Below are 57,671 nucleotides of genomic sequence, written 5' to 3'. Positions count from 1 at the left end.
CTGCACCCGCGATGGTGCCCGCTTTGACGACTGCCATGAAGATGTCCAGATCCACCATCGGGTTCATTTGTTTTCCTAAGAAGAAAACCAACTTTTCTTAACGTTCGCTTCGTTCATGCCGCCCGTACCCCGTAGAATCATTCAGAGGTCAAAAAAAAATCGGGATTCTGCTCGTCTTGATGGGTTGTGGCTGATCTGCCGCGCACTCAGGAAGCGCGCTGTGCAGCATCAGGTGGCCTGGATGCGCCTTCTGAATCCTTCCCCAACAAACCACTCATCCGGAATCCGGAAAATCCTCAATACGCGGCAAAATAAGTGTTACCAAAATCTCCTGCCATGGAGGTGATACATTCCGTGTACAGCGGATGTAATAATCCTGTCTTCACTCATATTGAGATACGTAGACCCCTTTATTTCAACGGTCCATTTTCGAAAGATAACTTTTCGCTATATTCCATTTCGGCGTTCCCGGAAAATCATTAATCTTCGCGTTTGCTTGCGGATGCGCCACCGCAACATCTCGATATTTTCCCTATATATGAAGAACATGGATGATGCCTTGGCATGTCTGCGGAGCGGGGCGGCAACAAGCCGCAATGCGGGGCATGGGGCGAGTACGCAACGGTGAAAACAAGGCGCATGCGGTAACAAGGCCTTGGGGGTGGCTCGCTGAGGCTGGGTGAACCCGGCTCATGCGAAGGGGAGTTGAGGTTGTCGCCGAAGGCGCATCAGCCTGTTGCCGACAACCCTCCATTGCTGCCGGCCACGCTCTGTACCAGGTATTCCTTGAAGTACTGCGTCCGGGCGGGCAGGTTCCTGAGGCGGTCATACGCCATATAGAAGCGGATCTCGGGCATTTGATAGTCAGGCAGTATCTGCACCAGCTTGCCTTCCTGAATCTCCTCCCGGACTTCCATCTCACAGAAAACGGCCACGCCCATGCCGGCGAGCAGCCACTCCCGCAGCACCCTGGCATCGTCGGTCACCATGCTGCCGGTGATCTGCACCGCCTCATTGTGCGTGGCGCCGAAGAAGGTCCAGGTGTCACCGAGCGTGCCGGGCGAGTCCAGCAGCAGGCATTCGTGCTCGCGCAGGTCGGAAGGCACGCGGATAAGAGGATGGCTCTCCAGATACTCCGGCGTTGCGCACAGGCACCAGTGGCTGAACAGGGGCCGCACCACCAGCCCGGCCGGGTTCTCCGGTGGCGAGTGGGTAATGGCGATGTCGTAGCCGCCATAGACGACATTGATTTCCGTGTCGGTCAGGTCCAGATCCACTTCGATCTGCGGGTGCTGCTCGCTGAAGCGCGTCACCAGCCGGGCGACATGCTGCCGCGCCGATTGTGGCAGGTTCGAGGCGACCCGCAGCTTGCCGCTGCTGCCGTCATCGCCCCTGGACACCATCGCCAGGGCATGGTCCAGCCCGTCGAACACCCCGATCAGATGGTTATACAGCAGCTTGCCGTCGTCCGTGAGGCCCATGTTACGGTGGTAGCGGCTGATCAGCGTTATGCCAAGATGCGCCTCCAGCCGTTCCAGGCGCTTGCGAACAGAAATGGGGGCCAGGTCAAGCCGGCGCGCAGCCGCAGCGATGGTGCCGTGCCTGACTATGCAGAAAAACGCCTCAACATCCGATATATGACTCATAGCATCATCCTTTATGCCTGCTTGTTGGAAAGGTTCGATCCCGCGTGGGTCATAGAAGGTGAGCTGGTGCTCCCGCTGGTGTTGTTGACATGGGCAGGACGGCGAAAGGAACGGGGCAGGCTAAAATATCAGAAATATATAATTTCCTGATATTAATGGTGCACCTGAATAAATCTCCCTGAGCCTTTTTCATCGTTCTGATTGTTGTTTTAAGTGTTTCTTTTCTACACATCCCGACAGTGTGAAAGGTAACGTGCCGGGCGCTCGGTCTGGTGTGCATGCCGAGGCCCATAGTAGTGGTCGTTCACCTTCACGGGCAAGTTTCCGTCATGAATCATCATGAAACACGGTGTCAGGGAGGTTCCGTATGTCCCTGTAATGCTTTCAAATTGCCATCATTGCCCCGTCGCAGAACCGCCAGCAACTTCCAGAAGCAAAAAGCTACACACCTGCAATTGAATGAAATCGACCTTCCCGGCCCATTTCACTCCTCTCACATTAGGGTGTCCGTGAAGACCAGTATCAACGGAATATCACGAAATCTAATATTTCCTGAGGTTCCGTTTTCGTTTGTGCACTGAGTGACTACCCTCGATTCAACCATGGGAATCATGGCGTATACGTCGTGCGCAGTTCTAATTTTATGCATTGCTTCAAAGCACGGTATTCAGCACGGCACAGATGCCCATAGATCCCGCATCTTTTTATCAAACGCGCTACATGGATAAACAATCAGGACAAAAAGGACGTTGCAGCACCAGATGACGGATATGTAGATGTGAGCAGGGTGCACGGACACCCCGGCCGGCTGTCGCCGGCCGCTGTGCTGTGCACCCCTTCATCACTGGTGAGTGAAACGAACAGGCAACGATCAAGACAGGTTATGCCAGGGTGGTACGCGCACACAGGGATGTGATCTTTTTTCGCCCAAGGGCACTACGCCATGGGCACCTTTATTTTCCGGGGACCAGGTGGCCGGCAAGGCCCGCTACCTCGCATCACACAACAAGTGCCTGGGCACACCGGGCCGGCGGCTGGCGTTGCGACTGCTTGCGATAGCCTGCCACCGACGGAGCTTCTCCTGCGGTGGTGAACTGAACAGAGAATGACTCAAAAGAGTGATTACTAAACTTATTAAAAGTATCCATATAAATAAAAATGGAGATGTAAAGCATGAAGCTCAGATCATTTGGCTCCCTTGCCCTGACCAGCTGTGCGCTACTCACACTGGGGACATCCGTATCCGCCAACATGGGGAACTCGCCCTCAACCTACGGCCTGTTACCTGGCGACATCGCCTCCGCCCAGGCCCTGTCGATCTTCAATTCGCAGATCTCGGCGGTGTACTACAACCCGGCCAACCTGGCGAAAGACCCGCGCGGTGAACTCACTGGCGGCATCTTCCACGCCGATCACGACCTGCAGGCCAACGGCTCCACCATCATGGACGAGCCGTCACAGCAATTGCAGCTGGGCCTGAAGACGGACCTCAGTCAGATTTCTACCCTGGAGCATCCGCTCTACTTCGGCCTGATGGTCGGCGTCGAGAAGTTTGCCCAGGAAATGATGGCCTTCTCCTCCGAGACCTCGGACTACGGCCAGTATTTCACATACGGCCGTCAGCCCCTGTTCCTGACGGCGGGCGCCGGCACCAGCGTCTGGCGCGGTATCGATGTGGGCTTCGCACTGCGCGTCACTCTGAATGCTGACGCCACCCTGAACACCCGCTCCACCCTGGGCGGCGTGACCAGCCAGGAATCCCTGAACGTGTCAGCCGCACCCAAGTTCCGTCCCATCCTGGGCGTGAACATCAACTGGGGCGAAACCTTCTGCAGCCGTGCCAACTGCTGGATGGACAACCTGGAAACCGCGATTTCCTACCGTGCCTACTCCAACACCCGCACCAAGGTGAGTTCCAACGTTATCGTGCCGGGTACCATTCCTGCACCGGGCCTGAACCTGGCCATCAAGACCCTGGATTCCTTCCAGCCGGAAATCACCACGGTCGGCGTGAAGTATGACTTCGGCACCTGGCGCTTGGGCGTGACCGGTGAATACCAGGCATGGTCCCGTCTGGAGCGCGAACTGCGTGACGACACCATCAAGGATCAGGCCAACGCCAACTTCAAGGACATCTTCATTCCGCGCATCGGCGTCGAAATCCCGGCAGGTGATCACTTCACCTTCACCGGCGGCATCGCATGGGAAGAAACCCCGATCGAAGGCAAGCGCAGCCTGGACGTGAACTACCTGGATGCCGACCGCTGGGTAGTGGGCCTGGGCATGAGCGCCATCATTCCGAAAATGCCGCTGCTGGCGTACCCGGTGCGTATGGACCTGGGCTACCAGTACCAGCAACTGGATAACAAGACTTACGAGCTGACCTCCACCAACCCGCTGACTCCCCCGGGCGTCTACGGTGAAGTGGAAACCGATGGCGAAGTGCACGTCTTCGCTGCGTCAGTCACGTTGAAATTCTGAGCCGGGCGTTCTTTATGCATATCGACAAAGAGCGTTTAAGTAGAGGTTTACCAGGAGGCAACATGAAAAGAATAATGCTAGCAGCCTGCATCGTGTCCCTCGCTGCCTGTGGTGGCGATAAGGATGATGTGGCGACAGATCAGCAGCAGGAGTGGGAGGCGGCCAAGGCTAGCCTTGTTTATTCGTTTCCGGATAATGGCCAGCAGCAGGTGCCGGTGTCTTCGCCGGTGGTATTGCGTTTCTCCAGCCCGGTGGTGGTGACCAATGCTGCGCTGATGGATCTGGTTGAGCTGCGCGATGGCGAAGGCAGCCTGGTTGAGTGGGACAGAGTTGAAGAAGCTGACAGCGGCCAGAGTCTCCTGTTGTATCCCGAGAACAATCTCAGCCCGTTAACGAACTATCAACTCAGCATCGCCAGGATTGATCTCGAAAAAGGTGATGCCGAGTCGCGTAATCTGAGCTTCTCTACCCGTGCGGCCTATGAAGGGCCAAAAAGCCAGGTGGCTGAGGAAGAGTTCCGCATCCTGCGCACCATTCCAAATGGTGAAGACTTCGAGGTGCTGGAATTCACCACCTTCCGGGTGCAATTCTCACAGCCGCTCGAGCGCTCGACTGTGATCTATGGCGACGGCGCCGATGCTACCGTCCAGCTGACCGGCCCTGAAGGGGCGGTTGATGCCCACGTGCTAGTGAGCGGCCCTTACCTCACCGTAGATCCGAAAGAGGACCTGCAAGCCAATACCAGCTACAAGCTGACCTTCACCACCGGCCTGCAATCCATCTACGGCGACAGCATGCCAGGCGGTGGCTTCGGCAACCCGGGCGGCACCATCGCATTTGAACAGGACATTACGCCAAAGGCCACTGGCCCGCGCGGTAGCATGGTTCAGAACATCGCCGATACAGCGGGGCAAAAATCGCCCTTAACGGGTAAGCAGATCAACGAAGTGCCGATGGCCTCCGTGCTGCTGGGCCGGGATACTGCAACCCAGGCGAGTGGTGTGGTGACGGCGGAACTGGCGTTTGTGCCGGACTTCCCGGATGCGACACCGTTGCGGGTAAAGCGTGGTTCCCTGATTGAGGGTGCTTCCATTGAGGTACTGATTGGGGGCGAAGTGCCGGCTGGGTTTGAGTCTGGCAAGGTGCGGATGGATTTTCTGTCGGACGCGACGGGTTACCTGTTGCCAAACCCGTACAGTGATGCGGATGATGCGCCACGCCAGGTCCGTTTGTGGATGGATGTGGCGGTCTCTACCGAAACACCGAAGGCCAATGGTGCCATCACGCAGGATATGCTGCACATTGAGCTGGTGGGTACGTCATTGGTGGAAGATGGGCTGATGGTCATCAATGCAGTCGGCGTGGTGGAGCCGGATGTGCTGGGCTCTGAGCGTGCTACTGGGCTGTTGAGCTTCTATATGGAAGAGGCGGCTGATCAAGATAACCCTCCGGTGGCAGTACCTGATGTCTCTCCACCAGTACTGCAGAGTGGGGTGCCTAGCAGCGTGGTGGATTACATCAAGCGTACGGACCCGATCATCCTCAACTTTAATGAGTTCATCGACCCGAAAACACTTCAGGGCAAAGTGACCCTCAGCAAGCAGACCGCAACCGATACAGAGGAAGTGGACATCGAGTACTACATCGATGGATCGGCGCTGGTCATAAAGCCGGCCGAACCGTTCGAGCACCCGACAGAAACTGCCGGCGAGCTCACCTATCATCTGAGCGTGGCGCCGGGGCTTGCTGACCTGGGTGGTAATGAATGGACTGATGGGCTGGAAGATAGCTTCTCGCTGCCAGTATTGACGGAGTTGACCCAAGGGTATCGGACGGGGTTTGGTCCGCTTCCGGGAGGTGGGTTCGGGTCAATTATAATTCCCCAGGGCAACGTTACTAGCGTTCAGGAAAAGTCTCCCTTTATTCTCGGGCTTTATCCCGGCTTTCCCTGCGCCCTGGATACCATAGATCAGAATCTTGCCCAGAACATAGCGGGTCGCTGCGCTGGCGGGATACATCCGCAAGATACGGTCCCGCCGAACAATAGTGTGGAGCCGCTTCCTGCTGATGACCTGATTCCCGTGGTGCAAACTCCCGCGAACCGACCTATTGTGGTGGTGTTTTCAAAGCCGATGGATGAAGGCTCCATCGTATATGGACGCACCTTCCAGGTATTTGAAATCACAGAAGATGATCAGATTGTCAGTGCGGTTCCAGGTAAACTGGAAACAACTCAGGATACTTTGCAGTTCACGCCGGACGAGCCCTGGAAGCCGGGCGTGCTCTACCGTTATGAATTGCATTCGAACGGAGACATAGTCAGCAGTGCGGTGAACTGTGATCCTGATACACCGTCTCTTGGCATATGCTCTCTTGATGGCTTGCCTTTGCAAACCCAACTTCTATCTGAAGTGGAAGTACGTGATGAGCCCGTAGCTGCGGCGGCATCGTTTCCGCCTATCGCTTCTCCATACTACATTCTAGTGAAAGCCTCAACCGCTTTGACAGGGGGGGGGCCGGTTCTATCTCAATATTTCAGGGGCAGCGAAGCCAGCCGCACGGTGCTACAGATGCTGCGTCTGTCAGACCAAGTGGATGCAAATGCTAATCTGATCAACGACAGTGCGCTGGGGGTAATGGGACCTTTAGGTATCGATGGGGGTATTGGGGCATCGGGCTTAAGTAGTACACCATTGTGGTACGATTTTGAGCAGAATGAGACCGATCATATTGCTTGGCAGACAGATAGCAGCACGGGACACCTTGTAGATGAGCGGCATGACGGGACCCTTCTCGATCCGGACGGCGTATTGCCGCCACCTAATAGTGCAAAGGTGCTATCAGCATTTTATGGCCTGAAGCATATTTCCGACGCAGAGTTTTTGCCGGACCCATCAATCCCGATGGTAGGAAATGCAGTGAAATATATGGGCGCCAATATAGGTTGCGCCTATGAATCCTATCATCTATTGGAAGACCAGGAAGGCTGTGAGCAGGACCATGTCGGCGTATTAAAATTCTTGAATGGCCAAATACAACGAGTCTGTTACTACGGCAAGCCAGCTACCTGTCCCGAGGACAAGTTTACCTACTTGCACGGTGTCCTGTTTGCGGAGGTGACTGATGAGAAAACAGCTCAGGGCGTCAAGGTGAATATCCATCCGGGGCATATAGTAACCACCTCCTTCAAGGTATATCTGAAGTCCATTTCCAATAACAGCTTCGATATGTCTGACTCGGGATATCAATTGATGCGCATGCGCTATGCTGACGAGGAGGCTGATAAACTGATTCCCGCTTATATAAGCGAGGGTGCTGACGGGCCCGCTCTGCGTGCAACGGTAAATCTTTATATGGACGCCCCCTACCTGTCTTATGATCTGACAGAGGTCAAAAATTTGATCAGCTCAGCCCAGGGGAACTCGGCATATCACAATTTCCACAGCTACCCGGTTACGATGAACTTGGCTGGCCCTGTCGCGTTCCTGCCGGATGGCAGGATGCTGGTGGAGCAATACAACCAGGAGGCGGTGTACTTCAATTTGAGAGGTAACTCTCCGCTTATGCACGTCGACTTGGTGGTGCCCCCCTTGGGAACACATATAAGGTATATTTCAACACCGATCAAATAACAACGGTTGCGTTCATTGGGCACCTTCGGGTGCCCTTCTATATTATCGATATATTATGCGCGGCCAAATGAGAAATAGTATTACCATCTCATTAAGTTATGATTCTGGGAGTGGGAGTGGGAGTGGGAGCGGGGTTTGACCTAATGAATCATATAAGTTAGATCGATTGAGGTTTACCAAATTAATCTTATCCGGTCGATATTGGCATCTTGATCCAGAAGGCTTTTCGAAAGGTCGGTATCGGAAAATAGGGATTTTTGGGATATCTTTCTCCGGAGTATAAAGACGAGGAAAAAACCACTGGCGCACAGAGCGCCAGTGGAAATTGGTTATTTTATTTTATTTATTGAAGTACGCAGCTTCTTAATGAAAGATGATTTGGCCCTAGAGTATCAAAGCTGGCTACCCCACCAAAATTCAACGCGCCGCCAGAAGCAACGCTAATTGTTTGAGGGACTTGGTTGCCGCCGGTACAAGGTGAAGCGGTGGGGTTGTTACCGGTTATACCTGTAACGATACCCAAGGCGGACACGTCCCAAACGAAAGGTCCAGGGTTAAAACTGCCGACACTTGGTAGCCCCAAAGGGTTATGCCCGGTATCGATTTGGCCACCAACAATGCCGCCTGCAGCAGTCATATCACCTCCCCAAGGGAAGCCGCCTGTCGCGATAGCGGAACATGTAGCATCTTCCCCAGGAACTGCGCCCGCTGCCACTACATGGAAGTGGTGGTTTCCGCTGCCATCAGCAGTGCACGAGGCTTTAGCTACCAGAGTTAGGTAACAAGTCGCTTCGGCACCAGTAAGGGCTGAAGAGAATGTCGTATTACCCTTGTAGACGCAGAGCGCATAGGGCGAAGTTATATTGGGTGTGGCGTTGGCTGTCGTCATTAACCCTATGCCGATAAGAGCACCAGCACCAAGCAAAATATGAGGAATTTTTTTCATGATAGTCTCCGTTTAATATCAATTTGTTCATTTATGTATTGGCTTGTATGGTCGAAGCCGTAACTACTGGTTTAGCTTCGAAGATCAAGGCAAAAGAAGAGCCATAATTGGATCTTCCAGATTGGTTGTATCAATGTGGCCAGTTTCATTCCATTAATTAATTATTTTAATTATTGGTTGAAGAAAAAAATTATTACTTTTCATGGTTATGAAGATTGCCATCTTTATGGGTTTAGAAGGCGATTGTTGGCTGCTATGTTTTATGGTCCGTTGTGGGATGGGATTATACTGACTTGGTCTATGAGTAATAATATAAATTAATATTGGACCAACTCTGTTTATATGTAACCGATAAAGGTAGGCTTCGTCAGGCGAAGATCCAACATAGATAATTATGGTTATCGTGATGTGCCGGCGGAGGTGCGGGCTTGTCTGGCCGTAGTGTCGATATGTGCTAGATGAATGTTGTGACGTCGGAATTAAGGAGGGTGTGCAAAACTCTGTGCTACGCACGCCAGCCTTTACGGGCTGATTTGATCTTTCAGGTGCCGGGAGTGGATTGCCATCTGCGATAGTGTCAGGTTCCTGTTCTGAATTAGATGTGTCCAGGTAGTGGTCAGAACTCGGACGCATTGAGTTATAATATCGGCGTACAACAGATTTAGCAGATTCAGGGCGTTGGTCATTTCTCCTGTCAGGGCCATGGGGTTTCTCGCCCTATTGACGCCCAGCTGATCAAGTGCCTGCTCCGTAGTGCTCAGCGTAGCCGCCTTGTAAATCACTTTCAGGTCAATCCCTCGTCTCAGCGTGATATTACGATTAATGCAGCCAATCAATTACGCTGAACTACCTAAAGAGTGAACGCAGCAGTATAAATCTTCTACCTCATGGTTTATTGAATTACGCAGCTTCTCAGCAAGATATGATCTGGACCTAGTGTATCAATGCGGGCTACACCACCGAAGTTTAAACTCCCACCTGAGGACACGCTGATTGTCTGAGGAACTTGGTGACCTCCGGCACAAGGGGAGGGGGTGGGGTTGCTGCCGGTGATGCTGGTAATTACACCAAAAGCTATTGGAGCCCAAGTGAGGCTACCTGGATTAAAGCTCCCAAGGCTGGGTAACCCAAGTAAATTATGTGCGGTATCAAGTTGACCACCGACAACTCCGCCGCCAGCAGTCATATCACCACCCCAGGGGAATCCTCCTGTGGTGAAAGCGGTGCATATAGTACCTTGCCCTGGCATGGTTCCGGCGGCTACTACATGAAAATGGTGGTTGTCACTCGTATCGACCTCGCATGAGATTTTGGTGACAAAAGTGAGCCAACAAGATGCTTCCCAACCTAAAAGAGAGGACGAAAATGTAATGTTTCCCTTGTATGTGCAGAGCGCATAAGGCGACGCTATTGAGGGAGTGGCTCTGGCTGTTGCTACTAACCCTGCACCAATAATGATGCTGGCGCCGATTAGAATCAGTAATCAGGGACAGCCACCGATTAGCGAATGTCCTACGCTCGAATCAGCTATCTCCTCTACCTGATATCATTCTGCTCAGTTAATCTGGTTATGAACTTCAAGGAGGAGGTCATGACCAAACCCCGTAGCCAGCAGGTATCGCTGGAATCCACGCCGTACTATCACTGTGTCGGCCGCTGTGTTCGTCGCGCCTTTCTATGTGGAGAAGATCCTCTCAGCGGCAAGTCCTTTGAGCACCGACGTGCATGGGTGGTAGAAAGGCTGAGCCTGCTGGCAGAGGTATTCGCTATTGATCTATGCGCTTACGCCGTGATGTCCAACCATTATCATCTGGTGGTGCGCATCGATGCAGATGCGGTCGAGGGCTGGGACGACCGTGAAGTGGCTGCAAGGTGGATGAAACTGTTCACCGGCCCTCCCTTCGTACACGATTGGCTCTCTGGCCAAGCACCTGACGAAGCCTCTGCGGCCAGAGCGCTGGAGGAGGTGGCCAGGTGGCGCGACAGGCTGTGTGATCTAAGCTGGTTTATGCGATGCTTGAACGAGCATATAGCAAGGCGCTCGAACGAAGAAGATGGCTGTACCGGGCATTTCTGGGAAGGGCGATTCAAAACCCAGGCGTTGCTGGACGAGCAGGCTGTCCTCGCCTGTATGGCTTATGTTGACCTGAATCCGGTCAGGGCAGGTATCGCCGAGACACCCGAGCAGTCTGACTACACCTCGATACAACAGCGCATCCGGCACCTGAATAGATCGCCCGATCATGCTAATGCCACCTCGTTCATTGGAGATGGTTCAGAACCCGACAGCCCAAGAGTTTTACCCCTGGTGGCAGAAGGTACAGAGGCCTCAGAAGATACTGATGCGGTATCTGTGACGGTATGTGACTTCCGTTTGCTGGATTATCTGGAGCTGGTGGAGTGGACAGGGAGAGCCGTACGCCCGGGCAAGCGAGGTTCGATAAGCACCAGGTTACCACCGATTCTGCATCGGCTCCGAATAAGCCCGGAAGCCTGGCTGTTGCATATGTGGCCCCGCGCCAACCGGCGATTGGCAGCAATGGGCGCTCCACAAAACCTGGCCCTGTACGCTGCGGCGACAGGGAAGAAATGGGTGCCCAAGGTCGCCGGCACCCTGCATACATCCTGGCAGTAAGCCGTCGAGTAGTGGCTTTGTTGTGACGCCAGGGGCTGCGGAGTTGTCAGGGCACATGTCATTGGGGACGAGCACCCATGACCTTTCGCCGGAACTGCTCGCAGCCAGTCAGTTCGCCGTTCATGACGGCGGTTTCTATATTCTGCATCTCCCACGGGCAAAGCCCGGCGTTGAAATAGTCCCGGTAGCTATCGGCGCGGCTCGCAATGCTCTGGCCCAGTTGCAGGTAATCTTCGTGGTCATCCAGCCAGTAGAAGTGCTCCTTGCCGAGACGCATTCGATAGCTGCTATGCGGGTAGTGAAAGGCTGACTTGACCAGGCCAGCCACTGCCGGCAGGTGTTCGATATAGCTCATACAGGCCAATAGCCACTGGCCGGGTTGCACCGGGCTGGACCGGTAGCGGTACTCCCAGGGGGTGCTATCGGCGTGATGACGCCGTTTGTAGCGCATTGCGGCGCGGCAGGAGAGAGATTTCATGAAATCTGAAATAGCCGAGACGTTATCTTTCGGCGTCATCAGAAGATGGATCCGATCCGGTAATAAACACCATGCATGAATGGCGATGTTATATTCCTCACGAAGGTCCCTGATATGATGAATGCAGTGTCGATAGTCGAGTTTGTCCTTGAATATCTCTGTATGGTCGGCTGTTTTGCGAATGACGTGATGGGGTGTGCCGGCAATCAGGATTCGACTCGTTAATGACATGCTAACCTCCCTCATGGGTTTAGGAGAGAGAGGTATAGTAGGAAGGATAACGGGGGTGAAATATAGATAACGATGAAAACTGCTATTGCCTTATTTTCCAGTGAAATGTCGTCATTACTGTGACAATGAATGTATCAGAAAGTTTTTATCGGGATACTTCGTAAATATCTTCTAGATCATACTGCGATGCCATCATTTCACGCTACGCCATCAAGTCAGAATAGACTGGTGGCGTAGCGCGAGAAGGTTATCGATTGAGCGCTGTCACTAACTGCTCGGTGGTGAGGTAGCCGCCAAGGCTGTTGCCATCCTCGTCAAATATTGCAGGCGTGCCGCGCACCCCCAGCTTTTGTGCCAGCGCATATTGCTCAGAAACTGGTGCTTTGCAAGGCACAGGGGTTTGAGAGAGGCTATTTTGGGCCTTCACTTCAGTCAGGGCAGCCTGCTGGTCTTCCGAGCACCATACACGGCCCATCAGCTCGCCAACGGGTGATGCAACACCTGCCCTTGGAAAGGCGAGGTAATGCACGGTGATCCCTTCCTGAACGATTTCGCCTATATGAGTATGGAAATTTTTGCAGTATCCACAGCTAACATCTGTAAAAACAAATACTTCGTACTTCTCTTCGCCGGAAGCCTGGAAAGTTATACTTTTTGAAAGATCAATATTATGTAACGTCTCGACTCTATCAAGGCGCATTTTCTCTTCTGTCAGGTCGGTAAACTCTGTACCTGATAACTCAATCAACCGGCCAGAGAACATGTACCGGCTATCATTGGTTGCATAGAGGTACTCCCCGTTGCTGAGCTGCACCTGCTTCATATTCGGTACAACGCTGTCCTCTACGCTCTGAACAGTAATATCTGGATTGGTAGCCTCAAAGGCTGCTGAAAGCCGCTCGGATACCGTGTCTGCGTGGAGGGAGGTTGATATAACAGATGATGTCAAAATGACAATGGCGTGTAGTTTCTTCATGATGCTGATCCCTAATCTGAGTTGTGAATGAGGCAAGTATGTACTGATCAGCCTCTTGGTTTGATCTCAACCAATTCGATATCGAAAATCAGTGTTGAGTGGGGCAGTATCTTTTGGCCAGACCCTTCTTCGCCATACGCCAGTTCAGGTGGAATAACGATACGCCACTTCTCGCCCTCGCTCATGAGCTGCAATGCCTCTTGCCAGCCCGGCATGACCAGCTTGACTGGAATGGAAGCAGGTTCTTCACGGTTCATGGAGCTATCAATAACTGTGCCGTCCGGCAGTGTGCCGTGATAACGCGCCAGTACGGTGTCTTCGAGCGTGGGATGGCTGTCGCCTGGCTGGCCAGAGAGACGTTCATACTGGAGGCCACTTTCCAGAGTCACCACGCCAGGTTTGGAGGCGTTGGAAGCGAGTAATGCCTCGCCAGCAGATTTGTTGGCTGCGATGTTCTGCTCACGTTCCGCTTCGAGGCGGGCGACGATCTGTTCTTGATAGGTATCTGTGGCCTGCTTGGCCATCTCATCATCCATCAGAAGCTCATCAGTTCGGCCATCAACGACCGCTCTCATGGCAAGAAACATAAGCTCATTGTCCAGGTCTGCCTCGGCCAGCTGCGGGACCAGCTTTTGCCCGATTTGCATCCCGACGGCATACGAGGCCTTCTGCTGGTCTGTCTCAAGGTCATTCAGCGTCACACTGCGCTGCGAGCAGCCCCCAATAGCTATAAGAACTGCCGCAAGGTATATGGTTTTCATCTCGCTTCCCTTCTCGTTTGTCTGATTAGTTGAAACTCGCGCTTTGAACCCATCAATCGGTGCTAAAAAAATAGGTTCTTCCGCGATTATGCGAGAGGTGTGATTGCTGATTAAACGGGTAGTTCAGGATTGAGAAGGTGATAAAGGTATGTCGAACTGCTGTATTCCTTATATTTGTTTGCTGGTTCTATCGATTGCTTGGTTCTAGGGAAGGGGATCTATAGGGTGAAGTTAAACGCCGGGCATCTCATTGATCAGGGTATGATTCTCGATGGGCTTAGCATCTTTTCAGATTGATGCGCTTATGTGCCTGATATTAGGCATATTCTATATGAGCTTTTAGGTTTGGTTGCCCAGTTTTGACCCGAGCGGGGTATCGGGAATGGGCTGCATGTCGACTATAAGTTATGTGAAAATAAGTTTTACTATAGTTCATTACACTCCCGACGTGTGGAAGAAAAGTAGTGAAAAGCTGATGCAGCGGATAGCACAGTCTGGAATCAGTGATCCAGAAGGTACTTTCTTGGATTGCCCGTTTTTTCTTTTGATAAACGAGGACAGGCGGGCCCCGGGAAACGCTGGCGGTAAATAAAGCGGTGTAAGTCCGCAGTGGCAAACAGGGACAGGCACTGATTAGCGAAAGGCTTACACCCGAATCAGCGATTTCCTATACCTGATATCAATTAGCCCACTTAATCTCGCCATGAGCTTAAAAAGGGGAAGTCATGACTCGACCCGCAGTCCGAAGGTATCGCTGGAATTAACCCGCATACATGGAGACAGGTACCTATTAGCAAGGTGTAATGGGAGAAGAGCGAAGTAGCGGGAGAGACTATGTGGTCTAAGCTGGGCCATGTGCTGTCTGAACGAGTATAAACTAGTTGATGGATCTTGATTCGATATTCACTATTCGGTCCGGCGCTGTTTGTTCCCGGTATTTTTCTCTACGATAATGAACGGGGACAGGCACCGATTAGCGAAAGGTTTACACCCGAATCAGCGATTTCCTATACCTGATATCAGTTAGCTCCTTTAATCGAAATAATCAGGGACAGCCACCGATTAGCGAATGTCCTACACAGGAATCAGCGATTTCCTCTACTTGATATCATTTTGTTTGGTTAATCTGGTGATGCACTTCAAGGAGGAAGTCATGACCCGACCCCGTAACCAGCAGGTATCGCTGGCATCAACCCCTTACTACCACTGCATTGGCCGCTGTGTCCGCCGGGCCTTCCTGTGTGGTGAAGATCCTCTCAGTGGCAGATCATTTGAGCATCGTCGTTCCTGGGTAATAGAACGGCTGGCGTTGCTGTCGGAGGTATTCGCTATTGATCTCTGTGCTTATGCCGTTATGTCGAACCATTATCATCTGGTAGTCCGCATCCGCGCGGACCAGGCGAATGGCTGGGACGACCGGGAAGTGGCAAGTCGATGGATGAAGATATTCACCGGGCCGCCTATTGTGCACAACTGGTTAGCCGGCCAGTCTCCGGACGACGCCACCGCGGCGCGGGCACAACAGGAAGTGGCTAAATGGCGCGAAAGGCTGTGTGACCTGAGCTGGTTTATGAGATGCCTGAACGAGCATATAGCCAAGCGTGCCAATGAAGAGGATAGCTGCATACCCCCGGATGCCTGGTTGCGGTATATGAGGCCTCGGGTAAACAGCCGTCTTGCCGCGATAGGGCAGCGAGAAAGACTCAAGGACTATGCGCAGGCTACCGGGAGGAAATGGGTACGGTGTTCTGGGGAAGATATGGGTATTAACGCACGCGGATGCCCAGTCTTGACCTGGTAAGGAAAATTCCTTACCCTGCGAGAATGCTTTAGGAGAGCTGTTATGCCCGAAATTCACGAAGTCTCAACGCTGACCTCCAAGGGCCAGATTACACTGCCTAAGTCCATCCGGCAGGCGCTGGGTGTCGACACCGGCGGCAAAGTAGCGTTCGACTTACGCGGTGATGAGGTGATTGTGACCCGCGTCGTCACTGAACACGAAGATCCGGCTATTGGTGCGTTTCTGGCACTGCTGGAGGCGGATCTCCGGGCGGGCCGGCATATTCAGGCTTTGCCTGACGATTTGGCTAAAACCATGCTGGCTAGTATTGACCACCCCGTGAACCTTGATGATGACATCGCCGGTGAAGTGGCGCTCTGATGCAGCACCATGGATGGACGCTGTTATTTCACGAGAGTGTGATCAATCAGTTGCGTAAGCTGCAGGCTGCTGCAGAGCGGGCCGAGCATAGCGACCCGCTAGGTTACGAGAGTAATGCCAACGTCAAGCTGTTCCGGGCGCTGAGCCAGTTGATCATGGATGTTGTGCCAAGCGACCCGGCGCGCGACGAGTTCCGCCAGGGTAAAACCTTGGGGCCGGCATATCGTCACTGGCGGCGAGCAAAGATCGGGCGGCGGTTCCGCTTGTTCTTCCGCTACGACTCGAAGGCAAAGGCCATCGTGTATGCCTGGGTCAATGACACGCATAGCCTGCGGTCGGCAGGCAGTAGATCTGATCCTTATGCGATGTTCGAGAAGATGCTTGGAAGAGGAGACCCGCCCGACGATTGGGAAGCGCTAATAGCGGCTGGCAAAAAAGAGTGGCGCTCACCAAAGAAAAGTTAAGGCAGGCCGTTTCAGTGCTTGCTATGTCAACCGGGACTGGCGCTACGCATCATCAAAAAAACAGCAAAAAAACGGGGACAGCCACCGATTAGCGGTGCCTGGGTGGCGGAGCGGCTGGCGCTGCTGTCGGAAGTGTTTGCCATTGATCTCTGCGCTTATGCCGTTATGTCGAACCATTATCATCGGGTAGTCCGCATCCACGCGGACCAGGCGAATTGATTAGCCGGGAACGGCACTGATTTGCACCAGACAACTTCGGATATCTGGCTTACACAATCCGGCAGAATCGCGAGTTGGTCGCGGGGAGCTCAAGTAATACCCAATGGTTACGGACGGAACGCAGGTTTTTCCGGAGCAAGGAGTGGGAGCTACCCGGTTAACGGCATCTTCGTTCTGGGGTATTAATATGCTGATTTATAAAAGGTTTTAAGGTGAGTCGGGCTAGACAATATGCGGCGATTGAGTCATCAAATGATGACGAGTATGATGCCTCTATGATTGCATGATTGGAGATCAGCATGCGCACCACAATGAATATTGACGACGAGTTACTGGCCGAAGCCCAGCGGGTTACGGGAGTTTCCGAGCGAGCCGCACTGGTTCGTGAGGGGTTGGCTGCATTGATCCAGAGAGAAAGCGCCCGCCGACTGGCAAAGTTGGGAGGCACTGAGCCTCAGTTGGATGACGTTCCCCGCAATAGGGCAGAGTAACGGTGATCCTCGCGGACACATCAATATGGATTGATCATTTGCGCTCCGGCAACGAGCACCTTGCTGTCTTGCTGGATAGAGCAGAGGTATGCATGCACCCGTTCATACGCGGGGAGCTGGCGTGTGGAAACCTGCAACAACGCACGACAATTCTGGCGTTGATGAGGAACTTGTCGTCTGCTCGTGTGGCTACAGACGATGAGGTGCTTTATATGATCGAACACCACGCCTTGATGGGGCAGGGGCTAGGATACATAGACATGCATTTGCTGGCGGCAGTGAGGCTGTCCGATGGCGTTCGGCTTTGGACGCGTGACAGGCGTTTAAATGCTGCGGCGCAGCGGCTTGGCTATGGATATCATTGAGCCCGAAAGAAGCCATCCAAGGGGAGTGCCGGAGCACTTCGATGTCCTCTCGGCGCTGAATGGGTAATAATCAGGGACAGCCACCGATTAGCGTCAGAGAAGACTTCCTGCCAGTTCAGGAGAAACTTACGATCCATCTCCCTCAGTAGCGCTCGCCAAGCGTTTAACCAGGCACCCTCGTCTTCCCAGAGCTGCAAGCGGCGCCAGCAGGTGCTCGGCGAAGGATAGTGAACTGGCAGGTCCCGCTATCGCGCGCCAGAACGGAGAGTCCACAAGATGCCTTCGAAACATCGCCTGTTGTCTATCGGCTTCGGGCCCCCTTGCCCACGAGGCGGGGGCGGGAGGTGTGCTTTGATCTTGTTCCATTGTTCATCTGTGACTTCTGACTGAAGGCGTTTCATCGAGGGAAAAATGTGGCCCGCGGAGAGCAAAGAATAGACTATTTCGAGTTATGAAAAATATTCTAATTGTTATTATTTTAAATGAACTTCCATGATTGGAGCAAACTGCCGATTGGCGGCCGGATGAGTTGAGATTATGCCGCAACATCCGCGTGGCTTTAACTCTGGTACAACGTCGAGAGCAATGTCCGTAGGGCGTGAAGTTAGCTTCCATCTTGCTAAGTAGCGTCATTGGAATTCGCGCTTTATGTAAGTTGACACTGCGCGCATTAAATTCTTTGTATAGATATAATCTCGGTACAATTTTATCAAGAAAACACGACTAGATTCGGCCTGTATCTATAATGATCATGTTACTGTCAGCGCTTTACATGTGAGTAGGCAGCATCCCGCTGATGATACTGAGTGCATTCGCCGATGCAGTGCGAGAGCTGCCGTAGAGGTGAGAACTAAATTTCGACTACTGACCCAGTAACAGAGCATGTAGTTCCGAAATCGTCATTTATTTGAATGCCGCCAAGGAAGTCGTAAGTGTAGATCATACTACCGGAACAATCACCTCCACAGAAAGAGTCGACTCCCGTCGATATATAGAAATCAATAGGGCTGAGCGGGCTTGGGAGACTGCTATGAGGAAAATATCCTATGGCTGGGAGGTTAGTTAGTGATGTGAAGCTACAAATTGGATTGCCTGATATAGAGGCGCTATTTATCGATAAAGAATAAGGAGCAGTGGGGTTTGGAGTGAAGGTCGCGTCCAGGGCTATACTGCATGACATGGCACAAAACCCGTTTGTTACCTGGATTGTGCCGGTGTAGGGATCTGAAAATGCTTTGCTACCTAGAATGGACGTTGCGATTGCTATAAGGAATATACTTCGAGTTGTATTCATGGTTTCCTCCTATTGTTGATTATTTTTTATCCTTTTTCTTTCATTTAATAAAGTTAAAGTAGGATTTATAAATTTAACGATGTAATTGAAAGAATCAGGGGAAGCCACCGATCAGCGAATCTCCTGCACAGTAACCAGCGGTTTCCTATACTTGACATCATTTTGTTTAGTTAACTTGGTTATGCACTTCAAGCAGTAAGTCATGACAGGAATCCGCAGCCAGTAAGTATCGCTGGAATCAAACTCTTATTAGTACTGCATTTCCGCAACCTCTTTTGGGTGTTGAGCATGTTCTGTGAGCGTTGAGCGGGCTAATTGTTGTGTGGAGCCCGGTCGCATTACATTTGATATCATTGCGATATCTTTCTGGCTTCAGATCCTGACGGAAAATCTGAGGCATCATTCTGTGAACGGTGGTGGTAAATAATTGGTTTTCTCTGATTGATGTAAAATTAGTAAATCTAGCTTTTAATTTATTCGGGTAGATCATGCTTGATTACTGCCGTACTTTGCGGATGTAACTTTAGCTGGCATCCTTGAAACCGTTTGTTAACGGTTTCTATTCGTCGACTGATAGTTGCTACTTAATGGATATTGATATTAATCATGGAGAGAAGAATGAAGTTGAATAACCTGATAATGGTTGTCATCGGTATGGCTTGCTCTGGAGGTGCTAGTGCATCAGGGCCTCTGTACTACAGCGTTAATGGTGGTGCCTCGGAGCAACTTGATGTCACGCCAATTTCTGATCATTTCAGCGGCACTTATACGTGGCGAAATGGGTTTTGCACTGTTGATTGTACTTTGTCAGCAGATGTTTCAATAAGCGAAGATTCAAATGGAATAACTAGTTTCCTGTTCTCCTCTCCTGTCTCCGGCGGAAATTTTTTCTGTAGTACTCTGACATTCAGTCCGACTGCCTGGAGTGGAAGTGTGCCCACTCCAATTTCTGTTAATGACTCGCCTATAGCATTTACAGTGAGTGGTATCGAGCAAAACTCATTATGTGGAGTATGTAGCGACCAGATGGATATGTATTTCCATGCCGAGGACGGAGGCTATTTTTCCTTTGATGGCCCTATTGCACCAAATGGAACGTGTTTTCTAAAAGGTGATATGTCAAGTTCCAATTACTATGAATTCTGGAACTAAACTTAGAAGTTCATGAGGAAAAGGGAAGGAGGCTGTTGAGGAGCCTACTTCCCTATAAAGGAAAAAACAGCTACAGCCACCGATTAGCAAAAGGCTTACACCCAAATCATATTTCCTATACATGATATCAATCAGATTCTTTTAATCTGGCCATAAACTTCAAGGAAGAAGTCATGATCAGACCTCGGAGCCATCAGATAGCGCTGGATCAACCTCTTATTACCACTGCATTATCCGCAGCGTCCGTCGGGTGTAGCGCGTGTCCTGTGAACGTTGAACGCGGTTTTCACGCTTGTGGCATTTTGCGACCTGCTTCGTGGGTTCCGGCTGCCCAGCTTTTCCTGCTCCCGGATGTGATGCTCAGATCAAACCAGCCCTTGCGGCTCTTTCAGCGCTAGGGCGACTGCCTCACCTAGCCGTCCACGGGGATGCCCACATTTGTCAGAGAAAGAGGCCGGTCAATGGTAAAGCCTGAGCCGGGATATATAAGTCTTTAAGGGGGGCAGTAAATTCCTTGATAATGCTTATTGTATCGCCGGTTGAGGGCACCATGAACGAAGTCAAATGGTCCAAAAGGGCGATGAAACAGGCAGGCAAGCTTCACAGTGTAGATCGCGCAAAGGTATTTCACGCGATCACCACCCTGTCAAAGATGCCTGGGGTCAGAAATGTAAAGGCCCTCAAGAATCACCTGTATGGCTACCGACTCAGGGTCGGTAACTACCGGGTTCTGTTCGACTGGGATGGGGCCGGTTGTCAGCATCGAGGAGGTGAGAAAGCGCGATGAACGCACATTCTGATGTCCAGGTCATTAATGGTCCTGACGGAAGACCCGCTTTCGTGGTCATCCCCTATCGGGACTATGTTTCCACCCACACACGCGAAGATCTGATCCCGCACGAAGTGTCGGGCTACGTACTCGTTTACGCACTCTCTCCAGCTGCCGCATGGCGTCGGCATTTGGGGCTCACTCAGGCCGAGGTGGCCGAGCGCATTGGTATTACTCAGGTCGCGTATGCGCAGCAAGAAAAAGCTAAGCGCCCCCGAGCCGAAACCCGAGCCAAGATCGCTTCAGCCTTGGGCATCCCCCCTGACATGCTGGACATAAACTGATACCTATGCACAGAGCCAGCTGGTGGGAAATCAGAATAAGCGGGGGGCAGGTGGAGCGTCGGGCAAAGCTGGAGGTAAATCAAGCGTTGCAAGGTCGCTATTCAGTAGGAGGGTAGCGCCCCGCTGAAGTCCCGAGTCATGGTCCGCTGCCCGTAAGGTCAGAGGTTAAGCGTTGGCAAGTGAAGGTGCAGGCTCGGTATGGAGCTCCGAATTTATGTCTTCCGGAATCTCACTGAGATCTGGCAACTGACCGAATCGTGGATGGCCGAATACAACGACGAGCGTCCCCACGATTCATTGCAAGACCTCACGCCATGGGGATACTTGGCGAAACACCAACAGACGGAAAGCTCTAATCAACGGTGCAACTGAAACAGGGATGTTTACAGGGTAATGCTTGCCAAGGCCTACACGCTCAAACGTCTGATCCACTGAACGCAATCAAATCAGCCAGCCAGATCCAGCTCATTATGAATCAGTACCACACACTGCGACGCGAACAACATGGTCGGTCCCAGACTGATCCTCTCAGCCCCCAGTCGCGCCAGGCTGCCAAAGGTCTTTTTGGGCATGGGAATATGGTCGGTAAGCAGGAAGCAGGGGGTGGCGGCAAAATCCATCAAGCGAACCGGCGTACCTTTCCTGTCCATGACATAAAGCTGATGATCTTCCGCCAGTTCCTTCACCAGCCTTTCAAAGCTGATTGTTCGCACCTGGATACCCGGTTCCACAGCCCGCTCCTGCTCCTTGCCCATGCCTTGTGACATATCCAGTGCCCTGGCCACCTTGGCCAGCAGCGCCTGCTCATGGAAGCCGCCGATATGCTGCATGTCGGTAGCGGTAAAGGTGATGGTACGAGAAAAGTCACGGGTGCTTTCCAGCACCAGATGCACGACCACATCGTCCCGGTGGGACTGCGCCACGAACAGGCTGTTCATCAGCGTATGGGCCAGAATTTCCGTGTGGGCGTCGCCGCCAACATTGGCCAGCAACGCCTGGCTGTCGGTGGGGGCGGCGCGAGCGCGGAGCACGAAGGTACGCATGGTGGTTACTCTGTCGGAAGGCGGTTGGATTATAGCTCAATGGAGAGCAAGGTCCGCCACCGAATGGCGCTACTGGATACGACAAATACGGAGACATCGAGCCCGCTTAGTGCTGGGCCGATGCCTCGTCATTGTCGTTACGGCCTGGTTCTCGAGCAGACACTTAGAGGCGCTTCAGTGAGCCTGCGAAGTGTCTGACAACTGCTCCAGGGCTGCGATCAACTGGTCAAGCTCATTCCCCTGTATCACGCCGGACGCCATGCCTTTCTCGATCTCCAGGAGAAAGGCGTTCGCTGTGGGGCCCAATTGAGAGCGAATTTTGTCCTTGACCTCGTCTACCGAGAGAGCGGGTGTTATCTGGTCTTTCGGGTGTTTCTCTGTCATAAGCCTAACCCTGTCTGTTTGCGGTAGACATGTTAAGGAGATGGCGAAAATATACAACCCCGGAGATGTAATATTGTGCTGGTGGCAATTTGAGATGCCTATGGCGTTCTGCCTGAGCGTCTTGATGAGGTTCTAAGGGCAGGGATTTGGTGGTTTCTGACGAGCAAGTCCGGGAGGGCCGCGCGACGTGCTGCATTAATGTATAAGTTGGCTGACAAAAAGGAAGCATTGCAGTATTTGAAAAAATCCTTCCTGATGGTGTTTCCATTTGAGAGCATATCGGGCAGCCTACAGGATCAGTAATTCGTTGATCAAATGAACATACACGACGTAATAGAGCCATGAAGGTATCGGGTGCCGTTATCATTGCCTTCTGTCTGTCTCTCGTCTCATTTGCGATGCTGGAAAACAGGCATCCAGATGAGGGAAAAGGGGAGGGGGCTACTGAGACCCCTGATAATGAAGAGAAAAGCATAATTTCTGATAGTTTATTCCCTCTCGTTGAAAAATCACCCGCCGCGAAATTACCGTCATCTAACCTGCCTGAGCTGGCTAGCCCTCTACCAAAGCCCGGCTCGCCGCTCCGTCTCCTGGCATTATTCCAGACCTACGATCAGGCCCAGGCGTCGGCGGTGATTCTGCACCCTGAGATTGGTGCATACAGATACCATGTGGGGGACGAGATAGACCGGACGAGAGTATTGGCCGCCATTTTGCCGGACAGGATACTGGTGAGAGAAGGTGAAAGCATGGAGGTATTTCATCTTGAGCCGTTGAGCACGGCCTCTGCGGCGCTGCCTGATAACGAGGATGAGAGGGCTGTCCTCAGTATGCCGCTGAGTGAAGCCGAGCAGAAGAAGCAGAATATTTTGAAGCATTTTGATCTGTACCCCGTCAGTGACTCGATGCCATCGGGATATATTGTCGGTGATAAGTTCCCGGAGGACGCTGCCAAAAGCACAGGGGTGAAGGCCGGTGATGTACTGGTTTCAGTCAACGGCTATCCCGTAGGCGAAGATAATAGCGACTATCTGGCATGGATATCTTTCCAGGCTACCCAAAAGGCTTCGATAGTGATTAGCCGAGATGGGAAAGATTTTGTGATTTATTATCCAGAAGATATTGTGGGCGCCCAGGGGCAGGGCGGTTAAGGCCGGCTATGCCGGCAGCAAGCCAGGGCATCCCCGGCTTGCCTTGCTCAGTTACGGGTTTGTAATCTCGTCAATCACGCCTCTCGAAAGCGGACTTGGGTTGGGTGCACTCGGAGTGTGGTTGGGATCAAAGATCTGCGCTTTCTCCCAGATTGAGTACAGCCGTCCAAAAATATTGCAGTTGCCGGGACCTGGCGGCATGATCATCCCGTTCAGATCTATGGTGGCCCGGACGCCGGGCGGGTTTTCATTGTACTGATAAGGCAATTGCCCCCCATTACCTGGCGCTGCTGCGCAATTGGCGCCAGCCATGGTCACCTGGACGTTATTGAATATATTGGCAAATGCGCCTGCGTTGACCATGGCCGGTGTGGCAACGGTGGTCCATGCACCCGCCCAGGGAGCGCCAATCGGCAGGCCGTTGTTAAACGCCAGCAGCACTGCTGGTGGCATCTGCATGCAAAGCGGGCTGGGTTTGGGGAAGCCCTGGGGTGATGGCTTGTCGATGCGGTGATGAGTGACAGTAAAGTTCATCACTTTGGGCTGCTGGCCTTCTTGCCACAGGTAGCCGCCGATTTGTAGCCGGCACCGCAATCCAAGTAGTGGAGATGAAAAGTCCACCAGGTCACCTGCCCAGGCGGTACTGCCCTTGATCGGGTAGAAGCTGTCAAAGATGAAGTAGAAATCACGCTGGACAGCTTCCTGGTATGACAGGGGGAAGGGCTCCTGGGGGACGCCGGGAATACTCTGCCAGCCGCCGAACAAGTCCGGCTTGTAGTGCACGGTAAAAGACGCATTCGCTTGCCAGGCTGTCATGTTCAGCAGGCAGGCAAGTAGAGTGCCGAAGATCAGCTTTATCCTTAAGCTCATGTTTGTCTCCTTGGAATGGTATTAAATGCTTCTGTCGCGCAATATGCGCCTTATTATTGTTTTTTGTTTTTATGGAATTTTAAATGGTTTATTGGTAAATACTGCGCTTCCTTAAAATTGAGAAATGATTCCATTCCAAGGTCTTTTTGATACTTTGGATAGCTAAAGCTGCGGTTATTATCTTGACTTATTATTTGGGGAGCTTCTTCTGTCAGAAGCTTTTTGTGCTTATTCTAATTGGACGCAGCGGGCTGCCTGGTAGCGGCTGGAGGCGCTCCCTATGTACCTGTGAAGCGAATTGGTTACTTTAAGACGAGATTTGACGAGCCCCTCCCTAGCTTGGGCGATGCCTTGGTGTGGTGGGCCCGAAATGGCTACTGCCTTTTATATATGCTTTGATATGTTTTCCTGAGGCATGAGCGGATGTGGTTATGCCGGTCATGTGCGCAGGCAGAATGCTGTCTTTTGGATGATGTCATTTTAACGTCAATTCATTTCGGAATGGAATGATATTTAATTGATACCATATAAACAAAAATATCTTCGCCATATACTTGGCGCCACCTGTTGCATCCTGAAAACCAGCTTTTCATTTTCGTTTGTTTTCGTTTGTACACTGAGTGACTACCCTTCTGGTAATTCCATCACAAAACGTGATGGATAAACCACATTGTTCTTTATATAAATCAATAAGATGCAATGTGAATAACTGGCTACACCGGCATGACAGAACAGGGAAATGATCGCCAGCCCGAGACCTGTGCGCGTAGGAATTGGGGTTGATACAAGAGCGATTGTGCCGGAAATAAATGCAGGACGGTGATCATCCTTCTATTGAAACGGTGGTGACTTGCCATTGACCGGATCAATACCGGATCGGCATGAGGCGCTCCAGGGCGTCGTTATGCGTTTCTGCTGAAGGATAAATCGGCTGAGCTTCGGTTCAGGATGGCCCGTGATAAGCAGATTAAAGCACTCCGCAGAGTGCCTTATATGAATAAAAACTAAGGAGATAGCATGAAGCTCAAATCATTTGGCTCCCTTGCAGTTGCCAGCTGTGCGCTACTTACTTTCGGTTCAGCGTCCGCCAACATGGGGAACTCGCCGTCCACTTATGGCCTGCTACCCAACGACATTGCTTCTGCCCAGGCGTTGTCGATCTTCAACTCCCAGATCTCGGCGGTGTACTACAACCCGGCCAACCTGGCGAAAGACCCGCGCGGCGAACTGACTGGCGGCATCTTCCACGCCGATCACGACCTGCAGGCCAACGGCTCCACCATCATGGACGAGCCGTCACAGCAACTGCAGCTGGGCCTGAAGACGGACCTCAGTCAGATTTCTACCCTGGAGCATCCGCTCTACTTCGGCCTGATGGTCGGCGTCGAGAAATTTGCTCAGGAAATGATGGCGTTCTCTTCGGAGACTTCCGATTACGGCCAGTACTTCACTTACGGCCGTCAGCCCCTGTTCCTGACCGCCGGTGCCGGCACCAGTGTCTGGCGCGGTATCGATGTGGGCTTCGCACTGCGCGTCACTCTGCATGCTGACGCCACCCTGAACACCCGCTCCACCCTGGGCGGCGTGACCAGCCAGGAATCCCTGAATGTGTCCGCTGCACCCAAGTTCCGTCCCATCCTGGGCGTGAACATCAACTGGGGCGAAACCTTCTGCAGCCGTGCCAACTGCTGGATGGACAACCTGGAAACCGCGATTTCCTACCGTGCCTACTCCAACACCCGCACCAAGGTGAGTTCCAACGTTATCGTGCCGGGTACCATTCCTGCACCGGGCCTGAACCTGGCTATCAAGACCCTGGATTCCTTCCAGCCGGAAATCACCACGGTCGGCGTGAAGTATGACTTCGGCACCTGGCGCTTGGGCGTGACCGGTGAATACCAGGCATGGTCCCGTCTGGAGCGCGAACTGCGTGACGACACCATCAAGGATCAGGCCAACGCCAACTTCAAGGACATCTTCATTCCGCGCATCGGCGTCGAAATCCCGGCAGGTGATCACTTCACCTTCACCGGCGGCATCGCATGGGAAGAAACCCCGATCGAAGGCAAGCGCAGCCTGGACGTGAACTACCTGGATGCCGACCGTTGGGTCGTGGGCCTGGGTATGAGCGCTGTGATTCCAAAAATGCCGCTGCTGGCATACCCCGTCCGCATGGACCTGGGTTACCAATATCAGCAACTGGATAACAAGACTTACGAGCTGACCTCCACCAATCCGCTGACCCCGCCGGGCGTCTACGGTGAAGTGGAAACCGATGGTGAAGTGCATGTCTTCGCTGCGTCAGTGACGCTTAAATTCTGAGCCGGACGTTCTTTATGGATATGAAAGAACGTTTAAGTAGAGGTTTACCAGGAGGCAACATGAAAAGAATAATCATGGCAGCCTGCATCGTTTCCCTGGCCGCGTGTGGCGGGGACAAGGATGATGTGGCGACGGAACAACAACAGGATTGGGAAAGCCAGAATCAAAGCCTGGTGTACTCGTTCCCGGATAATGGGCAAGAGCAGGTGCCGGTGCCCTCGCCGGTGGTGTTACGATTTACAGGTCCGGTCATGGAAACAGCGCCAGCTATCGTGCTACGCGAGGCTGGCGGTCCGGTAGTATCTGATGTGGAAATGGAATGGGTGGATGGTAAACGGGGGCTGATCATTACCCCGGACAGAAAGCTCAAGCCTATGACCGAGTATCTGGTGCAAATTCCAGCTATTGAACTGGAGAAAGGCACTGCAGCGGCGCGTAATCTTAGCTTCACTACTCGCGGACTCTATGAAGGCCCAAAAAATCAGGTTGGGGAAGCTTCTTTTGAAGTGACTCGTATGATCCCTGATGGTGAGAACTATTCAGTGCTGGATTTTTCCAGCTTTCGGGTTCAATTCAGCCAACCGCTGGACAAGACCACCGTGAAATATGGTGATGGCCCAGAGGCAACGGTCCAACTGGTTGGTCCGGGAGGTCTGGTCGATGCACACCTGTTGATCAGCGGTCACTACATGACTGTTGATCCCAAAGAGGATCTGACCCCCGGGGTCGAGTATTCGTTGAATATTACGACCGGGATTACCAGTACCTATGGTGAGACGTTGCCGGGAGGGAGCTTCGGGAATCCGGGCGATACATTGGCGGTGAGTCTGAAGGCCACGCCGCAGGATACCACTGCACCGGGGACGGGGGAGCGGGTTTCGATGGTGCAGGATGTGGCGGATACCGGCGAGCTCTCTCCTCTGACTGGCATGCCAATCAACTTGGTTCCGATGGCCTCGCTGCTTCTGGGGGACGAGACTGCAACCCAGGCTAGCGGGATAATAGCTGCAGAATTGGCTTTCGTGCCGAATTTTCCGGATGCGACACCTTTCCGTGTAAAGCGGGGATCGCTGATTGAGGGAGCTTCTATCGAAGTGCTGATCAATGGTGAAGTGCCGGCGGGTTTCGATTCTGGCAAGGTCCGCATGGACTTTATATCCGACGCGAGTGGTTACCTACTGCCGAACCCTTACAGTAATGCCGACGATGCGCCACGACAAGTACGTCTGTTTATGGATGTAGCTGTCTCAACAGAAACCCCGCAAGCGAATGGTGCGATCACTCAGGATCTGCTGCATATTGAGTTAGTTGGGACTTCTATTGTCGAGAATGGACAGATGGTGATCAACGCGGTAGGCGTTGTAGAGCCAGATGTGCTGGGTTCAGAACGTGCAACTGGTGTTCTGAGCTTTTACATGAAGGCTTACGAGGATCAGGATAATCCTCCGACACCTGTTGTCGATGGGAATCCGCCAGTAGTTCAGAGCTGGATTCCAGGTGTCGACGCAGCCGGTTTCATGAATACAGATCCAGTAATAATTCAGTTCAGCAAACCCATAGACCTTTCCGGTGCTACGGAAGGGATGGTGATTGTGGAGGAAAATGGTGTTCCTGTTGATGCTGAAATTGAGGGTCGAGGGGCCGCTCTTATAATACGGCCTGAAGGCGGATTCAAAAATTCATTTCAACAAGACCTTGGCATAGTTCAGAGCTATGTATACAAGATTACTATTAAGAAAGGCCTGACGGATGTTTCAGGTAACGAGACGCTACAAGATATTCCTCTAGAGTTTGAAATGCCGCTTATGATAACCACGCAAGAAAACTATGTGTGGGATCTTGACTACAGCACATTCACTCCTTTTCTAAACTACTTGGGAGAAGGGGACGCAATTGTAAGGTCTCCAATGATTACAGCTGTTTATCCAGGGTTTCCCTGTTCGGTGGATGAATCCTTGCTGAATCTTGATTCCGGTATGACTGGGAGATGTAAGGGTGGGATTGATCAAGTTTATTCCAGAACGGAAACACCGGATGGTGGCACCCTTATTAACACGCCTGACAAATTGCCTGATGATATCCTGCCATTGCAGGTGTTGCCTGCAAACCGGCCTATCATAGCTATCTTTACGAAAAACATTGATCCAGGAAGTGTTCGCTTGGGAGGTTCTTTCCTTGTAGAAAAGGTAGATGCAAGTGGGAACCCTGCTGACTCTGTGGATGGTAACGTTATCGTTGACGGACGGAAAATTACCTTTTATCCAACAGATGAGTGGGTGCAAGGGCAATATTATCGCTATGTAATGGGGTCGAATGGGAATAGGAAATCCTCTTCGGCTATTTGTGATGGATCTCAGTCTATTTGTGGAGAAGATGGGCTTCCCATACAAACGCAGCTTCACGAACTGACAGTCACTGAATATCAGGGCATCGACCTGATTTATCAAGATGCTAACCTTGAGTCTGGTGGCGGGGACCCATTAGTACAGTACTTTAAAGGAGGGGTTGTTTCGCAGGATGTGATCCAAGTTTTGAATGCACCTTCATCGGATACTAATGCGAACATGATCCATGATAATAATTTCCCGAGGGAGCATTCTGGAAACCATGCTCTTCTTACCGTGCCTTATGCAGTATACTCTGAAGCAGAAAAAGGTGCAGAGGGGCAGCCTTTGGTTCCTGACGCATGCGATGCCTCTGAGCCTTCTTGCGAAGACCCAAATGGGCTCATTCCGCCAGTTAACAGCGCTAAACTGATTGCTGCGGGAGAGGCTGTGAACCCCGTCAACCCGTTCGGGAAGTACATGATACCAACTGTATCGGTAGGTTGTGGCTTTGAGTCTGTGCTCAACCCTTCATTGCCAATAATGGAGCCCAAGGTTTGTCCGGAGGCGAAGTTTACGTACATCGCCAGTGACTTAATCACAGAGATTGGGACGTACGATGAGTCTATCGGTGGTGTAGGTGTTAAAATATGGCCGGGACAAATCATGTCTACCGCTGTACCTATGTACGCACCATTTGAGGGATGCGGAGGAAATTGCGTACTGGGTTTGGACTCTGGTCCACAAGTCATGCGTATGCGCTACTCGAAGCTGGATGATGGATGTATTGAGGATCCAGTTTCCAATACGAGTTGTGTAAGAGATCAACCGATTAGTGCAGTCATTAGGAATGTGGGCGGGCAACCATTTATATCAGTTGATGTTGAGGTGTATATCGACGCTATAGATTTGCAGAGTAAGGTTACCGTTGTCGGGGACTATATGTTGGCGCCTGGTATGGCTGATACATTGACCGATATGGTTAGCGTGCCTGTAACTTTAAAGCTTGAAGGTATGGTGACCTTTAATGATGACGGCACAATGAATATAAATATGGAAAATTCAAACGAGGTGGATGTCTCATTCGGGTTAAAACTTTACGGTGAAGCGTTGGGATTTGCATTCCCCATAACCTGGACCTCTATAAAGATTCCTGAGGGGGGAAGCAGGATTAGATACGTGTCTGAGATAATTAAGTAATTTAGAGTTAATGCTTTGTACTGTGGCCGGCATGTTAATGCCGGCCATTTTTTTGGTTCATCGCTGAATGCCGGGGAATGCGGCTTTGATTTTGGGAAGAAGCGACGTCCCCCCTGTTTGAGTAGCACCTGACTTTGGAGTCCAATACCCACTACGAGGAGATTGGACATGAAGAAGCGATTCACCGAGGAGCAGATCATCGGCTTTCTGCGTCAGGCAGAGGCAGGGCTGCCCGTCAAGGAGCTATGCCGCAAGCATGGTTTTTCGGAGGCCAGCTATTACCTCTGGAAGAGCAAGTTTGGTGGCATGAGCGTCTCGGATGCTAAGCGGCTCAAGGAGCTGGAATCCGAGAATGCCCGCCTGAAGAAATTGCTGGCCGAAACACTGCTTGAGAACGAGATCACCAAGGAAGCCCTGCGAAAAAAGTGGTGAGCGCGCCAGCCAGGCGTGAACTGGTGCGTTTCATGACGAGCAGGGGCTTGTCGGAGCGTAAGCGTCCGGCTATCACGCCTTTTCAAACGGCACCCTGCTTCCAGTGATGCGGCAGCAGCTCATCAATGGCATTGTTCTTCTGCGTCGGCAATCGCTGCAGCACATCTCTCAGATACGCGTACGGGTCATGCCCATTCAGTTTAGCTGACTGGATCAGACTCATGATGGCGGCGGCACGCTGGCCACTGCGCAGGCTGCCGGCGAACAACCAGTTGGAACGCCCCAGCGCCCAGGGCCGGATCTGGTTTTCTACCTGGTTGTTATCCATGGGCACAGCCCCATCCTCGCAGTAGCGCGTCAGCGCCTGCCACCGCTTGAGGCTGTAGTCGATCGCCCTGGCCGTGGCGGAGCCATTCGGCACTTTCTGCCGGTGTGTCATCAGCCATTGGTGCAAGCTGTCCAGGATGGGTTGTGATCGTTGCTGCCGGAGACGCTGTCGCTCATCGGCGGACAAGGCGTTGGCCTCGCGCTCGATCTCGTAGAGCTGCTGGATCAGTCTCAGCGCCTGTTCGGCGATCTGGCTTTTGTTCGCCGTATGCAGGTCGTAGAACTTCCGGCGCGCATGGGCCATGCAGCCGATTTCAGTGATGCCGCCCTGGAAGCCGGCCTTGTAGCCGCTATAGTCGTCGCAGACGAGTTTGCCCTGCCAGCCTTCGAGGAAGGTGCGGGCGTTGGCGCCGGCCCGGTTCTCGGCGAAGTCGTACACCACGGCATGCAGGGCGGCAGTGGCCGGGCTGCAGTAGGCCCAGATATAGGCCCGGTGGGCTTTCTTCTTGCCGGGCGACAGCATGGGCACAGGCGTCTCGTCAGCATGCAGGACCGGCTGCGTAAGCAGTGTTTCACGCAAGGCATCTGCCAGCGGTTGCAGGGCCACGCCGCAGCGGCCCACCCAGTCAGCCAGCGTCGAGCGGGCGATGCCCAGCCCGGCGCGGGCAAAGATCCTTTCCTGTCGGTACAGCGGCAGATGATCGGCGTATTTGGCGATCAGCAGGTGGGCCAGTAAACCGCTGGTGGGCAGGCCCTTGTCGATGATCTGCGCCGGGACTGGCGCCTGGGTGAGGCGCTCACAGTGTTTGCAGACCCACTTGCCGCGCACATGGCGCTCGACGGTAAAGGTGCCGGGGGTGTAATCGAGCTTTTCGCTGATGTCTTCGCCGATGCGCTGGAGTTGGCAGCCACAGGTGCACTCGGTGTTGTCCGGTTCGTGCGTGATGATCGTGCGCGGCAGGGCCGGCGGTAACGGGACTCGCTTGGGCTGGCACTTCGCCGGTGCCGAGGTGGCCCCCACTGATGCGACGGGCTTGGACAGTGTCACCTCAATCGCCGCGATATCCGCGTCCACCAGTTCATCCAGCAGGCTGGCCTGGTGGCTGTTCAGGCCTTCACTGCGCTTGCCGAAGCGATGGCGCTTCAGGATGGCCAGCTCCTGCGTGAGCTTGTCGTTCAGCAGCTGGTGATGCTTGAGCTGATGACCCTGCTGCGCAATGGTCTGACCTTGCTGAGCGATGGTGTGCTCTTTTTCCGCCGCATCGGCCAACAGTTGCGCCGCCAGTTGGCGTAGCTGTTCGGCAGTGAGCTGGTCGAGATGCGGCGGTGTCGTCATGGCCATTATCTTGCCAGACGCCGCCGCCGGAAGTGATACCAGAGAGGGCGCGCTGACCGGCGCACAGGCCAGCGCCAAGCGGCTTAAAGTATGGCAATGGCCTTGTCACGACCAACCCGGTGCCAGGGTAAACCGACCACCAGCGCCTGAAGCTGTTCAGGACTTAACGCGATACGCTCGCCCTGACTCAGCCTGCCCCAGACAAAGCCGCCCTGATGCAAACGCCGCGCGGCCAGCCACAAGCCAAAGCCATCATGCACCAGCACCTTCATGCGGTTGCCTCGCTTGTTGGCAAACAGGTAGGCGTAGTGGGGACGTGCTTCGCCAAACACCTGGACCACACGGGCCAGGGCCGTATCCGGGCCGGCGCGCATATCCAGCGGCTCCGTGGCCATCCAGATGGCATCGACCCGGATCATGCTTGCAACGTCCGCAGCCAGGGAAGGGCGCGCTCGATCTGCGCCAGAGGCCAGCGTACCGTTACGCCAGGCAGCTCGAACACTACCTCCGCCGCGCCGGACACAGAGGGCGTCGGCATCGGCACAGGGATAAACTCACGCTGAACCGACGGCTTGGAACTGACTTCGGCAGCACGGCGCCACTTGTGGATCAGGTTCGTGTTGAGACTGTAGCGCAGCGCCACATTGGCGACGGATGCATCCGGGGCCTGGCACTCCTGAAGAATATTGGCTTTGAACTCCGGGGAATAGCGGCGGCGCTTGGCTGGTGTCTTGGCTGGAAGCATCTCACTCATATTAGGTGTCCACTTAGAAATAGGTGGACACCTAAGTTACTGGCGGAAATGGCGTCGGGTAGATGAGTTCGCCGGACGGTTACGTCGGAGCGGCGGGCACTGCGTGTGGTGCGCATGAGCGCCAGCGCTTTCCGGTATCAGCCTGCGCCAGACCGTAATGGGGTGCTGCGCGAGCGGATAGTTGCATTGGCGCACCGTCACCGCCGATACGGGGCTGAAATGATCTACCTGAAGCTACGGCAGGCGGGTCTCCTGGTGAACCACAAGCGTGTTGATCGGCTGTATGCGCTGGAAGGGCTCCAGGTTCGGCGCCGAAAGCGCAAGAAAATCCCTATCTCGGACCGCTGTCCCTTGGTGCGTCCAGTAGAGGCGAACCGGGTCTGGTCCATGGATTTTGTCTTCGACCGCACGGCCGATAGCCGCGTGCTGAAGTGTCTGACGATTGTGGATGACGCCACTCATGAAGCGGTTGCCATTGCTGTTGAGCGCGGCATCAACGGCATGGGTGTGATACGCATGCTGGACAGGCTGGCACTGGCTCGGGGGCTGCCTCAGGCCATCCGCACCGATAACGGTAAGGAATTCTGTGGCAAGGATATGCTGACCTGGGCCCATGAGGCTGGCGTGCAGCTGTTCCTCATTCAGCCAGGCAAACCCAACCAGAACGCCTATGTTGAATCGTTCAATGGGCGCTTCCGGGATGAATGCCTCAACGAGCATTGGTTCACTAGTCTGGCGCATGCCCAGGTGATCGTGGAGCAATGGCGTCGAGAATATAACGATGAACGGCCAAAGCGTGGGCTGGGTGGATTGACGCCATCCGCCTATGCGAGACAGTTGGCACGCAATCCGGCTACATTAACCCTTGGCTCTAAAGCGCTGTGATACTCAAAAGCGGGGGGACGTCGCTCAATGGATATCGCATCATTTTGGCCGAAGTCTATATGAAAAAAGCGCGGATTCCATGAGTGGAATCCGCGCTTTTTCTAAGAGAATCTATGCGACCCTCACTTGCTACTAATATCTGTTAGTGCGTAGCAACGTAGTAATTGCTGCTCGTCAGGTTACCCACGACTGAACAAGAGCCATTGGGGGTAATCGGACCATTGAACACGAAGCTGCCGCCATTTGCAGGATCAAATGTTACATCAATCTGATTGCTGCAAGAGCCGCAAATCGAGCTAACGCTTACACCGGTCAGAGTAAAGGTTACAGGAGCAAGCGGCGAAGGGATGCTGGAGTGCGGTACTGAGCCCACCCACGGGAAACCCGACAGGCTTACAGTGTTGCAAGCGAAGCTGCCGCTGGTGCTGGCCGAGCTTACAGAGAGAGTAGTGTTGCCAGACAGGTTGTCAGACAGGGTGCCGGTAGCGCTCAGCGTGCAGCCGAGGTTACAGAAGCCAGCAGTAACAGTGGAGGTGCCAGTGAAGGTATCAGTGATCGGCGTTACATCCAGTTGCTGAGTCGCGCCACCATTGACGGTGTAATAGATCGGGGAAGCGTGGCTGGCGCCAAAGGCTGCCAGGAGAGCTGCGCCGAGAAGACCTTTAGAAATAGCGTTCATGTGATTATCTCCATTAATCGTTTGTTTGTTGTGATTCTCGCGTTAGTTAAGTGCTAACGCGGGTAAAAGAATGAATGCTTTAAGTGCGATGGAACAACCCGTGTTAGAGAAATGATGTTTTTCTATGTGGTTAAAAAGCGATGATAATTTGGGGGGTGTTTCCATCATATGGTTCAATTCCATGCTGGCACTTTGGCCGCTTTAAGAAGTGTTGCCTGATTTTCATTGTTATTCTTCGGGAACTCCGACGTATCATATTTTCTGTGAAATCATTATGTGTCTACAATAAAATTTGCGTTGACATCAAAGTGCCCCGTTTTGAATATGGGAACATAGTTCTGGATTGTTGCTCACTGTCGGGAAAGGGGGATAGGAGAAAGCGGTATTCGGCGATATTCTTGTCGGGCACGCGGTCATCGCCTATAAACAAGCTCAATGTCTTGCTTATAGGCGTTTTTTTAATTGAAGTTGGATATAAGGTCGTCTGATGAAAGATAGCCACCTAGCTTCCGCCCATCGGTGGTCAGGATATAAGGCGTGCCATGAACTCCCATTTTCAAGCCAGTCTGGAAATGTTCTGCTACTGGCGCCTGGCACGGGACGGCTGGTTGAGTTACACGCCCTGACAGCTTGGCCTCCGTTAGAGCGGCCCTGGGGTTTGAGGCGCACCATACTTTCTCCATGAGAGACGCCACGGGGTCGTTCAGGCCGGCACGAGGAAAGGCGATGTAATGCACAGAGATACCCCCTTCATTGATGGCCTCAATCTGCTTGTGGAAATTCTGACAATAAGCGCAGCTTGTATCGGTGAAGACAAATACCTCACCGATTTCATCTCCTTTCGCTGAGAAAGTTATGAAAGTGCTTGGATTCATCTCGGATAATAGCTTGGACCTGATCTCTTGCTGTCGGTTTTCAGTGAGATTATTGTTTGTGCCCTGCGATATATCAACCATCTGGCCAGTGAATATATAGTCTCCGTTCTCGGAGGAATAAATAAGCTGACTACCGTTGACTTCAACCTCCATTATATTGGGTATGGGGGTCTCGCGAACGTGGGTGACAGTCATGTTCGGGTTGATTTTCTTTATTTTATCAGCTATTTGGGAGTGCTCATCACTCCCGTGCGCATGAGTCTGGAATGCTGCCAGAAGGAGCAGGACCCACACCCTTCTTGTATACTTGATCACCGAAATTACCCCTCTTCAGCTATTTTCAGCAGCTCAATTTGGAAGATAAGCGTCTTGTTAGGTTCAATGGCTGGAGGACGCCCCTGAGTGCCATAAGCAAGACGTGAGGGGATGACAACTTCCCACTTGTCACCTTCTGACATATGAGTGATTGCTTCTCTCCAGCCTTCGATAACGCGCTCTAGTTCAATAGAGACAGGCTCGCCCCGCTCAACAGAGCTGTCAAAAACTGTACCGTCGATAAGACGACCTTCGTAGTGGACTTCGACGGTATCCTCTGCTGTGGGGTGCGAGGCGCCGTCGCCAGCGCTTAGTACAGTGTACAAAATTCCACTATCCAGGCTGCGTACTCCTTCCCGCGAACTGTAACTTTCTATGAAGGAGGATCCCTCTTGTGCGTTCTTCTCGCCAGCGATAAGCGCTTCTTCTTCTTTCTTTTCGGTTGCCCAGATGTTGTGTTCGTTGTGGGCTGCCGATATTTCTTCGGGGGTCAGCGAATAGCGAAGATTATTACCTTTGATGGCATCGTGTACCCCAAGAAGGAAAAGGTCTTTGTCTATGTATTTATCTTCGAGTCCAGCTTTGACTGTTTTCCCGGCTTCTATACCAAAGGAATAGGCGGTCACATCTGAAGACGATGAAGTATCAACCTCCTGTGGGGCCTGTGATGCACAACCGGAAATGGATAGTATGGATGCGATGATGGCTAAATGCTTCATTTTGTCCTCTCTTTATTACGATATTGTTTTAATGGTTTCATTATGACATTGCGCCAAATGAATGATATCGATATGATTCCTATGAATTTTTTTGACGCGCTGTCGAGCATAAGTTAAGAAAGTTGTGTTTGGCTACATGTTGCGTTCCGAATGTAATGATGCGCCTGATATTAATATGATGTTGCTGGTGTAAATGATGAAAATGTCTATAAATAGAACATTGCTTGTGTTGCTTCTTTTAGTTTCCACTTCTTTGATTTTGTTCCGAGAAATTTGGCAGGGCACGAATAAGGGTGCGAGCTTCGATAGTGGTCAATCTGAAAACTATGTGGTGCATGATCAGGAAGTAGGGAGGCAACTTGGGCGGCGCACCGATAGTGTTGAAGAGGGGGTGGTTTCTCCCCCGTCTCAGGAGACACCGGTACCAGAACGGAAAGAAGCGAGATACGATTTCTCAGCAATAGCGCTTTTTGAAACGCATGATAAAGCTATCGCTTCAGCCGTCGTCTTGATTGATGGATATGGTGCTTATCGATATGGAATTGGGCAGAATGTGATTGATGAGTATTACATTCGGGATATCCAGCCAGATCATGTGATTATTCGGGGAAACGAAGGCGATTTTAAGGTCTATCTTGCTCCTCTATCAGGTCAAGACGCGCAGGAACCAAGTGTGGCTGATTCCGGAGCGCGGGGTGGGGATATACTGGATGACACCAAGGATCGCCGTGAGAGAATGCGGATATTTTCTACTTATGATATTTATCCTGTCAGCGAAGACTCTGCAGCAGGCTATGTTATTGGTGAACGATTCTCCCCTGAAATGCTTGAGGCCACCGGGGCAAAACCTGGGGATATCATCGTTTCAGTAAACGGTTATAATGTTGGAGCAAAAGAAGGCGATGATCTGGCCCTGAAGTCATTCAGGACAACCATGAAAGCTTCCGTCCAGCTACGACGCAGTGACGGCACCACTTTCTATTTCAATTATCCCGAAGATGCAGATGACCCCTAACCAGCCTGGCCGCTGACCGGCGTTTCAATCACGCCGTACCAGCCCATGCCGGTGTACGTCTCGTAGCCTGGCGTCAGCGCAAATGCAACGAGGCTCTGATCGTTGATATAGAACCCGCTGCTTTTCTCCTCGGTGCGCAAAGGGTATGGCGTGTATAACGCGTGCTCTAGATTCGAGCCGGCGATAACGCGCGCTTCGGCATCGAGGATGTAAGCCTGGCTCTGGTTGTCGGCGGCCAGCAGAACTGAACTCATCACTGCCTGGGCCTGTGGTGCCCAATCAAAGAATATCCCCAGCACGCCTGTCGGTTTGCCATCGGTTCGGCCGGCAGCCCTGATGGCCGTTGCATAGGTAGCAACCGGTGCGTCGTGAAGCGCAGCATTGATGCTCACGTCCGCCACGGCGAAGTCATCCCCGGTACGCGTCGACAGAGCAGCGTTGAACCAGTCAGTGCCGGACACATCCATTCCGATCGCGTCAGGGTATCGGTCTGGCCTGCCTGTGCTGATGACGCGTCCCTGAACGTCCACTATCCAGAGATCAAGGTAAACGGTATAGGAGCGCAAGATGGTGGCCAGACGGGCCGCGGCGTGCTGCTGCAGGGCGCGGTCTGCAGGCGCTTCCGCGGCGGCGACCACGGCGCTGTCCGTAGCCCACCACCTCACATCGCAGGATCGCTCGTACAGATTCCTGTCAATAATCTCGATGGCGTTCAAGGCCAGGTCCGTCAAACGCTGTCCACGGAAATCAATCAGCATCTTTTCCCCGGCTTCTTCGATCTGCCGGGTATGGCTCGCTACACCCGTCCGGAATTCTGACGCTATGCCGTTGATTTGCGCCGAAACATTGGCAATCTCCTCGGCCACCACGCTGAAGGCCGCGCCGGCTGCGCCTGCTCGTGCGGCCTCGATGCGGGCATTGAGTGCCAGGATGCGGGTGGTCTGCATAATGGTTTCAATGGCGCCGACTTTCTCGCTGGTCATGCGTGAGATGTCATAGGCGAGATTCAGGATGGTATTGTCCTGCATGCCTTGCTCCTCGCTCATCGTGGCCCTGGCGACGCAGTACACAGGCGCCGGCCGGCCACAAGGACGTCCCCCCAGACGATCATCAGGGGCGGAGCAATTATCGGGCCAGAATTGTGAGCTGTTGCTCAAATCCGCGGTGAGGCGCGCGGCGCCCACCGCGAGGTGGCAATGGGAAACGGCGTCAAACTTCCTTGCAGGAAAACTCCACCCCCAGGCTGTAGAGCAACGCAATCACACTTTTCAATGGCGGGTTCTTGTCGCGCAGGAAGCTGTTGCGCAGTTGGCCGGTTGTCTGGCCGCTCTGCCATACCAGTGCTTCTGGGTTCTGGGCCTGGAAGGCGCGTCCGACGGCTTTCAGGATGTAGTCGATGTCCCGGGTGGCGAAGGCGTCGTTGAGGTAGCGGGCTGTGCCATAGGGATGGCGCAGCGCTTCGGTGGGATCGTACTCGTAGGCTGCTCCTGGCTGGAAAGTGATCATGAGGTTTCTCCTGATTGCGCCGGTTCGGCAATGTGGCCGGCGGTGATAGGTCGCCCTGCTGGGGGGGCGAGGGTGCTTTCACGGGGATAATGCGCAACTGCTTTGTTTTGATGTTGGCATATGTGCATTTATTTTGGAAGATGGTTGGCGAGCCGGTCGATAGGTGGCCTGCTGTTGTAGTTATTTGTTTTTCCTTGGAAATCGTTCGGTTTTACTGTGGCTCACAGCGGGGCGCGCTGCCCAGTATCGGTGCTACTTGCCTCATTTTCGCGCAATCCGGTTTACATGCGGCATGTTGACCGTAACAACCGGATACCGGAATCGCACTGTGTCACTTGGAGTGTGGCGCGAGTATCGTCTTTGGCCGTGCCTGGCACCGGCCGCACTCACCCACGTCCCTGATCAGCCAAGGAGCGGATAATGGCCGGTTGGTATGAACTACATAAAAGCAGTGACGGGCAATTCCGGTTTGTTCTGAAAGCCGGTAACGCAGAGACCATTCTGACCAGCGAGCTGTACCGCGCCCGCAGCAGTGCAGAGAACGGTATCGCTTCTGTACAGGCCAATTGTGGTGCAGACGAGCGCTATGAGCGCAAGACGGCCAGTAACGGCAAAGCCTATTTCAATCTGAAGGCGGCCAACCATCAGGTGATCGGCACCAGCCAGATGTACGCGAGCGATCAGTCCCGGGATGCCGGCATCGCATCAGTGAAGAGCAATGGTGGCTCGACAACGGTGAAGGATTTCACCGAAGGCAAGCAGGCCGGCTGATTTATCGCGCGGGACGCAGCACGACCTTCTCGCTGCTGCCCGCGTTGATGCGCGCATAGCTGGCCAGGCCTTCATCCAGTGCTACCTCGGTGGGTGGGGTGGGCAGCGGCAACGCGTGGCTGTCGAACAGCGCACCGATCTCCCGCAGCATTTCTGCGCAGTCTTCACAGCCATAGAGCAGTGAATTGGCACCGACTATGCTGGCGCCTTTGCGATAGAGCGCGAGCAGCGGCAGTTCCGCCATGCCATTGGCGGGTGCGGCAATGACGACGAGGTGACCAAACCGGTTCAGCGCGGCCACGGCCGGTGCAAGCCAGAAGCCGGTGGTGTCGAAGATAATATCTGCACCCTCAGGGAAATGTTGTGCCACCTGTTCAGCCAGCGTGTCCGGGTTGTCCAGCATCAGGCAGGAATACCCCTCTGCTTCCAGTTGTCGTTGTTTCCCCTTGTCGCGCACGGCGGCAAGCACGGCGGCGCCTGCAGCCCTGGCCAGTCCGATGGCGGCACTGCCGACGGCGCCGTTGGCGCCTATCACCAGCACCCGTTGGTTTCCGTCCAGGCCGGCCCGGCGCAGGCCATCCCAGGCGGTGGTGTAGGGCACGCCACATGCCGCAGCCTGGGCGAAGCTCAGTGACGCCGGTTTGAGCGCCACGCCACCGGCGGGCAGGCACAGCCATTCCGCATGGCTGCCATCGCGTGTAAAGCCGGGCTCCCTGCCGGTGGCCCAGACGGCTCTGCCGATCAATTCAGCCGGGCCTGCCTCGACAGTTCCGGCCACGTCCCGCCCCGGCACACGCGGCAAGGTGGTGTAGGGGAAGCGGCCGAGCACGTTTTTTACGTCGCTGGGGTTGAGGCCGGCCGCGTCGACACGGATCAGTACGTCACCGGCGGCTGGGACGGGGCGGGGCAGATCAACCAAGGCAAGATGGCGCAGATCGCCAGTGGCAGTGAATTGCAGAGCGTGCATGGCGGGCTCGCGGGCTGCTCAGAAGGAAGCGGTGATTGTATAGTGAATCGGCATTGAAGCGTTGAAGAGAGTGGGGCGGTATGAACAGAGCGGGGGGATGGTTGCTGTGCGGGCTGTTGGCGCTGGGTGGGTTGGGCTGTTCTTCCGCTGATGAACCGACAGGCGCAGAGGTGGTATTCGGGACGGCATTGATATGCCTGGGAGATGCCGCCGAGCCACTCTCCGTTGAAGTGGCGTCCACCGAAACACAGCGCCAGCGCGGGCTGATGGGGCGCGACGGGCTGGCGCCGGATACGGGCATGCTGTTCCGCTATCCGGACGAAGCCACGCCCAAATATGGATTCTGGATGTTCAACGTGCCCTTCGCACTGGAAGTCGCGTTTATCAGCGCAGCCGGCGAAGTGGTGGACATCAAGAAAATGGCACCTTGTGTCGGTGTGCCAGCACGAGAGTGTCCGCCGTATCAGACACCGCACCCGTACCAGTCGGCGCTCGAAGTCAGTCCGGGTGTCTTGCGGGCACATGACGTGTCACCTGGCAGCCTGGTCCGTGAGGCGATAAACGGCGTATGTGATGGGGATTGATGGCGCAACGCCATGCTGTACGTTGGTGCCATAAACTTGACCCGGCCCGTTTAAACCGCCTAAATAAAACCCGCCTGCAGTGTCTCGGAAACAATCCCGCCGTATGTCTCCCGGGTCTGGCATGACCGTGGGCAAACACCTTTGCCCGACAGTAATAACCATAACAACCAGGGGTTTTCGGGATGAGCAGATGGACCTTTCCCATGCTGTGTCTGTTGAGCACGGCAGCCTTCGCCACGCCGGTGGAGGATTTTCGCAATAGCTGGAACTATGAGGCGCTCGCGCATCAGCGCACGCTGGAAATGGGTGAGCCGCTGGGGCAGACCAGTTTCCAGTACACGCACAACAGCTACAACTCGGTGGCGTATCAGAATCTGGGCAGTTACTGGGACCCGAATCATCAGGTCAGCGTGGTGGACCAACTGGACCTGGGTATCCGTGCGCTGGAGCTGGATGTGCACTGGGCCTACAGCAAACTGATCCTGTGCCATGGCACCAGCGACCACACAGGCTGTTCCACCTTTGACCGTCACTTCGAGGACGGCATCAAGGAAATTGCCACCTGGCTTGAGCGGCCCGAAAACAACGATCAGGTGATCCTGATTTACATCGAGGAGCATGTGGACAGCGAACATGATCGCGCCGTCGACATCCTTGATCTGCATCTGGGAGATCGTATTTATCGACCGGGTTCCTGCCGCACATTGCCGATGGACATCACCCGTGCCGACATGATCAATGACGGCAAGCAGGTGTTGTTGATCGGTGGTGATTGCAGCACCACCCGTTGGGCACAGACGGTGTTCAATTACGGCTTCCCCACGGGCAACGACAGCTTCGCGCCTTATCCGTTGTGCACCATCAGCGGGAGGACGCAGCAGTTCGTGCAGACCAATCTTGTGCGGATTTTTGAAGACGGCACCAACCTGAGTGCCACCTTTGGTAACCCGCCGCCGCCGACCACGCCGCAGCGCATGGCGGAGGCGATGCAGTGCAATCTGGGCATTGTTGGCCTGGATCATCTGGTGCCGTTCGATAGCCGTCTTGCCGCTGCCGTATGGAGCTGGGGCGAGAACGAACCGAATAATTCGGGCGGTAACGAACACTGTGCCGAGCAGCGTGCCGACGGTCGCTTCAACGACGTGAACTGCGGCCAGTCGCGCCGCGCCGCCTGCCAGGCGGACGATGGCAGCTGGATGGTTACTGCGGCATCGGTTACCTGGGCACAGGCGGCGTCGACCTGCACGGCGGAGTTTGGCAGCACGTATCAGTTCCAGGTGCCACGCAACGGTTTCAGTAATCAGAAGCTGAAAGAAGCCCGTGATTCTGCCGGTGCCACGGTGGTGTGGTTGAACTACAGCGACCTGGCCAGTGAGGGCGAGTGGCTGCCGGTAAATTATCCGGTGGTGCAACCGCCTGAACCGCCGGCAGAGCCGGTGTGGCGCAAGCTGCGCAATGATCATGGCCGTTGCCTGGATCTGGAAGACCGCAGCACGGCGGATGGCACGGAAATCCACCACTGGAGTTGCCACGGTGCCGACAGCCAGCTCTGGTGGCATGATCCGCAAGGCCGTCTGCGGGCGAAATCCGCGCCGGATAAATGCGCGGACGTGTCCGGTAGTGGTACCAGCGAAGGCACGCGCGTAGTGCTGTGGCCGTGCCACAGTGGTGATAATCAGGTCTGGACGCGGGGAGCCAGCAACTCCTTCCGGCCAGCGCACGCACCGCACCGGGCGTTGGATATCAAGGACCCTTTGTGGGGCAATGGTCAGCGCGCGCATCTGTGGACTTTCCACGGCGGCAAGTCGCAGCGGTGGAGCTGGGATTGATTGCATTGAGATATCTGTGGCCTGGGCTGATTGCCGGGAGTTAGCGGTGGTCAGCTCAGGGGGATGTGTCTGAGGAATTTTTTTACAGGCGGGTTTTGGGTGAGGTTGGATGACTTCCCGACATGCGCGGGGGTTCAGGCTGATGCTGCCGTAGTAGGCGGTGGTGTGGTGTTCGGCTTGGGCTGACCCTTCCCCCCTTAACCAGAGGGCCGGGAGGGGGCGCCTTCGCGCAGCGAAGGCGTGCCAATCTTCTCCCCCTCACGGATCAAGCCCGTTCAGCCGCGCTGAACCTTTTATGGTTTACCTATATCTGTCTGGCTCGGGCTGGTTTGAGCCAAATAATGCTTCCGGCGACTGCGCATCAAGGATCAGGTCGGCCCACAGTTCAAGCTGTTCCAGCGAGGCTGCTGCCAGGCGAGCTTCGGTGGCAGGGGACAGCGCGCCAAAGCGTCGCGTTATTTGCCGTGACAGAATACGACGGGCTTCATCATTGCGGCCTTTTTCCAGGCCTTTCTCAAGACCCTGTTCCAGACCTTTCTCCAGACCTTTTTCCAGACCTTGCGCCATGCCTTTGCGCATGCCGTCCTGGAGGCCCTTTCGTTCGTACTCGGCGTACCATTCCTTCACACGTTCAGCGAGCATGTCATCCACCTCCTGCAATTCCTGCATGGCCGGTATTGTGATGTGGGGCAGCCGGCCCGGCAACAGGACCCGCCGGAGCCATTCGGTAAAGCTGCGGCGCAGGCTGGCCTGCTGCGGTGCGTGCAGCCAGTCTATCAGATGCCGCAAGACCCGCTGGATGGCCGGCGCATCGCGGCTGTTCTCCAGCCGGAACAAGGCCGCGACGAGGTTCTGCAACGGGGCCAGGGCCTGCTCGTCAAAACGGCCTTCGTCCAGCAGCAGGTAGTGCAGCCTGGGCTGGTAGCGCGCCAGTTCGCCGGTGACCGGGAAGATCAGTGCCCCGATATCCGTCGCGGCCTGCCAGCGAGGCCGGCCGTTGTAGAGCACCACGGGCACGACCGGAGGCAGGTGGCCGGTCTCGCCCAGTTGCCCGGTGCGGATCAGGTCCTGATAGAGCAGGGCGACATAGGCCATGATGCGCACGGCCATATACGGGTCCACGGTGGACTGGAATTCCAGCAGCAGGTAGAGATAGACCCATTCCTTGCCCCAGCGGACGCGCCAGATCACATCGTCGCAGCGGCTGCGCAGGTCATCGGTGACATAACTGCCGCTGACCTTTTCCAGCGTGTCCAGGTCCAGTTCGGCCACCCAGCTTTCCGGCACAAAGCCGGTCAGCAGGTCGCGGACCATTTCCGGGTGGGAAAACAGCAGTCGATAGCCGGTATCGTGATCGTCCATGTCGGGCTCCGTGTCCGTGCCTTCCCTGGCATCGGTTCGGACACAGCATCACACGGGAAAGACAGTGTGCCTGTCAGCCAGCGGCACTACGGCAAGCGGGTTATTGCCGCCAGCGGATGCAGGAGATCTGCCGGCTTATTTGTCAGCTATTTGCGCATAGATCGAATGCGATAGCGGCTGACGGCTGGCAATGCCGTGCCGCCGTATGAAGCGGTAGGGAGGGAAGAGCGCAGCGAATCCCGTCATGGCGACTCTCACCAGCCCGCAATCAACAGGCCGCCACCCGCTTCCTGCAAACCCAACTCAATTGCAACGCAATCACCAGCGCAAGCAATGCCGCGACCGCACCGATCAGAAACGCGGACGCATAACCATAGGCCCCCACCATCAACCCGGCCAGCGGGCCGGTCAGCCCATAGGCCACATCCTGGAATGCGGCATAACCGCCCAGGGCCGTGGCACGCATCTGTGGCTCGACCCGGCTCACCACCACCAGCCCCAGCGAGGGGAAAATCAGTGAACTGCCCAGCCCGGTAATGGCGGCGCCGGCCAGCGCCCAGGGCGCGCTCGGGGCCAGGTACAGTATGAACAGCCCGGCGGCTTCCACCATCAGGGCCACGACGGCCACGCGCGGGCCGCCGAGCTTGTCTGGCAGATGGCCGAATAACACGCGCACCAGGGCGAATGACAGGCCAAAGCAGGTCAGCGCCAGGCCGGCACCGACCCAGCCTTCATGGACGAAATGCAGGCTGATAAAGGCGCCAATGGCAGCAAAGCCGACCCCTTGCAGAGCCAGCCCCATGCCAGGCTGCCAGATGCTGCCCAGCACACTGATGAACGAGCGGCGTTCGCCGGCGGTGACGGGCACCGTCGGGACATTTCTCACCAGCACCACGCCGAGCGCGGGCAGCAGGCCGACCAGCAGGCCCACCGATGCCAGGTCCACCTGCTGATACAGCCACAGGCCCAGCGGCGCACCCAGCGCCATGGCGCCGTAGATGGCCATGCCGGTCCAGGCCATGACTTGGCCGGAGCGTGCCCCGCCGACGGTACCAATGCCCCAGCCGAGCATGCCGGCGACCAGCAAGCTCTGGCCGTAACCCAGTATCAGCCGGCCGATGATCATGATGCCGAGACGGCCTTCGGAGGACAGCGGCAGCCAGTCAGTGGCGATGTACAGCAGACCGGACAGGGCGCACAGCCACAGCCCCTTGATCATGGCGGGCCTGGGCCCCTGTGTGTCGGCGATCCGTCCGGCATAGCCGCGCGTCAGCAGCGTCGACAGGAACTGGATGCCGACGGCGGTGCCCACCAGCACGCTGCCGAACCCGAGTTGTTCATGCACGTAGAGCGAAATCACCGGCAACGGCAGGCCGACTGTGAGGAAGCCCAGAAAGGTGCTGAAACAGAGCACGGCCAGCAGGCGTTCGGGGGCGGGTGGGAATGTGGTGCGCATCAGGCTCTCCAGAGAAGAACGCGCCGGCAGACAGGGCGCGACGACAGGGGCCTGCGGGATGATGTATTTTTATCGATATAAAATCAAATTATCGATAATTTAAAGAGGTTACACCGGCCCGCTTTATCGGCGGGCCGGCGCGGCGATCAAAGGTTCCGATTGACCCAGGGTACATCCAGAGGTTCACCGCCAGGACCCTCGGTAAAGCCCATCCAGGCTGGCGTGTTCTGTTGCTGAACCCCTGGCCGGGTCCAGTCACAGACGCCGGTGGCAAAGACGGTGGCCAGCCGTGTCTGCTGGTCAGGGGTAAAGGTGATGCCGTCATAGTCAGCACTGTCGAAATCCAGTGGTTTCAGGCTGCACTTGAGGATGTCCTCGGCGACCGGCCCGCCGGCCACCTGGCGTGGTGACGCACCGAATTTTACCGGGCATTCGTCGCTGAACAGGCCGACATCGACACCGTCGTCCAGGCAGCGGTCTACCGCTTCGGCGGGTTTGTGGGCTACGACTTTTTCCGCCTGGCTGGCGTCGCTGTCGTCGGCCTCGATGGCGCTGAGCCAGGTGTCCATCAGCAGGAAGGCGTCATTCGACGGGTTGGCGCCGACATACGCCCAGATCACCTCGTTATCATGATGGCCCTGTACCCGTTCCAGGCGATCGCGCAGTGCCAGCGCGCGCCAGTTGAGGTGGATGTCGACTGCGCCTTCCTGGCCTCGAACATCAATGATCGGCACGTTCGCCAGGTGGGGACTGCCCGTGACCATGCCGCTGCGGTAGGCATTTTCCAGTGCCACTTCGGAGCTGATGGCGCGGCCGGGGCCCGGTACCCAGTTCTGGTCGGCATCGTAGTAGCCGATGTGCTCGTTGAGGTGCACGAAGCGCTCGGCATCAATCGTCCCGTCCTGCAGTGCCTTCAGGCCGTACTGAACGCCTTCGTTGTCCTGCGGGTATTCGGTGATATGGACGCCATTGTCCAGGTAACGGCCGAGCAGATTGCGGTTGTGCTCGGCGTGGGAACAGCGCACCCCCTGCGGGTTGGTGACGGGGTCGTAGGTGATCGCCGCCGGGAAGCCGGTCCCGCAGTTGCTGGGGAGGCTGGGAATGCCCAGCGGCAGGAAGGCGCCGTTCCAGGCCAGGCACTGGGTGGCTTGCGCGTGGCCGGTGATGGCCAGCCGTTCCGCCTGCGTCAGGGCACCGTCGGGGAGGGTGACATAGTTGTCCGTGAGAATGCCGCAGTCGAAGATTTCCAGCGAATTGGTCAGTGCGTCGGCATAGATCTGGGTGGGCAGCACGCCGTCAAGCAGGCCGGGGTAGGACGAGGCCATGGTCAGTTGCATGATGGCGCCGCCGGAACCGCCGCTGCCGATGGTGTAGCGAATTTCGCCATACTGCTCTGTGATGTGCTCCTTGAGCATCAGCACGGCTTCCGCTGCCAGGGCATGGTTGGAATTGGTTCGGTGATCGTTCAATGACGATTTGGCCAGCATGAAGCCACGCCGCAGGGCACCTTCGTTAAAGAACGGATTGTCCGGCGGCGTCTGGAAGCGGCTGCCGCCGGCGCCACCGCCGAAATTGAACAGCAGTTTGTTGTTCCAGCCTTTCTGTGGTGCCGCCGGGTGGTGCGAAGCGGCGGGATCATGGAACACCACCAGTGAGTACATGCCCCGGTTTAGCGTGCCGGTCTCCACGGCGATGATGCTGCGTACGGTGTCGCCGCGATCATTGGTGAATTCGGCCACGTCTGTGTCGGCAGGCGGGTTGGCCGTGTCAAACGGGATGAAACAGGCGTTGGCGCCGGAGATGGCGAAGCTGCAATCGCTGGCGGCACTGGTGGGCTGGTAGTAGTAGCTGATGCTGGCCGGGGCGTTGCAGTGTTCATCCGTGGTCTGGTCCAGGCCGCTGATCCGCGATGTGGTGTCTGCTTCCCAGTCGTTCTCGGGGTTAGTGACGGTGACGGTGGCGGCGGTGGGCTGCGCGCAGACCCAGGGGGCCAGGTGTGGCCCTGAAAAAATCGGACCGCTGCGAGGATGGTTTTTCACGGTCAGGCTGTGCTCACCGGCAGTGATGGTGTTGTCACCTTCGGCAAGCCCGGTGACCAGGCCGGTGTAGCGGCCGTCGGTACGCAGCGCAAAGGCTTCGGTGATATCCGTACCGTTGAGCATGACGGCGACCCGTCCGGCTGCGGCGGGGTCCGAGAGCTGGATTTCCATGAGCACATCCCCGCCCGACACCATGCCAGGGGCGGTGGACAGCGTGCTCAGACCGGTGACGCCCCCCGCCGGGCTGCCCCGGTGGTTGCTGGAGCTGCCGCCGCAGGCGGTCAATGAGACGAGCAGGATAGAACAACCGGCGCATAGCAGCGCTGTGCCGGCGCGTATAGACAGCATGGACATCAGAAGTCTCCCGTGACCGCCTCTCGGGTGCCGGCGGCCTGTTATTTATTGTTGGGTTGTTGCAGCGTGTCGGGCGCATTTTCTGGCACGACAGTGACTGAGTCTAAATTATCGATAGTTGGACCGTTAATCGATTTTGTGACGAGGCGGTCAGTGTACAGAGAGGGCGGGCGTGGATTGTGAGAATGATAATGCGTACTATTAATGCCGGTTCCCTCGCTGTCCAATGTGCTCATGAACGCTCCCGCCCTGATGCCTGCCCGCCTGCTGCTGATCGAGGACGATCCGCTGTTGAGCGAGCGTGTGCAGCACCATCTGGCTGAGCAGGGACATCTCGTCACCCTGTGCCGGCGTGGGGACGACGGGCTGGAGGCCGCCCGTGCCGGAGGCTTTGACCTGGTGCTGCTGGATATCCTGCTGCCTGGCCTGGATGGCCTGTCGCTGCTGGCTGCATTGCGTGAGCAGGACGGGGTGCCGGTGATGCTGTTGTCGGCGCTGGGGGATGAGCAGGACCGCATTGCCGGCCTGTCCAGTGGCGCAGATGACTACCTGCCCAAGCCTTTCAGCCTGGCTGAACTGTCCGTGCGGGTGGATGCGATCCTGCGCCGGGTACGTCTGGAGCGCCGGCGCTGGCAGGTTCAGCCCGATGCGGCCTGCCGCCAGTATGGTGCGCTGACACTCCACCCGGAGAATGAAACCGCCGACTACGCAGGGTGCCCGCTGGCATTGACGGAAACCGAATTCCGCCTGCTGGATGCCTTCTGCCAGCACCGCGACCAGGTGCTCAGCAAGCCTTATCTGTACCAGGCCATCCTCCATCGCAGTTTCGGCCGCCATGACCGGGCGCTGGACCTGCATGTGAGTCACCTGCGCCGCAAGCTGCGCGCCGCAGGGGGCAGTGCGCAGCTGCTGCGTACGGTCTGGGGGCAGGGTTATATGCTGGCGTCCGAGCTGCTTTGATGCCGGGTCGTTACTCCCTGTTATGGCGTTTGTCCGCCGTGCTGTGCCTGAGCGCGGTGCTGGTGGTGTGGCTGAGCTGGCACCTGACCATGCAAGTCGGCGAGCGGGTGCTCAGGCTCGGCACGGAGGCGAAAACCACGCTGCACGGCTACGCCGCTGAGGCCGAGCAGGCCTGGCGCGGTGGTGATGACGCCATGCGCCGGTGGTTGTCCACCCTCCAGGCGCGCGAACCCGGCGATGCCATGCTGGTGGACCAGCACGGCGTCTCGCTGACCAGCGTGCCGCTGACGGAGCATCAGCGTGCCGGGCTGCGTTTCCAGCGTGAACTCGACTATCGGATGAGCCTGCGCTCGGTGGAAATGCCCTATATCGGTATTCCGTTTCCGCAGGCGCCAGAGGCCGGTCGGCTGGTGATGCAGCTGCCACCCCGGTTCTTTCCTGGCCGGGTGATTCCCTTCTGGCGGGCCCTGTTGATGGGGGTGCTGCCGGCACTGCTGGCGTTGCTGCTGGGGGTGCTGGTGTACCGCCAGCTCATGCGGCCGCTGCGCGCGCTGGAGGCCCAGGTGCTGCGCTTTCGCGATGACCCGCAGGCACGGGTGGCGCCAGAGCTGGCGGCGCGCCGGGACGAGTTCGGCCAGGTGGGCGAGAGTTTCAATCTGATGGCGGAACGTGTCGCCGGGGTGCTCGGCGCCCAGCGGCAACTGCTGCACGATATGTCGCACGAGTTGCGTACGCCGTTGAGCCGCCTGAGCGTGGCGCTGGATGGCAAATTGTCCGAGGACGCCCTGCGCGAACGGGTGGCGCGCGAACTGGCATTGATGAGCGCGCTGGTGGACGACACGCTGGAACTGGCCTGGCACGACATGGTGCAGCCGGTCTCGTCGACCGAGACGGTCACGCTTGGCCCGATGTGGGATCTGGTGGTGGAAAATGTGGCGTTCGAGGCGGGCTGGCCCGTGTCACGTTTTCCCAACCGGTTGCCGGAGGACGCGCGGGTGCGGGCCCACGTGAACGATCTCGCCCGTACGCTGGAAAATCTGGTGCGCAATGCCGTGCGTCACTCGCCCCCGGAAGGCGAGGTGCGCCTGCAGGGCCAGCGCGAGGGCGACATGTGGCACCTGTGGGTGGCCGACCAGGGGCCGGGTGTGGCTCCGGAAGCGCTGGCGCGGATTTTCGAGCCCTTCGTGCGGCTGGACACGGCACGGGAACAGGGCAGCGGCTTCGGCCTGGGCCTGAGCATTGCGCGCCGCGCGGTGGTGCGCCAGGGCGGCACCCTCTGGGCGGAAAACGGCGCACCGGGCCTGAGGGTGCACCTGCGTCTGCCGGCCGTGGAGTGAGCGCCGGTTCCCACGGCATCAATACAAACATCCCTTCTTTGTCTGCGCCTGTAATCTTTGCTTGCATCGCGTGCGGTGGGCTGGCTACCGTGGCTCACATCTGATAACAAACAGACGTTTGATTTGCGTCGCTGCATCCCCCGTTTGATGGCCCAGGATATCCGGCATGCCTTCTCGTGTTCCGTCCCGTTCCGTACTGCTGGCGGTGGTACTCACCGTACTGTTGTTGCTGTGGCTGTTGCTGGGAGATCGTCAGACCTTCCGTGCCGATGCGCCCGAAGCACAGGCCGGGCGCGAGGCGACACTGCCGCGCGTCGAAGTGGTAGTGCGTCATGCACAGCCACATGCTGCGTCGATCCGTGCCCAGGGGCAGTTGTTGCCCTGGCGCGAAGTCGAGTTGCGCGCGCGTGTCGCCGGCCAGGTGCAGCGTCGCCGGGTGGAAGAAGGCGACCGGGTTGCCAGCGGGGCGGTGTTGCTGGAGATCGATCGCGAAGACCTGCCGGCACAACTGGCCCGCAGCGAAGCGGAGCTGGCAGCACGCCAGGCCGAACTCGATGGCGCCGAAAAGCTGCATGGCCGTCAACTGGTGTCGGCCAATGAACTGCTGCGGCTGAAGGCATCCGTGGCCGAAGCCCAGGCGGATGAAGCCACCCTGCGTCAGCGACTGGCCCATACGCGTCCGGTGGCGCCATTTGCCGGCGTGATCAACCGGATTGATGCCGAGCCGGGAGATTTTCTGCAGGTCGGTGACAACTACACCCATCTGGTGGATGACGCGACCTTGCGGGCCAGCGCCTGGGTGGGGCAGCGGGAAGTGCTGCAACTGGCGGTGGGACAGGCCGTGCAGGTGACCCTGCTGGACGGCAGTGAGATGACCGGCGAAGTGAACTTCATTGCCAGCCGCGCGGACGAAAATACCCGCAGCTACCGGGTAGAAGTGACCGTGCCAAATCCCGAGCACCGGCGTATTGCCGGCGCCAGCGCGACCCTGGACATCGCCCTGCCGGCACAGCCGGCGCACCGGGTGTCCCCGGCGCTGCTGGTGCTTGATGACGCCGGACGCATGGGGGTGAAGTACCTGGATGACGACGACCAGGTGCAGTTCGGCGCAGTGCGCCTGCTCAGCGCCAGCAGCAGCGCAGCCTGGGTGGCCGGCCTGCCGGAGACGCTGCGGCTGATTTCCCTCGGCGGCGGCTTTGTCGAGCCCGGAGCGAAAGTGGAGGCGGTGCCTGCTCAGGAGGACGCCCAGGCTGACGTCCGGAAGGACACGGCGCCCGCCACCGAAACGGAAGCACCCTGATCATGCAGACACTGATCAACGCGGCGCTGGATCGTACGCGCACCACCTTGTTGTTGCTGCTGTTCCTGTTGCTGGCCGGCCTGACGGCCTATCAGTCTATTCCGAAAGAAGCCAACCCGGACGTCACCATTCCGATGATCTATGTATCGCTGACGCTGGAAGGCGTCAGCCCGGAAGACGGTGAACGGCTGCTGGTGCGGCCGATGGAACAGGAATTGCGCGCCATCCAGGGTGTGAAAAAAATGACCGCGCAATCCGGTGAAGGTTACGCCTCCATCACGCTGGAATTCGACGCCGGATTTGATCCGAAACAGGCGCTGGCGGATGTGCGCGAGCGGGTGGATATCGCGCGGGCGGAAATTCCCGATGAGGCCGACGAGCCGCGTGTGATGGAAGTGAACGTGTCACAGTTCCCGGTGCTGTCCGTGGGGCTGTCCGGCCCGTTGTCCGAGGTGGAATTGCTGATGACCGCGCGGGAACTGCGCGAAGCCATCGAGGGCATTCCCGATGTACTGGAAGTGGAAATCGGCGGCGAGCGAGAAGACCTGCTGGAAATCGTTGTGGACCCGCTCGTGCTGGAAAGCTACGGCCTGAATTTCGATACGCTGTTCAATCTGATTTCACGCAATAACCGGCTCGTGGCCGCCGGCAGCCTGGACACCGGCGCCGGCCGGATGGCATTGAAAGTCCCCGGCGTGATCGAAAACCTGGAAGATGTGCTGTCGATTCCGGTGAAAGTGGAAGGCGACAAAGTCGTCACGTTTGCCGACGTGGCCAACATCCGCCGTACCTTCAAGGACTCGCAAGGCTACGCCCGCATCAACGACCAGCCTGCCGTGGTGCTGGAAATTTCCAAACGTGCCGGCGCCAACATCATCAACACCATCGATGCCGTGAAGGCACTGCTTGAACAGGCCGCGCCACTGTTCCCGGAAGGGCTGAAAGTGGATGTGATCATGGATCAGTCCTCCGAGGTGGACGATCTGCTCTCCGAGCTGCTGAACAACGTTGCCACGGCCGTGGTGATGGTGCTGATCGTGATCATTGCCGCCATGGGGCTGCGCCCGGCGATGATGGTGGGGCTGACCATTCCCGGTGCGTTTCTCACCGGCATTCTGCTGGTGTGGGCGCTGGGCTTCACGCTCAACATCGTGGTGCTGTTCTCGCTGATCCTGGTGGCCGGCATGCTGGTGGACGGTGCCATCGTGGTGGCGGAGCTGGCGGACCGGCATCTGTCCGAAGGGCAATCCCCGCGGGAGGCCTGGGCAGGTGCGGCGCAACGCATGGCGTGGCCGGTGATTTCTTCCACCGCCACCACTATCGTCGTGTTCGTGCCGTTGCTGTTCTGGCCTGGCGTGGTGGGTGAATTCATGAAGTACCTGCCTGCCACGGTGATCCTGTGCCTGGTGGCTTCCCTGGCGATGGCGCTGGTGTTCCTGCCCACACTGGGCAAGGTCCTCAGTGCCAAACAGGGCCGGGGGGATGCACAGGTCAGCGCCGGTGGCCGTGCCTACCGGCGTGTGCTGGGGCGGTTGCTGAATGCGCCGGGCTGGACACTGGTGGTCGCGCTGGCACTGGTTGTGCTGGTGTACCTGGCCTATGGACGCTTCAACCATGGCGTGGAATTTTTCCCGGAAGTGGAGCCGGAGTCGGCGCAATTGCTGGTGCGTGCGCGGGGCGATTACTCGGTGCAGGAAAAAGACGCCGTGGTGAAACAGGTCGAGGCCCGTCTCAGTGGCATGAGCGAGGTCAAGGCGCTGTATGCACGCTCGTTTGCCGCGGCGTCCGGGCAGCTTGGCCCGGATGTGATCGGCGTGTTGCAGTTCCAGTTGATCGACTGGGACGAGCGCCGTCCGGCGCGCGCCGTGCTGGATGAAATGAGTGCCCGCACGCGGGATATTCCCGGGGTACTGCTCGAATTCCAGGAACAGGACCAGGGCCCCAGCGGCGGCAAACCGTTCCAGCTGGAGATCAGCGCCCGCGACCCGCTGGTGGCGGACCAGGCGGTGACGCGCCTGCGCGAGGAAATGGAACGCCTGGGCGGTTTTGTCGGCATTGAAGATGACCGCAGCCTGCCCGGCGTCGAATGGCGCATGAAAGTGGACCGCGAGGCGGCGGCGCGTTTCGGCGCCGACGTCACCAGTATCGGCAGCGCGGTGCAAATGGTGACGACCGGCCTGCTGCTGGCTACCTATCGTCCGGTGGATGCCCTCGACGAAGTGGATATCCGCGTGCGCCTGCCGCAGGACTGGCGCAGCCTCGACCAGCTTGAGCGCATCACGCTGAATACCGAGCGGGGCCAGGTGCCGATCAGCCAGTTCGTGACCCGCGATGCGGCGCCAAAGGTCGGCGTGCTGCACCGGGTGGACGGGCGCCGGGCCATTACCCTCAAAGCGGATCTTGCGCCGGGCTTCCAGCTTGATGACCGTATCCGCGCCCTGCGGCCGGCACTGGAAAACCTGCCCGAAGGCGTAATGCTGAATTTTGCCGGTGAACAGGCGGACCAGGCAGAAACAGGCCAGTTCCTGGTGATGGCGTTTTTCGTTGCGCTGTTCCTGATGGCACTGATCCTGGTGACCCAGTTCAACAGTATTTACCAGGCCATGCTGGTGCTCAGCGCCATCGTGTTTTCCACCGCTGGTATCCTGCTTGGCCTGCTGATCAACAGCCAGCCCTTTGGCGTGGTGATGGTGGGCATGGGCATCATCGCGCTGGCCGGTATCGTGGTGAACAACAATATCGTGCTGATCGATACCTATAACGAACTGCGTGCCGCCGGCATGACCCCCGCTGAAGCCGCACTGGAATCCGGCTGCCTGCGCCTGCGTCCGGTATTGCTCACTGCCGGCACCACGGTGCTCGGGCTGTTGCCGATGGTGTTCAGTGTCAATATCAACCTGCTGGAACCGAGCCTGGGTTTCGGGGCGCCGTCAACGCAGTGGTGGACACAACTCTCCAGCGCGATTGCCGGCGGATTGACGTTTGCGTCCGCGCTGACATTGTTGCTGACGCCCTGCATGTTGCTGCTGGGGGCGAAGTTTGGTGAAAAGACACGGCGGATATTGCGGCGCAATGACGCCTGAAAGGCGCGCCTTTTGAATACCGTTTCTCTTCCGTAGCAGGTGATGACGTCTTCAGGTCGGGTTGGCCCCTCCCCTGGCAGGGGAGGACGCTGTGCCGCAGCGTCTCACCCAACATGGCGACAAGCGTAAAACTTCGTGCATTGCCCCCCTGTGGCACTGGCACCCCGGAGCACCACGTTTACACTGGAACCCCTTGATTTCCCCATGTTGCGTGGCAACAGGAGGTCCCATGTCTGTATCCCGTATGCTACTGCTGGCCGGCATGCTGGCGCTGGCGGCCTGCGACGACACACCCGATCCGCCGACACCCGAAACATCCGCGCCACCGGCCGAACAGCACCGCGCCGCGCCGATGGTGGATGATGCCCCGGCCACTGTTGAGCAGCCTGCGGTGATCGGCTTCCACGGTTTCGGCCCGGCCCGTTTTGGTCAAGACCAGGAACAGGTGCGCATGTCCTGGGGGCGGCCGCTGCGCGAAGGCGGCTCGACGTCGGACAGTTGCTATTACCTGTTCCGCGAGCCACAGCCTGACAATGGCGGCTTCGGTATCGGCTTTATGATCGTGGACGGAAAATTCGCGCGCTATGACGTGGACATGGAACAGTTCGCGGCGCCGGGCGACATCAAGGTGGGCGCCACGCTGGATCAGTTGCGCGAGACCTATGCCGACCGCATCACCGAACAGCCGCACAAGTACGCACCGGACTGGCTGTATGTGATTGTCGCCCCCGAAGACGGCAGCGACGCGCGGCTGGTGTTCGAGGTCAACGAAGAACAGATGGTGACCAGCTGGCGTATCGGTGTGCCGCCCGCCGTGTTCTATGTGGAAGGCTGCGCCTGAAGAGCATCCAGCCGCGCCAGTTCGTCTGCGGTCAGGGCCTGCATGCGGGCGATATTGCGCTGCGGGATCTGCTCCGGGTCCGGGTAATGCGCCAGCGCCTCGCTGACGCTGTCTTCGCGCAGCAGGTGCAGCATCGGCCAGGGTGACCGGTTGGTGCGGTTTTCGGCATCCGCCGGTTCGGTGTCCTCGAATTGATAGTGCGGGTGAAAACTTGCCACCTGGTACACGCCTTCCCATTCGAACCGTTCCAGCAGTGCATCGCACAGGCTGAGGAAATCGTTGTAGTCCTCGAAATCTGCCAGCATGCCGGGAATGATCAGCAGCGTGGTGTCGATGGCCTTGTTGTTGTCCAGCGCGGTCAGGGCCAGATGCAGGTCGGTCAGCAGCGTGCCGGCATCGGTGGCGTGCGTGACCTCGAAATGAATCTGTCCGGCCTGCAGCGGGCGCCGTGCGAACGGGCACAGGTTCAGGCCGATGACCACCTCTTCCAGCCAGCGGCGCGTCTGTTCGATCAGTATGTTGTCTGCGTGCATCAGGTTTCCAGAGTCAGTGTATCGCCGACCCGGATGACACCGGTGTCGAGAATTTCCGCGCGTAGCCCACCACGCCCGGCCAGCGTGCGCAGGGCAGCGGGCGCGGGGATGCCTTCCGCCTGCAGGATACGGCCGACCACCGCGCACGGCTCGCACAGCTCGATGCCGCGCAGGCGTATCCGGCCGACCCGAAAGGTCTGGCCGACCAGGTCATTCAGTGCAGCGTCATCGATCAGCAGGTTGCGGCGCAGCAGCGAGGCGGGAAGGGAGCTGCCGTGTGCCTGGTTGAAAAAATCCACCGCCGCCTGTTCGATCAGGGTGATCTGGTCAGCGGGTGTATTGTTGCGGCGGTAATTGCGGTCACCGACGATGCCGCAGCCGGCGTGTACCTGCACGGCGTCGCTGGCCTGAATGGCCGCGCCACGAACAGGGGCAGTAAAGATGGCGCGCAGGGTGGCCATGTCGAACGGTTCCAGCTTGTCGGGCGACACAGCATACCCTGCGCGGAAGGGCAGGTGAACGGCACGGGGCGCCCCCGTGCCGTGCGGCTCAGGGTGCGGGGCTGGCGGTGCGGCTGCGCAGATAGGTCACCAGCGCAGCACGGCCATCCGGATCATCCGTCACCATCGTGTCGCGCGGGAAATAGAACGGGTGTGGCGCATCCTCGCCCCGCGCCGGGTCGAGCAGGTTGTTCAGCGCCTCGGCGCTGTCCGCGCCCGTGACCGACCCGTTGTGCAGGAACTCGGTCTTGCTGTCCAGCGCCAGCAGCAGCGGTTTGGAGAAACCACGTGGCTGTCCGCGCAGGCTGGCGTCGAGCACGATCAGCGCATTGTCGTAACCGGGTTGCGGGCCGGCCAGTGTGGTCTGTACCGGGCTCAGGCCGCCACGATCCGGCAGCAGCACCAGCAGATCGTCGTTGTAGCGCGGATAAAGTGACGTCATCGAGACCACGATATTGGCCACCGGGTCGTCCGGGTTGGGCGTGTGGCAGGCGGCGCAGTTGGCGCCCTCGGGGCGCGGAGAGCGGAATATCTGCTCGCCGAGTGCGATCTGGCCCGGGTCCAGGCCTTCCG

The 57,671-nt window shown here is 56.2% G+C and carries 47 protein-coding genes and 3 pseudogenes (2 of these 50 running past the window's edge); 25 read left to right on the top strand and 25 right to left on the bottom strand.

All coding sequences use genetic code 11. The features are described 5' to 3' along the window. Together S7S_RS12935 and S7S_RS12930 are read right to left on the bottom strand one after the other, a co-directional pair. Nucleotides 1–67 carry the start of a LysR family transcriptional regulator gene (locus S7S_RS12935; protein ID WP_008740504.1) on the bottom strand. It extends 824 nt beyond the left edge of the window, so only the first 67 of its 891 coding nucleotides appear in the window; its start codon is at nt 65–67; its stop codon lies off the left edge, out of view. 661 nt (nt 68–728) lie between these two features. After that, a complete protein-coding gene (locus S7S_RS12930) occupies nt 729–1,646 on the bottom strand; it encodes a LysR family transcriptional regulator (protein WP_008740505.1) in 918 nt (305 codons plus the stop codon). 1,173 nt (nt 1,647–2,819) lie between these two features. Between S7S_RS12930 and S7S_RS12925 the strand changes: the two genes are divergently transcribed. Together S7S_RS12925 and S7S_RS12920 are read left to right on the top strand one after the other, a co-directional pair. Continuing rightward, a complete protein-coding gene (locus S7S_RS12925; protein ID WP_041026001.1) occupies nt 2,820–4,127 on the top strand; it encodes an OmpP1/FadL family transporter in 1,308 nt (435 codons plus the stop codon). 62 nt (nt 4,128–4,189) lie between these two features. After that, nucleotides 4,190–7,759, top strand: a complete 3,570-nt coding sequence (locus S7S_RS12920) for an Ig-like domain-containing domain (RefSeq protein WP_035206069.1) — start codon at nt 4,190–4,192, stop codon at nt 7,757–7,759. Between the two features lie 343 nt (nt 7,760–8,102). Here S7S_RS12920 and S7S_RS19690 read toward each other — a convergent pair whose 3' ends face one another. After that, nucleotides 8,103–8,705 carry a hypothetical protein gene (locus S7S_RS19690; protein ID WP_144401666.1) on the bottom strand — a complete coding sequence of 201 codons (603 nt, stop codon included), beginning with the start codon at nt 8,703–8,705 and terminating at the stop codon, nt 8,103–8,105. Between the two features lie 1,591 nt (nt 8,706–10,296). On the opposite strand from S7S_RS19690, the gene S7S_RS12910 reads away from it, so the two are divergent. Beyond that, nucleotides 10,297–11,340, top strand: coding sequence for a hypothetical protein (locus tag S7S_RS12910; RefSeq protein WP_035206076.1), 1,044 nt, complete (start codon nt 10,297–10,299; stop codon nt 11,338–11,340). 58 nt (nt 11,341–11,398) lie between these two features. On the opposite strand, the gene S7S_RS12905 is transcribed toward S7S_RS12910, so the two are convergent. From S7S_RS12905 to S7S_RS12895, 3 genes are all read right to left on the bottom strand, one after another. Then, nucleotides 11,399–12,049: a transposase gene (locus tag S7S_RS12905; protein ID WP_008740338.1), complete on the bottom strand. Its 651-nt coding sequence runs from the start codon at nt 12,047–12,049 to the stop codon at nt 11,399–11,401. Nucleotides 12,050–12,296: 247 nt separating this feature from the next. Continuing rightward, on the bottom strand, nt 12,297–13,025 hold the full coding sequence (locus S7S_RS12900; protein ID WP_008740337.1) for a DsbC family protein: 729 nt from the start codon (nt 13,023–13,025) through the stop codon (nt 12,297–12,299). A 47-nt stretch (nt 13,026–13,072) separates the two neighbouring features. Then, nucleotides 13,073–13,786, bottom strand: coding sequence for a BamJ family beta-barrel-assembly machinery protein (locus tag S7S_RS12895; protein WP_008740336.1), 714 nt, complete (start codon nt 13,784–13,786; stop codon nt 13,073–13,075). Between the two features lie 1,069 nt (nt 13,787–14,855). Here S7S_RS12895 and S7S_RS18910 point away from each other — a divergent pair. The 5 genes from S7S_RS18910 (at nt 14,856) to S7S_RS20200 (ending at nt 17,486) form a co-directional block, all read left to right on the top strand. Next, nucleotides 14,856–15,587 carry a hypothetical protein gene (locus S7S_RS18910; RefSeq protein WP_008740334.1) on the top strand — a complete coding sequence of 244 codons (732 nt, stop codon included), beginning with the start codon at nt 14,856–14,858 and terminating at the stop codon, nt 15,585–15,587. A 42-nt stretch (nt 15,588–15,629) separates the two neighbouring features. Further along, nucleotides 15,630–15,947, top strand: a complete 318-nt coding sequence (locus tag S7S_RS12885; protein ID WP_008740333.1) for a type II toxin-antitoxin system PrlF family antitoxin — start codon at nt 15,630–15,632, stop codon at nt 15,945–15,947. Next, nucleotides 15,947–16,411, top strand: a complete 465-nt coding sequence (locus tag S7S_RS12880; protein WP_008740331.1) for a type II toxin-antitoxin system YhaV family toxin — start codon at nt 15,947–15,949, stop codon at nt 16,409–16,411. Before S7S_RS12885 ends, S7S_RS12880 begins: the two co-directional genes overlap by 1 nt. A 518-nt stretch (nt 16,412–16,929) precedes the next feature. Then, complete coding sequence (locus S7S_RS20205) at nt 16,930–17,121, top strand: type II toxin-antitoxin system VapB family antitoxin (protein ID WP_008740330.1); 192 nt, start codon at nt 16,930–16,932, stop codon at nt 17,119–17,121. Nucleotides 17,122–17,123: 2 nt separating this feature from the next. After that, nucleotides 17,124–17,486, top strand: a complete 363-nt coding sequence (locus S7S_RS20200) for a type II toxin-antitoxin system VapC family toxin (protein ID WP_035206065.1) — start codon at nt 17,124–17,126, stop codon at nt 17,484–17,486. Between the two features lie 245 nt (nt 17,487–17,731). On the opposite strand, the gene S7S_RS20195 is transcribed toward S7S_RS20200, so the two are convergent. Continuing rightward, complete coding sequence (locus S7S_RS20195; RefSeq protein WP_082027722.1) at nt 17,732–17,887, bottom strand: transposase; 156 nt, start codon at nt 17,885–17,887, stop codon at nt 17,732–17,734. Nucleotides 17,888–19,398: 1,511 nt separating this feature from the next. Here S7S_RS20195 and S7S_RS19685 point away from each other — a divergent pair. From S7S_RS19685 to S7S_RS19340, 3 genes and pseudogenes are all read left to right on the top strand, one after another. Next, on the top strand, nt 19,399–19,932 hold the full coding sequence (locus S7S_RS19685) for a hypothetical protein (RefSeq protein ID WP_144401665.1): 534 nt from the start codon (nt 19,399–19,401) through the stop codon (nt 19,930–19,932). Between the two features lie 783 nt (nt 19,933–20,715). Further along, a complete protein-coding gene (locus tag S7S_RS12860) occupies nt 20,716–21,045 on the top strand; it encodes a helix-turn-helix domain-containing protein (RefSeq protein ID WP_008740327.1) in 330 nt (109 codons plus the stop codon). Between the two features lie 204 nt (nt 21,046–21,249). After that, nucleotides 21,250–21,417: pseudogene (locus S7S_RS19340) on the top strand (integrase core domain-containing protein); the annotation flags it as partial. Nucleotides 21,418–21,491: 74 nt separating this feature from the next. Here the strand turns inward: S7S_RS19340 and trmY are convergent. Both trmY and S7S_RS12850 read right to left on the bottom strand, forming a co-directional pair. Then, a complete protein-coding gene (gene trmY / locus S7S_RS12855) occupies nt 21,492–22,088 on the bottom strand; it encodes a tRNA (pseudouridine(54)-N(1))-methyltransferase TrmY (RefSeq protein ID WP_008740324.1) in 597 nt (198 codons plus the stop codon). A 174-nt stretch (nt 22,089–22,262) separates the two neighbouring features. Further along, nucleotides 22,263–22,472: a hypothetical protein gene (locus tag S7S_RS12850; protein ID WP_008740323.1), complete on the bottom strand. Its 210-nt coding sequence runs from the start codon at nt 22,470–22,472 to the stop codon at nt 22,263–22,265. Nucleotides 22,473–22,813: 341 nt separating this feature from the next. On the opposite strand from S7S_RS12850, the gene S7S_RS12845 reads away from it, so the two are divergent. Further along, entirely contained in the window at nt 22,814–23,623 is an 810-nt protein-coding gene (locus S7S_RS12845) for a type II secretion system protein N (RefSeq protein ID WP_008740322.1), read from the top strand. Between the two features lie 51 nt (nt 23,624–23,674). On the opposite strand, the gene S7S_RS12840 is transcribed toward S7S_RS12845, so the two are convergent. Beyond that, nucleotides 23,675–24,493, bottom strand: a complete 819-nt coding sequence (locus tag S7S_RS12840) for a hypothetical protein (RefSeq protein ID WP_008740319.1) — start codon at nt 24,491–24,493, stop codon at nt 23,675–23,677. A gap of 1,017 nt (nt 24,494–25,510) precedes the next feature. Between S7S_RS12840 and S7S_RS12835 the strand changes: the two genes are divergently transcribed. From S7S_RS12835 to S7S_RS12825, 3 genes and pseudogenes are all read left to right on the top strand, one after another. Continuing rightward, the gene (locus tag S7S_RS12835) at nt 25,511–26,815 is read left to right on the top strand and encodes an OmpP1/FadL family transporter (protein ID WP_041026000.1); all 1,305 of its coding nucleotides are present in this window, start codon (nt 25,511–25,513) and stop codon (nt 26,813–26,815) included. 14 nt (nt 26,816–26,829) lie between these two features. Beyond that, the gene (locus S7S_RS12830; protein ID WP_144401664.1) at nt 26,830–30,339 is read left to right on the top strand and encodes an Ig-like domain-containing domain; all 3,510 of its coding nucleotides are present in this window, start codon (nt 26,830–26,832) and stop codon (nt 30,337–30,339) included. A gap of 168 nt (nt 30,340–30,507) precedes the next feature. Further along, nucleotides 30,508–30,833 (top strand): annotated as a pseudogene (locus tag S7S_RS12825) (transposase); the annotation flags it as partial. 20 nt (nt 30,834–30,853) lie between these two features. Here S7S_RS12825 and tnpC read toward each other — a convergent pair. The 3 genes from tnpC to tnpA all read right to left on the bottom strand — a co-directional run bounded on the left by tnpC (nt 30,854) and on the right by tnpA (nt 33,188). Continuing rightward, on the bottom strand, nt 30,854–32,434 hold the full coding sequence (gene tnpC / locus S7S_RS12820; RefSeq protein WP_041025999.1) for an IS66 family transposase: 1,581 nt from the start codon (nt 32,432–32,434) through the stop codon (nt 30,854–30,856). Between the two features lie 83 nt (nt 32,435–32,517). Then, the gene (gene tnpB / locus S7S_RS12815; RefSeq protein ID WP_041025998.1) at nt 32,518–32,853 is read right to left on the bottom strand and encodes an IS66 family insertion sequence element accessory protein TnpB; all 336 of its coding nucleotides are present in this window, start codon (nt 32,851–32,853) and stop codon (nt 32,518–32,520) included. Then, on the bottom strand, nt 32,850–33,188 hold the full coding sequence (gene tnpA, locus S7S_RS12810; protein WP_082027720.1) for an IS66-like element accessory protein TnpA: 339 nt from the start codon (nt 33,186–33,188) through the stop codon (nt 32,850–32,852). The genes tnpB and tnpA overlap by 4 nt, the downstream gene beginning before the upstream one ends. Nucleotides 33,189–33,272: 84 nt before the next feature. On the opposite strand from tnpA, the pseudogene S7S_RS12805 reads away from it, so the two are divergent. Then, nucleotides 33,273–34,063 (top strand): annotated as a pseudogene (locus tag S7S_RS12805) (IS3 family transposase); the annotation flags it as partial. A gap of 152 nt (nt 34,064–34,215) precedes the next feature. Here S7S_RS12805 and S7S_RS19680 read toward each other — a convergent pair. The 3 genes from S7S_RS19680 to S7S_RS19335 all read right to left on the bottom strand — a co-directional run bounded on the left by S7S_RS19680 (nt 34,216) and on the right by S7S_RS19335 (nt 36,661). Beyond that, complete coding sequence (locus S7S_RS19680; protein WP_144401663.1) at nt 34,216–34,752, bottom strand: hypothetical protein; 537 nt, start codon at nt 34,750–34,752, stop codon at nt 34,216–34,218. Nucleotides 34,753–35,210: 458 nt separating this feature from the next. Continuing rightward, entirely contained in the window at nt 35,211–35,942 is a 732-nt protein-coding gene (locus tag S7S_RS12795; RefSeq protein WP_008738665.1) for a DsbC family protein, read from the bottom strand. 5 nt (nt 35,943–35,947) lie between these two features. Continuing rightward, nucleotides 35,948–36,661, bottom strand: a complete 714-nt coding sequence (locus S7S_RS19335; protein WP_008738667.1) for a BamJ family beta-barrel-assembly machinery protein — start codon at nt 36,659–36,661, stop codon at nt 35,948–35,950. Nucleotides 36,662–36,854: 193 nt separating this feature from the next. On the opposite strand from S7S_RS19335, the gene S7S_RS19675 reads away from it, so the two are divergent. Beyond that, entirely contained in the window at nt 36,855–37,676 is an 822-nt protein-coding gene (locus tag S7S_RS19675; protein WP_144401662.1) for a hypothetical protein, read from the top strand. On the opposite strand, the gene S7S_RS12780 is transcribed toward S7S_RS19675, so the two are convergent. After that, nucleotides 37,673–38,704, bottom strand: coding sequence for a methyl-accepting chemotaxis protein (locus S7S_RS12780; protein ID WP_008738669.1), 1,032 nt, complete (start codon nt 38,702–38,704; stop codon nt 37,673–37,675). The genes S7S_RS19675 and S7S_RS12780 overlap by 4 nt on opposite strands. Nucleotides 38,705–38,885: 181 nt before the next feature. Then, nucleotides 38,886–39,182, bottom strand: a complete 297-nt coding sequence (locus S7S_RS12775; RefSeq protein ID WP_008738671.1) for a helix-turn-helix domain-containing protein — start codon at nt 39,180–39,182, stop codon at nt 38,886–38,888. A gap of 420 nt (nt 39,183–39,602) precedes the next feature. On the opposite strand from S7S_RS12775, the gene S7S_RS12770 reads away from it, so the two are divergent. Beyond that, nucleotides 39,603–39,953 carry a YegP family protein gene (locus S7S_RS12770; RefSeq protein WP_008738673.1) on the top strand — a complete coding sequence of 117 codons (351 nt, stop codon included), beginning with the start codon at nt 39,603–39,605 and terminating at the stop codon, nt 39,951–39,953. A gap of 1 nt (nt 39,954) precedes the next feature. Here the strand turns inward: S7S_RS12770 and S7S_RS12765 are convergent, their stop codons facing one another. Then, nucleotides 39,955–40,920, bottom strand: coding sequence for a quinone oxidoreductase family protein (locus tag S7S_RS12765; RefSeq protein WP_008738675.1), 966 nt, complete (start codon nt 40,918–40,920; stop codon nt 39,955–39,957). An 80-nt stretch (nt 40,921–41,000) separates the two neighbouring features. Between S7S_RS12765 and S7S_RS12760 the strand changes: the two genes are divergently transcribed. Further along, a complete protein-coding gene (locus S7S_RS12760; protein WP_082027719.1) occupies nt 41,001–41,504 on the top strand; it encodes a DUF192 domain-containing protein in 504 nt (167 codons plus the stop codon). A gap of 182 nt (nt 41,505–41,686) precedes the next feature. Continuing rightward, nucleotides 41,687–43,333, top strand: a complete 1,647-nt coding sequence (locus tag S7S_RS12755) for a phosphatidylinositol-specific phospholipase C domain-containing protein (RefSeq protein WP_035205385.1) — start codon at nt 41,687–41,689, stop codon at nt 43,331–43,333. A 300-nt stretch (nt 43,334–43,633) separates the two neighbouring features. Here the strand turns inward: S7S_RS12755 and S7S_RS12750 are convergent, their stop codons facing one another. From S7S_RS12750 to S7S_RS12740, 3 genes are all read right to left on the bottom strand, one after another. After that, nucleotides 43,634–44,695, bottom strand: coding sequence for an Rpn family recombination-promoting nuclease/putative transposase (locus S7S_RS12750; RefSeq protein WP_041025997.1), 1,062 nt, complete (start codon nt 44,693–44,695; stop codon nt 43,634–43,636). Between the two features lie 268 nt (nt 44,696–44,963). After that, nucleotides 44,964–46,151 (bottom strand): arabinose transporter, encoded by a 1,188-nt coding sequence (locus S7S_RS12745; RefSeq protein WP_008738683.1) that lies wholly within the window; start codon nt 46,149–46,151, stop codon nt 44,964–44,966. A gap of 146 nt (nt 46,152–46,297) precedes the next feature. Beyond that, nucleotides 46,298–48,544: a DUF6351 family protein gene (locus S7S_RS12740; protein WP_008738686.1), complete on the bottom strand. Its 2,247-nt coding sequence runs from the start codon at nt 48,542–48,544 to the stop codon at nt 46,298–46,300. Nucleotides 48,545–48,778: 234 nt separating this feature from the next. Here S7S_RS12740 and S7S_RS12735 point away from each other — a divergent pair, with 234 nt between their 5' ends. The 5 genes from S7S_RS12735 (at nt 48,779) to S7S_RS12715 (ending at nt 56,065) form a co-directional block, all read left to right on the top strand. After that, nucleotides 48,779–49,504, top strand: coding sequence for a response regulator transcription factor (locus S7S_RS12735; protein WP_035205435.1), 726 nt, complete (start codon nt 48,779–48,781; stop codon nt 49,502–49,504). After that, complete coding sequence (locus S7S_RS12730) at nt 49,504–50,841, top strand: sensor histidine kinase (protein ID WP_008738691.1); 1,338 nt, start codon at nt 49,504–49,506, stop codon at nt 50,839–50,841. The genes S7S_RS12735 and S7S_RS12730 overlap by 1 nt, the downstream gene beginning before the upstream one ends. Before the next feature lie 166 nt (nt 50,842–51,007). Continuing rightward, nucleotides 51,008–52,141 carry an efflux RND transporter periplasmic adaptor subunit gene (locus S7S_RS12725; protein WP_008738694.1) on the top strand — a complete coding sequence of 378 codons (1,134 nt, stop codon included), beginning with the start codon at nt 51,008–51,010 and terminating at the stop codon, nt 52,139–52,141. A gap of 2 nt (nt 52,142–52,143) precedes the next feature. Further along, entirely contained in the window at nt 52,144–55,224 is a 3,081-nt protein-coding gene (locus tag S7S_RS12720; RefSeq protein ID WP_008738696.1) for an efflux RND transporter permease subunit, read from the top strand. Between the two features lie 229 nt (nt 55,225–55,453). Further along, nucleotides 55,454–56,065, top strand: coding sequence for a hypothetical protein (locus S7S_RS12715; protein WP_041025996.1), 612 nt, complete (start codon nt 55,454–55,456; stop codon nt 56,063–56,065). Here the strand turns inward: S7S_RS12715 and S7S_RS12710 are convergent. The 3 genes in view from S7S_RS12710 to S7S_RS12700 are tightly spaced (at most 58 nt apart) and all read right to left on the bottom strand, a layout consistent with a single transcriptional unit that may run on beyond the window. Further along, nucleotides 56,044–56,598, bottom strand: coding sequence for a DUF1415 domain-containing protein (locus tag S7S_RS12710; protein WP_008738702.1), 555 nt, complete (start codon nt 56,596–56,598; stop codon nt 56,044–56,046). The genes S7S_RS12715 and S7S_RS12710 overlap by 22 nt on opposite strands. Further along, entirely contained in the window at nt 56,598–57,089 is a 492-nt protein-coding gene (locus tag S7S_RS12705) for an MOSC domain-containing protein (RefSeq protein ID WP_008738704.1), read from the bottom strand. The genes S7S_RS12710 and S7S_RS12705 overlap by 1 nt, the downstream gene beginning before the upstream one ends. Before the next feature lie 58 nt (nt 57,090–57,147). Beyond that, nucleotides 57,148–57,671 carry the final stretch of a hypothetical protein gene (locus S7S_RS12700; RefSeq protein ID WP_008738706.1) on the bottom strand. 1,297 nt of this gene lie beyond the right edge of the window, so the window shows 524 of its 1,821 coding nt (coding positions 1,298–1,821); the start codon falls outside the window, past its right edge; its stop codon occupies nt 57,148–57,150.

The organism is Isoalcanivorax pacificus W11-5, from assembly GCF_000299335.2.
GTDB classification, from domain to species: Bacteria; Pseudomonadota; Gammaproteobacteria; order Pseudomonadales; family Alcanivoracaceae; genus Isoalcanivorax; species Isoalcanivorax pacificus.
This window is presented reverse-complemented; position numbering and strand designations above follow the sequence as displayed.

Bases quoted from the DNA above. Each gene is read 5' to 3' on its own strand.
- S7S_RS12930 (WP_008740505.1), bottom strand. From the start codon at position 1,646: ATGAGTCATATATCGGATGTTGAGGCGTTTTTCTGCATAGTCAGGCAC.
- S7S_RS12925 (WP_041026001.1), top strand. From the start codon at position 2,820: ATGAAGCTCAGATCATTTGGCTCCCTTGCCCTGACCAGCTGTGCGCTA.
- S7S_RS12920 (WP_035206069.1), top strand. From the start codon at position 4,190: ATGAAAAGAATAATGCTAGCAGCCTGCATCGTGTCCCTCGCTGCCTGT.
- S7S_RS19690 (WP_144401666.1), bottom strand. From the start codon at position 8,705: ATGAAAAAAATTCCTCATATTTTGCTTGGTGCTGGTGCTCTTATCGGC.
- S7S_RS12910 (WP_035206076.1), top strand. From the start codon at position 10,297: ATGACCAAACCCCGTAGCCAGCAGGTATCGCTGGAATCCACGCCGTAC.
- S7S_RS12905 (WP_008740338.1), bottom strand. From the start codon at position 12,049: ATGTCATTAACGAGTCGAATCCTGATTGCCGGCACACCCCATCACGTC.
- S7S_RS12900 (WP_008740337.1), bottom strand. From the start codon at position 13,025: ATGAAGAAACTACACGCCATTGTCATTTTGACATCATCTGTTATATCA.
- S7S_RS12895 (WP_008740336.1), bottom strand. From the start codon at position 13,786: ATGAAAACCATATACCTTGCGGCAGTTCTTATAGCTATTGGGGGCTGC.
- S7S_RS18910 (WP_008740334.1), top strand. From the start codon at position 14,856: ATGTCCTACACAGGAATCAGCGATTTCCTCTACTTGATATCATTTTGT.
- S7S_RS12885 (WP_008740333.1), top strand. From the start codon at position 15,630: ATGCCCGAAATTCACGAAGTCTCAACGCTGACCTCCAAGGGCCAGATT.
- S7S_RS12880 (WP_008740331.1), top strand. From the start codon at position 15,947: ATGCAGCACCATGGATGGACGCTGTTATTTCACGAGAGTGTGATCAAT.
- S7S_RS20205 (WP_008740330.1), top strand. From the start codon at position 16,930: ATGCGCACCACAATGAATATTGACGACGAGTTACTGGCCGAAGCCCAG.
- S7S_RS20195 (WP_082027722.1), bottom strand. From the start codon at position 17,887: ATGAAACGCCTTCAGTCAGAAGTCACAGATGAACAATGGAACAAGATC.
- S7S_RS19685 (WP_144401665.1), top strand. From the start codon at position 19,399: ATGAAGTTGAATAACCTGATAATGGTTGTCATCGGTATGGCTTGCTCT.
- S7S_RS12860 (WP_008740327.1), top strand. From the start codon at position 20,716: ATGAACGCACATTCTGATGTCCAGGTCATTAATGGTCCTGACGGAAGA.
- trmY (WP_008740324.1), bottom strand. From the start codon at position 22,088: ATGCGTACCTTCGTGCTCCGCGCTCGCGCCGCCCCCACCGACAGCCAG.
- S7S_RS12850 (WP_008740323.1), bottom strand. From the start codon at position 22,472: ATGACAGAGAAACACCCGAAAGACCAGATAACACCCGCTCTCTCGGTA.
- S7S_RS12845 (WP_008740322.1), top strand. From the start codon at position 22,814: ATGAAGGTATCGGGTGCCGTTATCATTGCCTTCTGTCTGTCTCTCGTC.
- S7S_RS12840 (WP_008740319.1), bottom strand. From the start codon at position 24,493: ATGAGCTTAAGGATAAAGCTGATCTTCGGCACTCTACTTGCCTGCCTG.
- S7S_RS12835 (WP_041026000.1), top strand. From the start codon at position 25,511: ATGAAGCTCAAATCATTTGGCTCCCTTGCAGTTGCCAGCTGTGCGCTA.
- S7S_RS12830 (WP_144401664.1), top strand. From the start codon at position 26,830: ATGGATATGAAAGAACGTTTAAGTAGAGGTTTACCAGGAGGCAACATG.
- tnpC (WP_041025999.1), bottom strand. From the start codon at position 32,434: ATGACGACACCGCCGCATCTCGACCAGCTCACTGCCGAACAGCTACGC.
- tnpB (WP_041025998.1), bottom strand. From the start codon at position 32,853: ATGATCCGGGTCGATGCCATCTGGATGGCCACGGAGCCGCTGGATATG.
- tnpA (WP_082027720.1), bottom strand. From the start codon at position 33,188: ATGAGTGAGATGCTTCCAGCCAAGACACCAGCCAAGCGCCGCCGCTAT.
- S7S_RS19680 (WP_144401663.1), bottom strand. From the start codon at position 34,752: ATGAACGCTATTTCTAAAGGTCTTCTCGGCGCAGCTCTCCTGGCAGCC.
- S7S_RS19335 (WP_008738667.1), bottom strand. From the start codon at position 36,661: ATGAAGCATTTAGCCATCATCGCATCCATACTATCCATTTCCGGTTGT.
- S7S_RS19675 (WP_144401662.1), top strand. From the start codon at position 36,855: ATGATGAAAATGTCTATAAATAGAACATTGCTTGTGTTGCTTCTTTTA.
- S7S_RS12780 (WP_008738669.1), bottom strand. From the start codon at position 38,704: ATGCAGGACAATACCATCCTGAATCTCGCCTATGACATCTCACGCATG.
- S7S_RS12775 (WP_008738671.1), bottom strand. From the start codon at position 39,182: ATGATCACTTTCCAGCCAGGAGCAGCCTACGAGTACGATCCCACCGAA.
- S7S_RS12770 (WP_008738673.1), top strand. From the start codon at position 39,603: ATGGCCGGTTGGTATGAACTACATAAAAGCAGTGACGGGCAATTCCGG.
- S7S_RS12765 (WP_008738675.1), bottom strand. From the start codon at position 40,920: ATGCACGCTCTGCAATTCACTGCCACTGGCGATCTGCGCCATCTTGCC.
- S7S_RS12760 (WP_082027719.1), top strand. From the start codon at position 41,001: ATGAACAGAGCGGGGGGATGGTTGCTGTGCGGGCTGTTGGCGCTGGGT.
- S7S_RS12755 (WP_035205385.1), top strand. From the start codon at position 41,687: ATGAGCAGATGGACCTTTCCCATGCTGTGTCTGTTGAGCACGGCAGCC.
- S7S_RS12750 (WP_041025997.1), bottom strand. From the start codon at position 44,695: ATGGACGATCACGATACCGGCTATCGACTGCTGTTTTCCCACCCGGAA.
- S7S_RS12745 (WP_008738683.1), bottom strand. From the start codon at position 46,151: ATGCGCACCACATTCCCACCCGCCCCCGAACGCCTGCTGGCCGTGCTC.
- S7S_RS12740 (WP_008738686.1), bottom strand. From the start codon at position 48,544: ATGTCCATGCTGTCTATACGCGCCGGCACAGCGCTGCTATGCGCCGGT.
- S7S_RS12735 (WP_035205435.1), top strand. From the start codon at position 48,779: ATGAACGCTCCCGCCCTGATGCCTGCCCGCCTGCTGCTGATCGAGGAC.
- S7S_RS12730 (WP_008738691.1), top strand. From the start codon at position 49,504: ATGCCGGGTCGTTACTCCCTGTTATGGCGTTTGTCCGCCGTGCTGTGC.
- S7S_RS12725 (WP_008738694.1), top strand. From the start codon at position 51,008: ATGCCTTCTCGTGTTCCGTCCCGTTCCGTACTGCTGGCGGTGGTACTC.
- S7S_RS12720 (WP_008738696.1), top strand. From the start codon at position 52,144: ATGCAGACACTGATCAACGCGGCGCTGGATCGTACGCGCACCACCTTG.
- S7S_RS12715 (WP_041025996.1), top strand. From the start codon at position 55,454: ATGTCTGTATCCCGTATGCTACTGCTGGCCGGCATGCTGGCGCTGGCG.
- S7S_RS12710 (WP_008738702.1), bottom strand. From the start codon at position 56,598: ATGCACGCAGACAACATACTGATCGAACAGACGCGCCGCTGGCTGGAA.